The sequence below is a fragment of the Proteus sp. PR00224 genome (genome assembly GCF_016238105.1).
GTDB lineage: Bacteria > Pseudomonadota > Gammaproteobacteria > Enterobacterales > Enterobacteriaceae > Proteus.
This window is the reverse complement of sequence record NZ_JAEHQU010000008.1, coordinates 115344-173014: the sequence shown is the minus strand read 5'-3', so window position 1 is coordinate 173014 and position 57671 is coordinate 115344. Positions and strand designations below refer to the sequence as shown.

The following is a 57671-nucleotide window of genomic DNA, read 5'->3' as shown; positions in this document are numbered from 1 at the left end:
GGGATATTAAACAAACGGGTCACTACGCTTTCAGCGTTATTTAAGTCTTCAAGCGTTTCAAATAAAGGAGCAACAGGTAAGCGAATATTCGCACCAGCTTCTTTCAGTAATAGTTTTACCGCTAATACATCAGAAGGCACTTTTGCCATTGAAATCACATAAGAGGCAATAGAATCTTTAGGTGATTGTGCAATGACACGACAAGTCTCAAATACTTCTTGAGTCGCTGCACTTGGTTGCCAATTTGTCGGGATCAATGGGCGCTTAGAATTTAATTCTTCAAGTAAGAAAGTTTGTTTTTGCTCTTCAGACCAATTTGCATAATCACCAAGCTCTAAATATTGTGTTAATTCAGAGAGTGCTTCAGTGTGATTGGTGCTTTCTTGGCGAATATCCAGTTTCACCAGTTGTAAGCCAAAACAACGAATACGGCGTAATGTATCTAACAGTTGCCCATTGGCAATAATACGCATACCACATTGAGTTAATGATTGATAACACGCGTATAACGGCTCCCAAAGTTCTTCATTATCAATCAATAAGCCTTCTGGCGGTAACGATTGTAGCCCTTTAATGCGTTGCTCTAGATAATCGCGAGTCACTTGTAAACGTGTACGCAATTGTTTAGCAATTTCACGATAAGGCTCTGCAACTTCAGCACCACCCGCTAATTCACGCAGTTCAGGTGTACTTTCTGTCATTGAAAGTTCTGAAACAAGGACTTGAATATCATTTAAGAATAAATCAGCAGCTTTCCAACGGCTTAATAGTAAAGCATGGCGTGTGATTTCAGCCGTCACATTTGGGTTACCATCACGATCTCCACCCATCCATGAGGTAAAACGAATAGGAGAAGCTTCTACTGGTAAGTTGTAATCAATGGACTCTCTAAGCTGCTCATTAAATTCACGTAAAAAAGCAGGAACACCTTCCCATAAGCTATTTTCAACAACCGCAAAGCCCCATTTTGCTTCATCAATTGGTGTTGGGCGAATTTTTCTAATTTCGTCAGTATGCCATGATTGAGCCACTAACTGGCGCAGACGGCGCATAATATTAGTACGCTCGTAATCCGCTAAATCATCGTGGTCGAGTTGAGATAAACAGGTATTTACTTCAACTAATTTATGAATAAGTGTGCGACGTGCAATTTCGGTTGGGTGTGCCGTTAATACCAGCTCAATAGAGATTTGCTCTACGGCTTCTTTTAATTGCTCGTCGGTAAAATTCTTATCTTTTAGTCGGGTGATCAGTTTTGCCAATGCCACAGGATTGCTAGCCGCTTCGCCATGAGGCGAAATGCTATGGTATTGTTCTGCCACGTTCGTCAGGTTTAAGAATTGATTAAATGCTCTAGCAACAGGCAATAATTCATCATTAGAGAGATTTTGTAACGTCAACAACAGTTTTTGTCGCTGAACTTCATTACCTGCTCGTGACGATTTAGATAATTTTCGAATAGATTCAACCTTATCTAAAATTTCTTCACCGAGTGCTTCTTTTATCGTATCTCCAAGTAGCTTGCCAAGCATACTGACATTGCTACGCATAGCAGAATATTGTTGATTCATAAGACTCCTGACCTTGTCTTTGTGGCGGTAACAACATGCTTCTTCCTATTAGAAAAGTCATGTCCTCCCAGTTGTGTAATTAACTTTCATTTCTGATGTGACTTTATTTTGATTTTTGTGATAAGCCACACTGCTTTTTTTACTTAGCCTACTATTCATATCAGAAAATAATCGGTTTGGGGGATTTTTCTGAAATTTAATTACGGCTTTAGTGTTATAAGAATGGCTAATATTCATGTTGTTTTGGCTCAATTTTGCCAAAAATAAGGACATATTTTTGTTTCTTATCGACTAAGAAGCGTTTTTTACTAGAAAGGGCAAGATACGTGAGGGTTTATCTGGCGGTAAATTTAGATGATTTTTTTTAATATTGATAAATTGTCTGGTCTATTTTTTGATTCTTAGCTTATTTCACCGATGGGCTATAACTCATGTCTCTATTTTATTCCTTATTTTTCTTCTCTTTTACATTTTTACTCGATTAAATTTTCCGATTAAAATTTTCATAAGATAAAAACGAATAAAGCGCTGAATATCAGCGCTTTAAATTAAGAATAACGAATTGTTCTTTCAGTAAGTTAAGTTGTCTGTTGTAAAACATGTGGTTAATCGAATTGTACTTTAAATAACGTTCTAACACGTTGTAACCATACTTCCACTTCAACTTCCACTCAAGATGCTTAAATTTCACATCATGAGCTACTGACAAAAGTTCTCTTTAGCTTGATGGTTCACCTCCGTCATTTCATTTCTTAGTGGGACAATCTGTCTTACTACCTTTGACATCAATCGCTCCTTTGTGACTAGAGATAAATTAAGTATAGCCAAAGAAATTAAAAAAATTGGGTGATATGACACAAAAATGACAAAAGGTTATCAGCAGAAAATAACCCGCTGATAACCTTTATAAAAAAGAAATAATTAAATTACAGTAATTGAGAAAGACGGTTTAAATCTGACTGAATTGCGCCTGCGGTCACATCTCTGCCAGCTCCCGGCCCTCTGATCACAAGCGGATTATCACGATACCAACGACTTTCAATCGCAAATAAATTATCCCCTGGTAATAGCGAAGCGAGGGGATGATCTTTTCTCACGGCTTCAACACCGACTTTAGCTTTACCATTAGCATCAAAACGGGCGATATAACGTAATACCATGTCCATTTCATTTGCAGCAGCTAATCGTTGTGCCATTTGTTCATTAATCAGCGCACTGTTATCAAAAAATTCTTCTAGCGAACCTGTTTCAGCTTGCACAGGTACTAAAGATTCAACACGTACCTGCTCTGGCTCGATGTCATAACCCGCTTCACGAGCAAGAATAACCAGTTTACGCATCACATCTTGCCCTGATAAATCAATTCGTGGATCAGGCTCTGTTAATCCTTGTTGCCAAGCTTGTTCCACCAACTCACTGAAAGGAACTGTGCCATCAAATTGCAAAAATAACCAAGAAAGTGTGCCAGAGAAAATACCGCTAATGGATAAAATAGTGTCACCACTTTCACGCAGATCACGCACCGTATGATTAATGGGTAAACCCGCACCCACTGTAGCGTTATATAACCAATGGCGACCTGTTTTAGAAAACGCATCTCGTGTGGCACGATAGCGTACACCTGAAGCCGAGCCAGCAATCTTATTTGCACTGATAACATGAAAACCGTAGCTAGCAAAATCTTCATAAGAAGCGGCAAGAGACTCATTGGCAGTAATATCAACTACCACTAAATCATCATAAGGATGTGCTCTCATCCAAAGATAGAGTGACTCTTCCGTATGTTCAGTTGCTTCGTCATCAAAGAATGCCAAAGCACGACTAGGATTAATCCCTTGGTAGTCCAGCAAACTGCGACGGCTATCGACCACGCCCGCAAGGATAAATTCAAAATCACTGCGTGCTGATAAAGGCTCTTGTTCGCGAGCAAACAATTCTAACCAACGTGAACCAATATTCCCTTTACCAAACAGTACTAAGCCAATTTGTTTTTCAGCTCTAAATAACGTTTGATGCAAACCTTGCAGCAAGTGCTCAGTATAATTACGTAATACCGCAACTAAACTGATGTTATCTTCCGCATGCCAAATAAATTCAACTGGTTGGTCTTTAAGTTGTTGATAAAAACGATGACAATGCAGAGGATTTTTACAAACACCCGCCCCCACTAAAGCCACTAATGAGAAGCCTTCTCGTAAATGTAATTTACCTGGTAAAACTGCATCTTGTAGCACGTCCAATGCACTATTAGCCACTTCACTGGTATAGCAAAGTTGTAAAAGTTGACTGTCTTTATCCACACCAGTAGCTAAAGGGCGAATTTGTGCACGCTTAAGTAATTCATCAACCTCTTTCGCCACTTGTTCGAAATTTTGATGTGATGGAAGTTGGAGCTCAATCAAACAAACATCATCATGGCTAGTCACTATTTTAGCGCCCGTTCCTGATGCCAACACACGTTCTATACGTGTTGATCCTTGCTCTGGTTGATAGCTACAACGAAGTTGTAAATCAATATTACTGCCTGAAACGGGTTGAAGTGTACGCGTATGTAAAACTGGGGCGGCTAATCGAGCCAATTCACTCGCTTCATCTAAACGCAACAAGGGTAATAAACAAGCATCTTTTACTTTGCGAGGATCTGCACTATAAACACCCGCAACATCACTCCAAATTGTAACTTTACCAACATCGGCTAAAGCCCCAACTTGTGTTGCAGAGTAGTCACTACCGTTACGACCTAATAAGACCGTTTCACCTTGTTGATTGCGACTAATAAAACCCGTTACAACAAAACGGCTTTCAGGATGTTTAGCTAAGAGTGCTTGAAGTAATGGGCGAGATAACGTTTCGTTGACTTGTGGCTGAGCCGCTCTTTCAGCACACAAGAACTCACGCGCATCTAACCACACACTAGGTAAACCTTGCTCTGTAAGCAAATTCGCCATTAATCTTGCAGACCAAATTTCACCGTGGCCGACAACTTCTGCATAAGTTGCGTCTGTAATTGGTTTATCTAACAAATAACTTAAGCGTTCAAGATCAGCAATAAAGGCTTGGGAAAGTAATTCTGCATTCTCTTTTGAAAGTAACCCTTCAATTAAAGATAACTGGTAACGGCGCAACGTTTGCTGAACTTGATGGGCAGAAATACGATCACTTTGGCTAAGTTTCAGCCAGCTAATCAACTGATTCGTCGTGGAGCCCGCCGCAGAAACCACCATTAGGTCATTAGGTTGGCTATAGTTCGTCATGATATTCACGACACGTTGATAACATTTTATGTCCGCAAGACTGCTACCACCGAATTTATGTAACTGACGGCAAATCGGCTCCGCCTGTTGTTTAATCGCCACTACGCTCATGATCCATGGTTACCTTTTAGTTGCTGCATCAAACGCACTTTGCAAATCATTGATTAAATCCTGGCTATCTTCAATACCCACCGAGATACGAAGTAATGAGGGGCTGATCCCTGCTGTTTTTTTCGCTTCTTCTGACATACCTGCATGTGTCATGGTGGCAGGGTGACAAATTAAGGTTTCTACCCCACCTAAAGATTCTGCCAGTGTAAAGAGTGTTAATTGAGATAAAAAGAGTTTAATCACATCCAATCCCCCTTTTAACTCAAAACTTAACATTGCACCGAAACCTTGTTGCTGTTTTTTTGCTATTTGATGACCAACATGATTTTCCAGTGCGGGGTAATACATTTTTTCGACTAATGGCTGTGCTTGTAAAAACGCCACTAATGCCTGTGCATTTTCTTGCTGAAGTCGAATTCGAGGAACTAATGTTCTTATGCCTCGTAATAATAAATAGCTATCAAATGCGCCAGATGTGACGCCAATATTATTCGCCCACCAGCTTAGCTCCTCAAGCTGTTTCTGACACTGACAGATAACAACACCAGCGACAATATCTGAGTGTCCATTAAGATATTTTGTGCATGAGTGCACAACAATATCAGCGCCTAATGCTAACGGCTTTTGCAAGACAGGGCTCATAAAGGTGTTATCAGCAACCACTAAAGCACCTTGTTGATGAGCAAGTTCACTGATTTTTTGAATATCCGTTATTCTTAAAAGAGGATTACTTGGTGTTTCGATAAAAACAATTTTAGGCTGATGCGCTAAAGCTTGCTTAAGTGCAATATCATCATTTTGATCAACGAAAATCACACGGTAAGCACCACGCTCTTGTTGGCTGTTAAAAAGGCGATAGCTTCCTCCATAACAATCATGAGGCGCAACAATCACATCGCCAGGTTTTAGAAAAACCGTACAAATTAAATGAATAGCTGACATTCCACTGCTAGTGACAACTGCCCCCACTCCACCTTCTAGCTCGGCTAATGCCTTTTGCACCATATCGCGTGTTGGATTACCTCGACGAGAATAATCATGAGCACGGGGCTGATTAAACTCTAAAAAATTATAGGTACTAGAAAGATAGATAGGCGGTACGACACAACCAAATTGAGTGTCTTCATTTAGCCCATTATGGATAGCAATTGTTGCTGTTTTCTTCGTCATACAGGCACCTTGTCACAGCGATAAGTGGAAACGTCGAATGACAGCATATCCAATTAGACACCAAGACGTCAATACATCTAGCCATCTAAACTACTTTACGGATAGATTAAGTAATGGAATAATACACAGATTAAGAATATCGCCAGTGACTGTTACTTTTTCTCTCACCTTCAGCCAGAAGAGTCGGTGGTTTTAGAAAAGTCATGATAAACTGGTATTGCCCATCAGAATGTGGGTTAACCCTATTCTGACTTCAACTAAATGATATTAATTAAGGTAATCCATGGCTGAATGGAACGGTGAATATATCAGCCCTTACGCTGAGCATGGCAAAAAGAGTGAGCAAGTTAAAAAAATTACAGTTTCAATTCCATTGAAAGTGCTAAAAATTTTGACCGATGAACGCACTCGCCGTCAGGTTAATAACCTAAAACATGCAACCAATAGTGAATTATTGTGTGAAGCATTTTTGCACGCATTTACCGGACAGCCTCTCCCAAATGATGAAGACTTACGTAAAGAACGTAACGATGAAATCCCTGAAGAGGCAAAAGAAATAATGCGCCAGCGCGGGGTTGATCCCGATACTTGGGAGTATTAATCAGCGTCAGTTTTTGACTTATTGCTTGATTAACACGAACAAAAAAGCCCAAAGCAAAAACTTTGGGCTTCAGATTATGCCCCCCTAGCTTTTAGCGAGAGGGGGTTCTTTCGGTATGTATCGAAGATTGTTCTCATCAACCGCATGAACAAAATCCAGCAACACATCATCTTAAATTAATTTTTTAGGTCTATTTGTCATCACCCTAGACGAGATATACGCGAACTTGCTTCATCAAGATGACTACGTAACGCTTTAAGGCATGGAGAAAAATTGTCAGAAAAACAATTACAGCTCTCAGCTAAAGTATAAAACTGCTCGGCCAACTCTAAACATTCCTGCCAGATTTCACAGCTGATCCCATCAAGTAATGTCACTGGACGAAGTGTATTGACTATTTCACCACCAGACTTAGGCGCAAATCCCATTGGTAAAATATCGTAGGCGGGTGAAAGCTCATATGGGCGGCCATGTCTACTGATAAACGACAAATTGCCATGATGCATATCAGTATTTCCAATCAACATACCAAATGCCCAACGGCGTGCCGTGCTAATCGCAGCCTCTGAATGAACTCGTTTTTGCTTAATTAGCTCATTAACTAATACTGGCCAAGGCTCCCTTGCCCGTCCTATAAACTCAGCATCTAGTGCTTGTAAAGAAAAAAGACCTATACGACCTAGTGGGCCTACACGATCAAATCGTGGGATTTCGAGGAAGCGTTGCCCTTCAAAATCAAATACCTCTGTTTCAACTCCAAGTACTTTTAATGCCAGATGCTCAGCTTGAAGCAGATCACGCCAACGCTCACTAACAGCATTATCGTCAGGCGCCGTAAATTTTACGATAACATGACCTTTCTCTGTATAGGTGCAGAATTTGGGTTGCTCCCCACCAGCGGATGAACCAGGATCCTCTCCCGAACTAACAGCTCGTGCTAATGTGGGATAAGTTTTATCACGCTCAACAATTTCTGGTGTCTGCATACCCAAAAATTGATCTCTTGCCTGCTCTCCTATTAGCAGATTTCCCACTGCATCATGTCCATGAGTCAGTAATGCTCTGATTATATCGGTATCAGACCAACGATCTGGGTTTTGGGGCAAACCAAGCTCAGCCGAATAGGCTGAAGCATATGCTCTCCCAAGATATCCTTGGGGACGCATATCCAATAACCACCATGGCAAACCTTCACTATGTCGGTTCACATTGTCTATCCGCTCCATGACGAAACCTTCTGGGAAAACTGGCGTCAATTTACCTAGCGGCTTGACCTTACCTTCTTCATTTATACGATAAATAGGAACTGAATTAAACCCACGGGAACTATCGCGTAAAGCATATTGAATAGAAGATCCTGAACCAATTCGCACAATATCATCACTTAGCGCGTTTAATGCCCGTGACAATGTTGGCTGGCTAATATTCATAATATCAGTAAGTTGTCTTGCTGACCTAGGTTCATTACGTAGTATTTGCCGTATCAATTCAGAGCGTATTGTCATGATATTAATTGCTTTATGAATAGGTAAGTGAATAGATGGATGAATAGATAATTTATCAGTTGTGATCTGGCTTGTCACTACCAAAAACGTTATCTAAAAAGAGAGGACTTTGCCCATAAAAAAAGCCCAAAGCAAAAACTTTGGGCTTTTCTTCAATTCCGAACTGTCTGCAAGATGCCAGACTAGGCTGACATCTTGTGACAACAAATATCTTATTTGCTGCCTGGAATTTTGAAGCGTTTGTTGAACAGATCAACACGACCACCAGTTGCAACATCACGTTGTTTACCAGTATAGAATGGGTGGCATTTGTCACAAACGTCCAGATTCAGGTTATGACCTGCAGTGGAGTTGATTTTCATAACGTTACCGCAAGAACAAGATGCAGTAATTTCTTCGTATTTAGGATGGATATCTTTTTGCATGGAAAACCTCTACTAAGGCCGTGTCGCCATTCAGCCCACAGCCGAACACCACACGTCGTGTTGATTGAAATTAAGTGTTTGGTAATTTATCTACCAAAGGGGGCGGATCATACAGAATATCCGCTAAACGCGCAATGAAATCTGCACACTTTTTGTGATATTCTTAGTGTCATCTTTTCGCTAAAACTCTCGGAAACCCTGATATGACTATAGTTCAGGTAATTTTACCTGTACCACTATTCTCCTCTTTTGATTACCTGTTACCAGAAGGGATTGATGCGCCTGTTATCGGCAGTCGGGTGATCGTGCCTTTTGGTAATAAACGCCGCTCTCTTGGTATTGTCAAAGGACTCAGTACACACAGTGAGTTTCCTATCGAAAAGCTAAAGCCAATTGATGAGATCCTTGATAGCGAAACACTCTTTCCGGGTGTTTTGTGGGATATGTTAAATTGGGCATCGGCTTATTATCACTATCCTTTAGGGGAAGTGCTATTTCATGCTATGCCGATTTTATTACGACAAGGAAAACCCGCAGAATTCACACCATTATGGCAATGGTATGCTACTGAAGAGGGGATTAATCTCGATCTCAATAGTTTAAAAGGTGCAAAAAAACAGCAACAAGCATTAGCTGCCCTTCGCCGTACACCTTTATATCGCCATCAACTTGATGAATTTGAAATCACAACTGCAACACTTAATAACTTAAAAAAGAAAGAGTTTGCAGACCTTCGCCCTATTCAACCAGCTCCTATACACTGGCACAATGATCTTGCGGTTCAAGGCGAACGTTTTAAGTTAAACACAGAACAAGCTATTGCAGTAGGTGCAATCACCGCGCAGGCTGACCAGTTCTCACCTTGGTTATTATTGGGTATTACAGGTTCAGGAAAAACGGAAGTTTATTTAAGTGTATTAGAAAAAATTCTCGCGCAAGGTAAACAAGCACTGGTACTGGTGCCTGAAATTGGTTTAACACCCCAAACAATCCGCCGTTTTAAAGCACGCTTTAATGCCCCTGTTGATGTGCTTCATTCAGGATTAAATGATACTGAACGCTTAGCCGTTTGGTTACGAGCAAAACGAGGTGATAACGCCATTATTATTGGCACACGATCGGCACTTCTAACCCCTTTTCAGCATCTTGGCATTATTATTATCGATGAAGAGCATGATGGCTCTTATAAACAACAAGATGGTTGGCGTTACCATGCTCGTGATCTCGCCGTTTTCCGAGCAAAGCAAGAAAACATTCCTATCGTGATGGGAACCGCAACCCCATCAATTGAAACTAGTTTTAATGTTGAGCAAAAGAAATATCAACAACTCACGCTGACTCAACGTGCAGGCAATGCAAAACCCGCAACAGAGCATTTAATTGATTTAAAAGGGCAACCGCTGACAACAGGGTTGTCTCCAATTCTGATTAAAGCAATAAAAGAGCACCTTAATGCAGGTAACCAAGTAATGCTCTTTTTAAATCGCCGAGGATTTTCACCTGCATTGTTATGCCATGAATGTGGTTGGATAGCAGAATGCCCTCGCTGCGATCACTATTATACGATCCACCAAAAACATGGCATGCTACGTTGCCATCAATGTGATAGTCAGCGACGAATTCCAGCACAATGCCCACAATGTGGTTCAACTAATTTAATCCCCGTAGGATTAGGAACCGAACAACTTGAGCAAGGAATTGGTAAATTATTTCCTGATACACCAGTGACGCGAATTGATAAAGATACAACAAGTCGCAAAGGTGCTTTAGAGCAACAACTGGAAGATATTTATCAGGGTGGCTCACGCATTCTTATTGGTACACAGATGCTAGCCAAAGGGCATCACTTTCCTGATGTCACCTTAGTGGCTTTACTTGATGTGGATGGCGCTCTGTTCTCCAGTGATTTTCGTGCAGCCGAACGCTTTGCTCAGCTTTATATACAAGTATCAGGTCGTGCGGGTCGTGCGGGTAAACAAGGCGCGGTGTATTTACAAACTCACCAGCCTGATCACCCTCTTTTGCTGACACTATTAGAAAAAGGTTATGACGCTTTCACTAAAGAAGCTTTGCAAGAGCGACAAGCGACTTTTTTACCGCCTTATTCTAGCCATATTATGATCCGCTCTGAAGATCACAATAATCAGCGTGCGCCTCAGTTCTTACGACAGCTCAAACAGTTTTTTGAACAACACCCAATGCGAGACGCGAATTTATGGGTAATGGGACCCGTTCCAGCAATTCAAGCTAAACGAGGTGGAAATTATCGTTGGCAATTATTGCTCCAGCATCCTTCACGGGGTTATTTACAAAAATTGATGTCTGTCACTTATCCTCAGATTGTCGCCTTACCTGAGAGTAAAAAAGTGAAATGGAATATTGATGTTGACCCAACAGACTGTTAAGGATCTTTCCTGCTCAAATGGGGAATATTTTAGTCAGACTTATGTTGCGGATACAATTTTGCTTGAATACTCGTTACAGCCCGAGATTATTTATCAATTTTGCGAACTACCTCATAAAAACGATTGGTATCACATTTTTTATGCAAACTAGGTAACAGTATCTATTTAAAAAGTGGGTAGAATAACAATTTAGAATATTTCTTGAATTAAAAACCGTCGATAAAATCCTTTTTTGAATATTGGCGGTTTTTTTGCAACAAAAAAGCAATCGTTTAACTAAACCATCCAGAAGGGAGGTATGGGGTTTGCAACAGAATAATAAAGATAATACGCAAGCAACAATGAAAGATGTTGCCCTTGCAGCCGGCGTGTCCACAGCAACTGTGTCACGTACTTTAATGAATCCGGAAAAAGTATCCTCACAAACCCGTCAGAAAGTTGAACAGGCTGTTCTTGATGTGGGCTATTACCCACATAACCTGTCAAAAAACCTTAAGCGTAACGAGTCAAAAACGATCCTTGTGATCGTACCTAACATCAGCGATCCATTTTTTACTGATGTTGTGTGTGGCATCGAAGAAACCGCTGCTCAACATGGTTATCTCGTGTTAATTGGTGATTGTAAGCATCAGCAAAAACATGAAAATGCCTTTATTAATCTCATTATCACCAAACAAATTGACGGTATGTTACTTCTTGGCTCACATATCCCTTTTGATGTTTCCAAAGAAGAACAGAAAAATTTACCACCGATGATCATGGCAAATGAGTTTGCGCCTGAACTCGAATTACCTACCGTGCATATTGATAATCTCACGGCATCTTTTAGAGCAACACACTATTTACAGCAAATGGGTCATAAGCGTATTGCATGTATTACAGGCCCTGAAGATATGCCTTTATGTCGTTATCGCTTGCAAGGCTATATTCAAGCTATGCGTAGAACAGGCGTACCTTTGCGTGAAGATTATATTATCCGTGGTGATTTTACCCATGAAAGCGGTGCAGAAAGTCTGAAAAAGCTGATTTCTTTACCTGAGCCACCAACAGCCGTGTTCTGTCATAGTGATATTATGGCAATTGGCGTTATGTGGCAGGCGAAAAAATTAGGATTAGAGCTCCCTAAAGATCTCTCTGTGATTGGTTTTGATAATCTTGATATCACACGTTATAGCGAACCAGCCCTAACAACAATGGAGCAACCTCGTTATCAAATTGGTCGTGAATCTATGTTGTTATTACTCGATCAACTACAAGGTAGACCTGTTGCACCTGGTTCTCGCTTATTAGATTGTGAGCTAATTATAAGAGAGAGTGTCTGTCGGCTTAAAAGCTAGGCAAAACACACTATGTTAAGTAACATATCGTTTGTGATACCTATTCCTTTAATTATCAGCGAATCGAACTGTGGCACAACGAGACTATGTGGGACGAGGGCAGACATCTGCTCGTCGTAAAAAGACAACGAAAAGTAAAAGCAAAAAGGCTGCTAAAGGGCTGCCTTTAACGACGCTTATTGCGGCAATCGCTATTGTGGCGCTGTTTATCGGCGGCCTCTATTTTATTACACATGATAAAAAAGAAGCCGTAGAAACAACGCCAACCATCACTGGGCAACATCCAGCGAATAGCCTACCGCCAAAACCGCAAGAGCGTTGGCAATATATTAAAGAATTGGAAAATCGTCAGGTCGGTACGCCTTTACAGCCTGAATATCCTTCATCGGGTAGCCAGATTAATCCGAAAGCAACACTTTCGCCTGAGCAGTTACGTTTTTTACAACAAATTGAAGCGGATAAGCGTCAACCTGCTGTTCAACTGCCAGAAGTGCCTTACAATGGTGAAGTACCGCGCTCACAAGTGGTTGTAACACCACCTGCAACAACAACACCTTCTGTTGCACAACAGCCTGTACAAACTCAACCACCGCAAGTACCTGTACCTGCAATTGTTACACCGCCTAAACCTGCTGTTACTGAAGCAAACTTTTTAGTGCAATGCGGCTCATTTAAAAATACCGAACAAGCTGAATCAGTGAGAGCAACTCTGGCTTTTTCGGGTGTTGAAAGCCGAGTAACGAAAGGAAATGATGGTTGGATCCGCGTCTTATCAGGTCCTTACAGTAAAGAACAAGCCAACTCTGTGAGTAGACAAGCAGCTGGAGCTGGCGTATCAGGTTGTATTCTTCGCTCTTCTGGGGGTTGAAAAATAAATTTTCTCCCCCACCTATAATTCTAATTCACACAACGGGCAGTGCTTTATCTTAAATAAAGACACTTCCCGTCTCATTTTTATTGATTAAACCAGGGGCTGACTCATGACTACAATCGTAAGTGTTCGCCGTAAGGGTCAAGTTGTAATCGGTGGTGATGGACAGGCGACGATGGGTAATACCGTCATGAAAGGCAATGTTCGCAAAGTACGCCGTCTTTATAACGACAAAGTCATTGCGGGATTTGCTGGCGGCACTGCTGATGCTTTTACTCTTTTTGAACTGTTTGAGCGCAAATTAGAACTTCACCAAGGGCATTTAACTAAAGCTGCGGTAGAACTTGCTAAAGATTGGCGCACAGACAGAATGCTACGCAAATTAGAAGCGTTGCTTGCTGTTGCAGATGAAAATACATCTCTTATCATCACAGGTAATGGTGATGTGGTTCAACCAGAAAACGATTTAATTGCTATCGGTTCCGGTGGCCCTTATGCACAAGCAGCGGCTAGAGCTATGCTAGAAAATACTGAACTTTCTGCACGAGAAATTGCTGAGAAAGCACTTAGCATCGCTGGAGATATCTGTATTTACACTAACCATAATGTCAACTTTGAAGAACTCTCTTCAAAAGAGTAAGGATTAGAGAGCATGTCTGAAATGACTCCTCGCGAAATTGCCAGTGAACTTGATAGATTTATTATTGGTCAAGATAAAGCGAAACGTGCTGTGGCGATTGCCCTACGTAACCGCTGGCGTCGTATGCAGCTTGATGAAGCGCTACGCCATGAAGTCACACCTAAAAATATTCTGATGATTGGACCTACCGGTGTTGGTAAAACTGAAATTGCACGCCGTTTAGCAAAATTGGCAAATGCACCTTTCATCAAAGTCGAAGCAACTAAATTCACCGAAGTGGGTTATGTGGGTAAAGAAGTCGATTCTATTATCCGTGACTTAACCGACTCTGCGGTAAAAATGGTACGTAGCCAAGCAATTGAAAAAAATCGCTTCCGCGCTGAGGAAATGGCTGAAGAACGTATCCTTGATGTACTTATTCCACCAGCAAAAAATAACTGGGGCGTAACAGAACAAGCATCAGAACCTTCAGCTGCACGTCAATCTTTCCGTAAAAAATTACGTGAAGGCCAATTAGACGATAAAGAGATTGAAATTGAGTTATCTGCAACACCAATGGGTGTTGAAATTATGGCTCCTCCAGGAATGGAAGAGATGACGAACCAATTACAATCTATGTTCCAAAATTTAGCGGGACAAAAGCAAAAAGCGCGCAAGATGAAAATCAAAGATGCGTTTAAGCTTATTGTTGAAGAAGAAGCTGCTAAATTAGTTAACCCTGAAGAGCTTAAACAGCAAGCTATTGATGCGGTAGAACAACACGGTATCGTCTTTATTGATGAAGTAGATAAAATCTGTAAACGTGGTGGACAAAGTTCTGGCCCTGACGTTTCTCGTGAAGGTGTACAGCGTGACCTCTTACCACTGGTTGAAGGTTGTACAGTTTCAACAAAACACGGTATGGTAAAAACAGACCATATTCTGTTTATTGCATCAGGCGCTTTCCAAGTTTCAAGTCCTTCTGATTTAATTCCTGAATTACAAGGACGTCTGCCAATTCGTGTTGAACTTCAAGCGCTGACAGCAGAAGATTTTGAGCGTATTCTAACTGAACCTAATGCATCGTTAACAAAACAGTATGAAGCATTAATGGCAACCGAAGGTGTGTCTATTAGCTTCACCGAAGACGGTATTCGCAAAATTGCTGAATCAGCATGGCGCGTAAACGAAACCACTGAAAATATCGGTGCTCGTCGTTTGCATACTGTTTTAGAACGTTTGATGGAAGAAATTTCCTACGATGCAAGTGAACGTCAAGGTCAATCAGTATTGATTGATGCAGAATATGTGAAACAGCATCTGGATGAGCTTGTCGCAGATGAAGATCTGAGTCGATTTATTTTATAATCAACTTGTGCGATCCTTATCAGCAATATTTACGTGGGAGGCTTGCCTCCCATTCTTATTTTTATAATAACAACGAACATGAGTATCGAATTTCAGCATGAGCTCTCTAAATTCCACTAGCCGGACCCAAGCCTGGCTTGAAAGTTTACGACCCAAAACTCTACCTTTAGGGTTAATTGCCATTGTGACTGGTTCCGCATTAGCGTATTGGATGGGTCATTTTGAGCTACCTATTGCACTGCTTGCTATATTGACAGCAGGAACGTTACAGATCTTATCAAACCTTGCCAATGACTATGGTGATGCCGTAAAAGGAACAGATACTGAAGAGCGTTTAGGGCCACTTCGTGGAATGCAAAAAGGCATAATAACAGCGGCTCAAATGAAAAAAGCGCTGATCCTAAATGTTATTATTTCCTGTATCTGTGGTATTGCACTGATTATTGTCGCCTGTAAAAAGCCAGAAGATGCTATTGGCTTCTTAGTGATGGGTTTACTCGCTATTGTTGCTGCGATTACTTATACCGTGGGTAAGCGCCCTTATGGTTATATGGGGCTGGGTGATATCTCTGTTTTAATTTTCTTTGGCTGGTTAAGTGTCATCGGAACTTATTACTTACAATCCAACACTTTTGATATTGTTACCCTACTTCCTGCCACAGCCTGTGGTTTACTTTCTGTCGCTGTTCTAAACATTAATAATATGCGAGATTTAGAAAGTGATATTCAGGCAGGTAAACATACATTAGCTGTTCGCTTAGGCCCTGCTGGCTCACGAACTTACCATACGTGTGTTATTTTTCTCTCTATTGCCTGCTTAATTATCTTCACTCTACTTTATATGCATCGCTGGACCGCGTGGTTATTTTTACTCGCCACCCCTATGCTTTTACTGCATATCAAACGTGTGAATGCCGATCATTCAGGTGAGGCGATGCGTCCACTACTCGAACATATGGTAAAAGCAGCACTGTTAACTAACGTTCTTTTCTCTTTAGGTTTAGTTTTAGAATAATTTCACTCGATTGTTGATTTGACTCACTGAATTTTCAGTGAGTCTTTTGCCAACCGCCCCTGTTAAGGGATATACTGGACTTTCCTGTGGCAACCTGACGTAATCTCCTATGAAATATGATACTTCTGAACTCTGTGATATCTATCAAGAAGATATCAATGTCGTAGAACCGCTTTTCTCAAACTTTGGTGGTCAAAGTGCCTTTAACGGGCAAATCATCACCGTTAAATGTTTTGAAGATAATGGCCTGCTTTATGACTTACTCGAAGAAAATGGCAAGGGTCGTATTCTTTTGGTCGATGGCGGTGGCTCTGTACGTAAAGCCTTAGTTGATGCTGAACTAGCGCGACTTGCTGTTTCTAATGAATGGGAAGGCATTGTCGTTTACGGCGCCGTACGTCAAGTTGATGCATTATCAGAGCTTGATTTAGGTATTCAAGCAATGGCTGCTATTCCTGCGGGTTGCCAAAGTGAAGGCATTGGTGAAAGTGATATCCGTGTTAACTTCGGTGGTGTTACCTTCTTCTCTGGTGATTATCTTTATGCTGATAACACAGGGATCATTTTATCTGAAGAGCCATTAGGCTTAGATGAAGATTTGATTGAAGAGTAATTGTTACTTTTTATCTGCGTTCTTACGATTTCAATACTCAAAAGCCACCTAACGGTGGCTTTTGTTTTTTAGGCTTTAAGCAAATAAAGACAATTATTGCACGTCTTCCATTTTGCCTAACAGCGCGCGTAAACGCTCTTGCCAAGTTGATTGCTCTTGTTTCAGTTCTTCATTTTCACGAACAAGGGCTTCGCGTGATCCTGCTGCTTCTTGAACTTCTTGGCTCAGCGCGTTATTTTTTTCTTTTAACTCTTCGATTTCCATCTGTAATAACGTGATGGTATCAATTGCTTGTTGTACTTTTGATTCTAACTTCTCGAAAACTTCAAATGACATACTGTAATCCCCCATATAATCGATACTTCCGATTGTAAGTAGCCTATCAACAACTGTCTAGCATCTTCCGAGGAATTACATTCTTTTTTCAATTTATCAAAAATACTGGTCAGATCACATTACAAATGTCGAACAAGTCACTAATTAAGAGCGTTTTCACTCATTTTCTTGATGAGACACACAAATTTCAATTTCGCTTATTCTCGTTTACGCTCATTAACGATAAATTCACAGTTATCTTTTCAATTCGAAAAGAATACTAACAATAAATAACCCTCTTTCAGGATAGAATATATGAGCCAGACGAAAACCTCTCTTATGGGTCAATGCATTTCTGAATTTATCGGAACTGCGTTACTAGTCTTCTTTGGTCTTGGTTGTGTTGCTGCGGTACGTATTGCAGGCGCAGAGCTAGGACTGTGGGAGATAAGTATTATCTGGGGGCTGGGTGTTGCCTTAGCCGTTTATCTTACCGCGGGCACATCTGGTGCTCACTTAAACCCAGCAGTTACCGTTGCATTTTGGTTATTTGCTTGCTTTGAACGCAGAAAAGTTATCCCTTATATTATTGCACAAATGTTAGGTGGCTTCTTTGCCGCTGCTATTGTGTATTTTATGTACTACAGTGTTTTCCTCGACTACGAACAAGTTAATGGCATTGTCAGAGGCTCACAAGAAAGTCTCTTCACTGCTGGTGTATTTTCAACTTATCCTGCAGCTCAAATTTCCGTTGTACATGCCTTTTTTGTTGAAGTTATCATTGCCGTTATATTAGTTGGCTTAATTTTAGCCTTAACTGATGATGGTAACGGTGTACCTAAAGGTCCATTAGCACCTTTATTAATTGGTATCTTAATTGCCGTAATCGGTGGTGCATTTGGCCCATTAACTGGATTCGCCTTAAACCCAGCTCGTGACTTTGGTCCAAAACTGGTTGCGTACTTTGCTGGCTGGGGTGATATTGCGCTGACTGGTGGACGTGATATCCCTTATTTCTTAGTTCCAATGATTGCTCCATTTATCGGTGGTATCTTAGGTGCATTGGCTTACCGTAAATTAATTGGCCGTCACTTACCTTGCGATACCTGCAAAATTGAAGACGATAAATAAAATTAAGAGCAATATTGTTGATTATCAGAACAGGTTACTAACATGACGACAGAAACAAATACATCGAATACCGAGAAAAAATACATTGTTGCACTGGATCAGGGTACAACCAGTTCACGCGCCGTAGTCATTGACCACGATGCCAATATCGTCAGTATTTCACAACGTGAATTCACCCAAATCTATCCTAAGCCAGGCTGGGTTGAACACGATCCAATGGAAATTTGGGCGACACAAAGTGCAACCTTAGTTGAAGTATTAGCAAAAGCAGATATTCCATCCGACCACGTTGCAGGTATTGGTATCACAAACCAACGTGAAACCACCATTGTATGGGATAAAGAAACGGGTAAACCTGTTTATAATGCAATTGTATGGCAATGCCGTCGTACTGCGGATTTCTGTACTCGCTTAAAAGATAAAGAAGGTGTTGAAGAATATATCCGTCAAAACACGGGTTTAATGGTTGACCCTTATTTCTCTGGTACAAAATTAAAATGGATCCTCGACAACGTCGAAGGCGCTCGTGAAAAAGCAGAAAAAGGCGAATTGTTATTCGGTACTGTTGATACTTGGTTAGTTTGGAAAATGACACAAGGTCGCGTTCACGTTACAGATTTCACTAACGCCTCACGTACCATGTTATTTAATATCCACTCTTTAGATTGGGATCAAAAAATCCTCGATCTGCTGGATATTCCTCGCAATATGCTACCAAAAGTAGTGCCATCTTCAGAAGTTTATGGCCAAACAAACATTGGTGGTAAAGGGGGGACACGTATTCCTATTGCCGGTATGGCGGGTGACCAACAAGCTGCACTTTATGGTCAGCTTTGCGTACAAAGCGGCATGGCAAAAAATACCTATGGTACGGGTTGCTTCTTACTGATGAATACAGGTAAAGAAGCAGTTCGTTCTAATCATGGTTTGTTAACAACAATTTGTTGTGGTCCTCGCGGTGAAGTGAACTATGCCCTAGAAGGTGCGGTATTCGTTGGTGGTGCTTCTATTCAATGGCTACGTGATGAGCTAAAACTCATTGATGAAGCTACTGACTCTGAATACTTCGCAACTAAAGTTAATGATACTAATGGCGTCTATGTTGTTCCTGCATTTACAGGTTTAGGCGCACCATATTGGGATCCGTATGCCCGTGGTGCTATTTTTGGTTTAACCCGTGGCGCTAACCGTAATCACATTATTCGTGCAACCTTAGAGTCTATCGCTTATCAAACACGCGATGTGCTTGATGCAATGCAAGCTGATTCAGGCGCACGTTTACAATCACTGCGTGTTGATGGTGGTGCTGTTGCCAACAACTTCTTAATGCAGTTCCAATCCGATATTTTAGGTACGCGTGTAGAACGCCCTGTTGTTCGTGAAAGTACCGCATTAGGTGCTGCATTCCTTGCTGGTCTTGCTATCGGTTTTTGGAGTGATTTAGAAGAAGTGAAAAACAAAGCCGCTATTGATAAGGAATTCCGCCCTGGCATCGAAACCACTGAGCGTAACTATCGCTATAACGGCTGGAAAAAAGCCGTCGCTCGCGCTCAAGAATGGGAAGATCGCGGTTAATTCAGTAAAGGTTGCAGTAAAACTGTTTGAGAGAGAAGTAGCCTAGGCTACAAAACCAAAATGCCGAGATTTTTATCTCGGCATTTTTTATTTCAGTCACTACATCAATCAACTAAATAGTATGTTCTTCATGGCTAAAACGATGAGCCAAAGGAAGCCAACAAAGCATAATCACTACTGACATAGCAAACATAATCATACCTAAACTGAATTGATTATGTTGTGGCAGTAAAGCAGAAAACCATGTTGCTACACCGGAACCTACATTTTGTAAACCACCCACCAGTGCACCTGCTGAACCCGCTAAATAAGGGAATGGCTCCATCGCCCCTGTTGTTGCTAATGGGAATAGCATACCTGCACCAAAGAAAAATAGTGCTGCGGGTACTAATAAAGTCCAAATATTAATAATATTTAGCCAACCGGGGATCCACATTAAAATCCCTGCGGATAAACAACAAAACACAGAATGCCACATCAGCTGTACAAAGGTTTTGCCTTCACGGCCTGCATACCAAGCACCAAAAAATGCAGCGGGAATAGGCAAAATAAATAATATACTGATAGTAATACTATTTAATCCCAACACGCCGCCCATCAATACACCGCTTGATGCCTCAAAGACCGCAATACCTGATAACGCACAAATCAGCATAATTAAAAATGCACTGAAGGTACTGTTTGAAAGCAGTAAGTAAAATGATGATAACATTTTACGTTTTTCAACTTGTACAGGACGTGTTTCAGGCATCCAACGATACATACAGAAAAGAACGCTACTTCCCAATAATAATAAGAAGATATAACACGCATGCCAGCCAAAGAAGTGAGCGACAACACCACCAATCATCGGCGCTAATAATGGGCTAACTAAAACGCCCATATTTAACAAACTATTGGCGTAACGTAATGCAGTTCCTGTATATAAATCACGAGGTTGGGTACGTGTCATTACACCTGCAACACCGGTTCCCATCCCTTGTAAGGTACTTGCAATCACCAGTGTGGTTAAATTTTGCGAGAAAATCGCTACGAGTGTTGATAAACAAAAAATAGTCATACCAACTAAAATAACAGGACGGCGCCCTACTTTGTCGGAAATAGGTCCATAAATTAGCTGTGAAAAACCATAAGAAAAAAGATAGGCACCCATAACTTGCTGTACCGCTCCGGTTGGCTCACCAAAGTAAACGGCCATATCAGCAATAACAGGAACATAAATAGTTTGAGTCATTTGACCCACAGCAACCAGTGCAATTATCAATAATAATAGATTTGCATGCTCTAACTTTCTCATTTCTTTTCTTTGCTCAAGAATTTCAGATAAATAAATTAACGGACAGGCACACACCACAGAGAATTTATAAAAATAAACTCCGCAAAATGCATGCCTTTTCAAAATGAGACTAAGTTAACAAATTTGGAGAAATTTGCGAGATAGCCAGCAATTTTTGTATGACACCTAATGTCAGAGAAAAACACCATAGCTGTCAATATAAATGTACATATTGTGTCATTGATTGACAAAATCTCAGATAAATAACATCACCACACCATCTTGATAAATAAAAAATCGCTTCCTATTTAGAATAAATAATCAACATAAGCATATTTATCAAAAGGAGATAATCTCTATGGCTAATTGGGTGAATGGAAAAGTTACTCAAGTTCATCACTGGACTGATGCGTTAATGAGTCTTGTCGTCAATGCTCCTATTGATAAGTTTACAGCTGGGCAATTTGCAAAATTAGCGCTAGATATTGATGGCGAGCGAGTACAACGAGCCTACTCTTATGTGAATGCACCTAATGATCCCAATTTAGAGTTCTATCTGGTGACTGTGCCTGATGGAAAATTAAGCCCTAAATTGTGCGCACTAAAAATAGGTGATGAAGTTCTTGTGACCGAACAAGCCAGTGGCTTTTTTGTATTAGAAGAAGTACCCACCGCGAATACACTTTGGATGCTTTCGACAGGCACCGCTATCGGCCCTTTCCTCTCTATTTTACAATTAGGTGAAGATCTTTCTCGATTTGAAAATATCGTTCTTGTCCACGCTGTTCGATATGCTAATGACTTAAGCTATTTACCTTTAATGGAAAAACTCGTTGAACGTTATCAAGGCAAATTACGCATTCAAACCGTTGTCAGCCGTGAAAATCATATTGGCTCATTAACAGGACGTATTCCTGCACTCATTGAAAGTGGGGCTTTAGAAAAAACAGTTGGCCTAACCATCAGCCCAGAAGAGAGCCATATTATGTTGTGTGGTAATCCACAAATGGTCAGAGACACTCAACAACTCTTGAAAGAGCAGCGGGAAATGCGTAAGCATTTACGACGAAAACCCGGGCATATCACCAGTGAGCAATATTGGTAATATGAAAAAGAGAAATAATAATAAGGGCGAATTCTTCTCTTTCGCCCTTATTAATTTATTTTAATAAAAAGTATTAGCGTAAGCGTCGGTAATCCACTTGCTCAGTTTGTTTACCAAAATAGTTTTCACCGTCATTACCAATAAATACACCACAATCAAGCAACATAATCATCCCAATAAAAGAAGGAAGAAAACGTCCAATCGCCCATTGCCAAAAAGGTTCTAAACTACTGGTATCGGCTAATCCTAACATCACGGCAAGTAAGAGTAATAAGAGCCATATTCCTCTTTTATTTCTATCATGCAGTCTTTTTGTAAAAATCGCGCATAAAGGATAAAGAATAAAAAAGATGAGTATCCACATAACAATAGCTGGTAATGGATAAATCATATCATTAATAATAAATAAGCCTAAAAAAAGAGCAAAACAAGCCCCTAAACCAGCCCAGAAATCACGACGTCCAATTCGTCCTTTGAATGAAAATGCCCAATGTTGTAAGGTCATAAATTCTCAATAATTTACTTAATTTGTGAATTACACTGTCCATTTGGTATCAAATAATACAGACTAGCCAATAACAGCACAGATAAGCGGAGGACAGATGATAAAAGCAAACACACTTTCTACGTTATACCTGATAATCATAAGTATTGCTCTTTGTTTGCCAACTTCTGTTTTTGCAACAGAAATGTCTGTCACACAAAAACAGCCCACTAAAGATGATATTGCCTATCTTAAACAAGATGCACCTGTTTTTGAGATAACCATTCCAGAGCTAAGAGCTAAGTTCAATCAACAAAATCCGTTGTTATCGCTTAACGAATATAAAATTATTACTAATCACGATATTGCGATCCCTCTTGTTAGAGCTGCAACGCGTATTACGCCTTATCTCTATTCATCTGCAATATTAGAGCGCGGGAGTGAAAAAATAAAAAGTTTACAACTCACGCTGATCCACTCCCCAGATTCACCTGAATTAGAAAAAATAAATCGCGAGCTAACAACACAATATATTATCACTTTGATCGCCCAATTTGACTCATCAATAACCCAAGAGCAAATTCAAGAAGCTCTCAATTTATTCGCATTTAAAAATCAAAATTCTGATTACATTAGCCATGATGTGGGTGCTATTCGCTATATTATTGCCCATGAAGATGACCAATTAACCACCTTCGCCATTGAACCGATTAAGCTTTCTTTAAACAGCAAGATCGTTTCAGCTATTCCGTGATAAAAAACAAAGCTATTCTATTCATTGTTCTCTATACTGTTGTGCATCAACAGAATTCGTGTTTATTAGCAAACTAAATTTAAACCACTCGGTTGGAGGAAAAGTTATGCGCCATCCATTAGTCATGGGTAACTGGAAACTCAACGGCAGCATTCATATGGTTCATGAATTAATTGCTGCATTACGTAAAGAAGTTAGCGGTGTTGCGGGTTGTGATGTTGCTATCGCACCACCAGCAGTTTACCTATGCCAAGCACGCCATGAAATTGGTGGAAGCCGTATTGCATTAGGTGCTCAAGATACAGGTGTTAACTTATCAGGTGCTTTCACTGGTGAAACTTCAGCAGAAATGCTGAAAAACGTTGATGTTAAATACGTTATCATTGGTCACTCTGAGCGTCGTACTTATCATAAAGAATCTGACGAGTTTATCGCTCAAAAATTCGGCGTGTTAAAAGAGTTAGGTTTAACACCTGTATTATGTATCGGTGAAACTGAAGCAGAAAATGAAGCAGGCAAAACACAAGAAGTGTGTGCTCGCCAAATTGATGCTGTTTTAAATGCACATGGTGCAGCAGCATTTAAAGATGCCGTTATTGCTTATGAGCCAATTTGGGCTATCGGTACAGGTAAATCTGCAACTCCAGCACAAGCTCAAGCGGTTCATAAATTTATTCGTGATCATATCGCGAAAAAAGATGCTGCTATCGCTGAACAAGTGATCATTCAATACGGTGGCTCTGTTAATGATAAAAATGCAGCCGAACTGTTTGGTCAACCAGACATCGATGGCGCATTAGTTGGTGGCGCTTCACTGAAAGCGGACGCATTTGCCGTTATCGTTAAAGCAGCAGCACAAGCTAAAGCGAAAAAATAATTTTTATCTTTCTGGCCTATGCCATTAATCGATAAAAAATAGAGAAAATCACCTTACTGAAGATAAAGCAGAAGGTGATTTTTTTGTTTCTAGCCGTGTGATCAGCGACGACTTATTTCATCAAACACACCGCCTGTCGTAAAATGTGTTTTCTGTGCAGATTGCCAATCGCCAAAAACGTTATTAAGCGTAAATAACTCTAGTTTTGGAAAACTACTTTGATATTTTTCCGCTATCGCTTTATCTCTAGGGCGATAATAGTTTTTCGCAGCGATTTCTTGTCCTTGTGGTGAATAAAGATACTCTAAATAAGCGGTAGCGATTTCTCGTGTGCCTCGCTTATCAACCACTTTATCAACGACAGAAACGGTAGGCTCTGCAAGAATAGAAACTGATGGAGTAACAATTTCAAATTTATCAGCCCCTAATTCATTAATCGCTAATAAAGCTTCGTTTTCCCATGCAATCAATACATCACCAATGCCCCGTTCAACAAAGGTGTTTGTGGCTCCTCTTGCACCTGAATCTAACACCTCAACTTGCTGATAAAGTGCTTTGACGAAGGCTTTGGCTTTTTCACTGTCTTGATGATTGGCTTTTAATCCATATCCCCACGCTGCAAGATAGTTCCATCTCGCACCGCCTGAGGTTTTTGGATTAGGGGTAATAATTGAAACACCTGGTTTGATTAATGAATCCCAATCGACTATTTGTTTAGGGTTTCCTTTTCTGACCAGAAAAACGATTGTTGACGTGTAAGGGGCTGAATTATCAGGAAGTCGTTTTAGCCACCGTTTATCAATACTCCCTCTTTGAGCGATTGCATCTATGTCATAAGCTAGTGCTAAGGTAACAACATCCGCTTCAATACCATTTATTACCGATGTTGCTTGCTTTCCTGAGCCACCATGTGATTGACGAATAGTCACTTTATCTCCCGTTTTCTGCTCCCAATACTGACTAAATGCTTGATTATACTGCTGATAAAGTTCTCTCGTTGGATCATAAGAGACATTCAATAATTGAATATCTTTAGCCCATAAAATATTGGAAAAAAGTAATGCCATTAAAACGGTTGATAACACACCCCATTGTTTAAACATATCTATCCCCCTATCGTTAAGTATTTAACTAGGCTGACAGAAAGTTTTATAACGATGAAATAACAAAAAGCCGATGGATATACACAACAGGAATATATCTATCAATATAAAGGGGAGCAGAAGAAATAAAGGAGGATAGAGATCGCTAAATGAAATGTTTTCACTCGAGAAACTACTCTGACACAAAAAAGTATCAGAGCAGTTCACGAATAAGGATAGAACTCAGAAAGGCTTTGGTATTACGGTGAGGCTATTGCTTAGTACAATTTTTTCGCTGTTTCATACCAATCAGCCTTAAAGACACGTTTCATATTCATAACCGCATCAATAATATCATGGTGAACCAGTTTTTCGTTTTGAATACCGACACAACGACCGCCATAGCCTTCTAATAGCAGTTGTACAGAGTAAGCACCCATGCGAGAAGCAAGAATACGGTCGTAAGCAACTGGAGAACCACCACGTTGGATATGACCTAATACCGTTGCACGCGTTTCATGTTTAGTTTCAGCCTCAATAAAACGAGCCAATTCATGCACATCACAAACGTGCTCAGTGATTGCAACGATGGCGTGACGTTTACCACGTTCAATACCCGCTTTGATTTCTGCCAATAACTCATCACGATTAAAAGGTAATTCAGATTCAGGCAGAACAACAAATTCACAGCCCCCTGCGATTGCCGCAGACAGTGTTAAGTCACCACAGTAACGTCCCATCACTTCTACGATAGAGATACGTTTGTGAGAAGTTGAAGTATCACGTAAGCGGTCAATGGCTTCAACAGCCGTTTCTAATGCAGTGAAATAGCCGATAGTGTAGTCAGTACCAGCAACATCATTATCGATTGTGCCTGGTAAACCGATACATGGAAAACCTGCTTCCGTTAATTTTTTTGCACCTAAATAAGAACCATCACCACCAATAACAACTAAGGCATCAAGCTCATTTTGTTTCATGTTTTCGATAGCAACAGCACGTACATTGTCTTCACGGAACTCAGGGAAACGAGCAGAACCAAGGAATGTACCACCACGGTTGATCATGTCTGACACGCTAAAACGGTCGAGTTTTTTCATGCGATTTTCGTATAGCCCCATGTAGCCATCCATAATCCCATAAACCTCTAAACCTTCACTTAGTGCGGCACGGACAACACCACGGATCGCGGCATTCATACCTGGTGCATCACCACCACTTGTTAAAACCCCAATTCTTTTGATCCCATTGACCATGATTACCTCTGATTCTTATTCGATGTAATTATTGCAAAATTGTTGGAATAACTTTTTATTTCAATACCGGCTTATCTGGTGTAATTTTCCGATATCGTAAATGCTGAATTGATTCAACAATACCATTGTACGCATATTTTTTACCAGTTCATCATTATCGTACATTTTTTTTCATAAACTTGATGCGCATTAAACTAATCAGGTAGCCTGTATAAATATTATACTAGTCTATCTCAAACGCATTTCGCCAATAAGTTAACACTTTTTATACAGACACTTTACTGCCTTTTTGCATTCATCTCAAAAAAACGCTATTTACGCTAAAAAATAGCATCGGCATATTTTGATAAATATTCAGTTTTCTCTGGTGTGATGTTCTATCTACCGTTTATCTCTCTATTTTGTGATGTCATCCTTTCAACGAAAAAGATGATCTAGGGTACATTTGTGACCAGCCACAAAGTTCTCTGGTTGATTTACCGCTTTTCAATCTAGACTGATACAGTGGAACTCACACTTAATAGGAGGTTTTATGTTTGATTTAACGGGTAAAATCGCTTTGGTTTCAGGTGGTGCAAAAGGCATTGGTAAAGGTATCGTTATCGCCCTAAAAAATAGTGGTGCGAAAGTGATTATTGCCGATATTGATGATGTTGCAGGCAATAAAACAAAACAAGAATTGAATGTTGAGTTTATGCACCTTGATGTCACTCATCAATCTGCCTGCGAAAAAGTGGTTGATGAGGTAGTGAAAGAGTACGGTAAACTCGATATTCTTTGTTCCAATACCGGTATTTTCCCTCAAGCCACTATTAAAGAGATGACGGAAGCCGATTGGGATAAAATGCATACCGTTAACCTCAAGGGGATGTTTTTCTTAGTAAAAGCAGCCCTTCGCATAATGGAAAAACAAAAACAAGGTCGTGTAATTATCACTTCTTCTATTACAGGCGCTATTACGGGTTACCCGGGTTGGAGCCACTATGGTGCAAGTAAAGCAGGACAATTGGGTTTTATGCGTAGCGCAGCACTAGAATATGCACGTCATGGTATTACCATCAATGCTGTGATGCCAGGAAATATCCTCACCGAAGGCTTACAGGCGCAAGGTGAAGCCTATTTAAATCAGATGAAAGCGTCTATTCCAACACATACTTTAGGTGAACCAGAAGATATCGGCTATGCCGCCGCATTCTTTGCGTCGAATGAAGCCAAGTATATTACAGGTCAAACAATTATCGTGGATGGCGGGCAGATTTTACCTGAATCTCCAGAGGCGTTGTTGTAGGTCAGCATGAAAATCATGTAGACTGGTGCGGTGTATCTCCGCACCTTAAAATATAAGAATATAATTTATGGTTCCTGAGTTATTTCAGCTAAATATCCCTACTACAAATTACTCACATCCATTAAAGGAATAAGTCTCCTTGCTTAAAATCAACAAAATTATATTGTTATATTAAAAAATTATTTCACACTATATTATGAGCTCTACATATCATGAATAAAGAAAGTAAACGTAAAATTAAAGTTGGTCTTATCGTTGATGAGTTTTTTGGAGCTGCAAATACTCGCTTTGGTGGATATGGCTACTTAGCAAGATATTATATTGCTAAGTATTTAAAAAATGAAGAATTCGAATTCGATGTTTTATTAGGTAAAGGAAAAAGTCATTTCTTTGCTGAAAAAACAATTGTTGATGATGTAGCTCTTTATAAACTTCCTCGTAGAAAATGGTTTACTCAACAATTTTTAAAAAAGAAAGACTATGATATTTACTTTAGTGTTGAGCTTACACACGATAATGTATTAAAAAATGAACTAGATCCATCCAAACGTCTTATCCTTTGGATACAAGACCCTAGACCTATGTATGAATGGGATGAAATTTTCACAGTAAAATTAATTCCTGAAACATCTTACTACAACCAAAAAATCTATGATCTTGTTCATTCTTGGTACAAAGAAGGAAGGGTACGATTCATTACTCAAGCTCAATGTCTTAATCAGAAAGCCATTGATTTGTATAATCTAGATAAAAATGTTCCTATTGATTTTGCACCAAACCCAATTGATATTGACTACAGTTTTGATGTTTTAACTCACCCCAAACAAAACAATATTGTTTTTTTAGGTCGTATTGCATCTGTTAAACGTGGCTGGATTTTTTGTGAGATTGCAAAAAAAATGCCTGAGTACAATTTTTACGTTTTAGGTAAAATATTCAGAGCAGATGATAAAAACCATGACATCATGTCTGAATATGAAAAAATTCCTAACCTTCATTTTGTAGGGCATGTTGAAGGAGAAGAAAAGAACAAATATCTACGTGATGCAAAAGTGCTAGTCAATAGTTCTATCCATGAAGCACTTCCTGTTTCATTTCTTGAAGCTCTTTCATTTGGAACATTACTTGTCAGTAATAGAAACCCTGATGATTTAACCTCGAAATTTGGTATCTATGTTGGTGAAGTTTTAGGTAATGGCTTTGATAAAGTAGATTTATTTGTAGATGCAGTCAGAGAACTGATTGAAAATGAAGAAAAAAGGAAAACATTATCAATAAAAGCCATTGATTATGTTAAACAAATTCATAATGTTGACGATTTTATTAGAAATACACATGCAATCATCAAAGATGAATTAAAAAAATAAAATTTAAAGATGAGGATTATATCTTTTGATAAATCCTCATGACTAATACTGATAAATAGAAAAGAATAATATATGAATAATTTTGTAATTAGCTTGAAAGAAAATAATGGCAGTAGACGTGAACATATTACGGAACAATTTAGCGCAAAAAACATTCACTTTTCTTTTTTTGATGCAATAACAAAAGATAATTTAAGTATTGCTACTAATTTAAATATCAGTTTTGGTCATTCTAATCTAACTATGGGTGAAAAAGGCTGCTTTCTTAGTCACATATGCTTATGGAGAAAAATTATTGATGAAAATATTAGTGTTGCTGGTATTTTCGAAGATGATATTTATTTAGGAAAAGATTCAGATATATTAAATGATTATTCTTGGGTAAATAAAAATATTGATGTTATTAAGCTAGAAAAATCCAATGAGAAAGTAAAAACATCAGTTTCTCCTCTACAAAAAATTAATGATATCTCTATATTGAGATTAAAAAGCCGCCATCTAGGCACTGCTGGATATATCATTACAAATAAAGGTGCACGTTTTTTATTCAATAAAATCTCAAGTACCCCTATTAATAACCCCATAGATCATGAAATGTTTAACGATTTGTTATCAAATAAAGAATATATTGTAGGACAAGCTCTACCTTGTTTATGTATACAAGACTTTGTTTTAAACAATCATGATGAGAAATTTCCTAGTACATTAGAGAGTGATAGGATCCATCGTGAGATACCAAATCTCTCACAAAATAAAAATAAAGTAACTCGAGAATTTTCTAGAATAAAAAAACAACTAATAGATTTTTTATTAAAAAAAACAGTAGAAAGAAAACTTACTTTTTATCTTAAATAAAAAAAAAGCCCCTCTCCAGAGGGGCTGCAAAAGACAGGGATGGTGTCTATGGCAAGGAAAAAACTTCGTTGTTGCTACTTACTCTCTAACTAGGTACTGCTTTACTACACTCTTACTTCATTACTGATTCTGTTGAGCTTGTTGGTCAACAGATGACATTTGCTGTTGGTAATTCTTTTCCAACTGCGCTTTCTGTTCTGGGGTTAACAGCTGATACATTTGGTTATGGACTTTTGCCATTTCAACATGGCGCTCAATTGCTTGTTTATCCATATCTTGCATCTGTGCTCTTACAGCCGCTTCATCAAATTTCTCAGCTGTGACTAATTTATGCATATTCTCATGACGCTGACGGAAATCTCCGTTATATCTGTCTTGATGATGCTGGCGCATTAAATCGCGCATTTGTGTACGTTGTTGCTCAGTTAATGTAATTCCGTTAAACATATAGGAGTCGCCGTAGCCATTCCCCATCATATGTCCACCGTTATTCATCATATGGCCACGTTGTCCTCGGTGACCTCTATAATCACGGTCGCCATGCATTCCATTGCCATAACCGCAGTGGTAATTACCATTATACTGTTGCTCAGTAGGCGGATTGGTATTTGTAGTTTCAGCTAATACCATCGTCGGAGCTGCCAAAAACATTGATGCTAGTGCAACTACTGCTACTTTACGCATTGCTTCACTCCTAATTCGGTAAATTAATACCGACCTAATTAATATGACTTCAATGTGTATAATTCATATGTGTAATTCTTTGCTATGTGGATTACTATACCGTTGCGGCTGCAAACTAGCGTCAGAGCGTGTAAAAGAACGTAAAGTCATAGATTCGCGCTATTTATTATCGTATTTTTCTCTTGGAGGAATTGACGAATGCATAAAATCTTATTAGTGGATGACGATCGCGAATTAACATCGCTATTGAAAGAACTGCTTGAAATGGAAGGCTTTAATGTTGTAATCGCCTCTGATGGCGAACAAGCACTTAAACTTTTGGATGCTTCTATCGACTTGTTATTACTGGATATCATGATGCCACGTAAAAACGGGATTGAGACACTCAAAGAATTACGCCAAAATTTCCAGACCCCTGTCATTATGTTAACGGCAAGAGGCAGTGATCTTGACCGAGTACTTGGCTTAGAGCTAGGTGCTGATGACTATTTACCAAAACCTTTTAATGATAGAGAGCTTGTTGCACGTATCAGAGCTATTTTGCGTCGTTCTAATTGGAGCGAACAAAAACAGACTGACAGCAATACATCTCCAACATTACAGGTCGATAAGCTACAACTTAATCCAGGTCGACAAGAAGCAAGTTTTGATAATGAACCGCTAGAGTTAACAGGAACTGAGTTTACTTTGCTTTATTTACTTGCTCAGCATTTAGGACAAGTCGTATCACGTGAACATCTAAGCCAAGAAGTACTTGGCAAGCGCTTAACACCGTTTGATAGAGCGATTGATATGCATATTTCTAATTTACGCCGTAAATTACCAGAAAGAACAGATGGACAACCTTGGTTTAAAACGTTACGTGGCCGTGGTTATCTGATGGTTTCAATAACTTGATAAATATTCTTTATGATAAATAGTCTGTCAGCGCGCATTTTCGCAATATTCTGGCTGACGCTAGCATTAGTTCTCGTGCTAGTTATGATGGTTCCAAAGCTGGACTCGCGCCAGCTTACCCCTCTTTTAGAGAGTGAATACCGTCAAGGCGTTATGCTAGAACAACATATAGAAGCAGAATTAGCTCAAGATCCCGCTAACGATCTCCTTTGGTGGCGTCGATTAATTCGTGCTATTGATAAATGGGCACCACCTGGTCAACGCTTAATCATCGTTACCAGTGAAGGCCGTATCATCGGCGCTCAACGTAATGAGATGCAGGTTGTCAGAAACTTTATTGGCCAATCTGATAACGCCGATCACCCTAAAAAGAAAAAGTATGGCCGTTCTGAGATGTTAGGGCCCTTTTCTGTAAGAGATGGTGAAGATCATTACCAACTTTATCTCGTACGCCCTTCAAGTAGCCCTCAATCTGACTTTATCAACTTATTATTTGATAAACCGCTATTGCTACTCATATTCACCATGCTTATCAGCACACCATTATTAGTATGGCTTTCTTGGAGCTTAGCAAAACCTGCAAGACAACTTAAAAATGCGGCTGATGATGTTGCTAAAGGTAACCTCCGCCCTCACCCAGAGCTAGAGACTGGCCCTCAAGAGTTTTTAGCAGCAGGCACCAGCTTTAATCAGATGATAAGTGCTCTTGAACGTATGGTTGAAGCACAACAACGTTTAATTTCTGATATTTCTCACGAGTTACGTACACCATTAACACGCTTACAATTAGCTAGCGCATTGTTACGTCGTCGTAGTGGAGAAAGTAAAGAGCTAGAGCGTATTGAAACTGAAACTCAGCGCCTTGATGGCATGATTAATGACTTGCTGGTTCTTTCTCGTAATCAACATAAAAACGAGTTATTACGTGAAACAGTAAAAGCCAATGAATTGTGGGATGATATTTTAGATAACGCTAAATTTGAGGCCGAACAAAGTAATAAAACACTACAAGTGACAACACCGCCGGGAGCATGGCCTATTTACTGTAATCCATATTCTCTGGCTAGTGCATTTGAAAATATCGTTCGTAATGCCTTACGTTATTCCAACTCTCGCATTGAAGTTGCCTTTACTGAGCAGAACCAAGGTATCACCATTATTGTTGATGATGATGGCCCAGGCGTTAGCCCAGAAGATAGAGAGCATATTTTCCGACCGTTCTATCGTACTGATGAAGCAAGAGATCGTGAATCTGGAGGCACAGGCTTAGGTTTAGCGATTGTTGAAACCGCAGTTAGCCAACACAGAGGCCATGTTAAAGCTGACGATAGTCCATTGGGCGGGTTAAGAGTTGAGATTTGGTTGCCGAGGGCTGGGGCAAGTAATAAATCAACAACTGCTTAATAGAGTAATTAAACTGTTGTATCAAAATATACTGCCATCTATTGAAGAATAGGTGGCATATTCTTTTAGTTAGCGTTTGTTGATGCAATTCAGAATGATCTGGCTGAATCGACCTCTATTCCGATATTTATAATGCTAAATTACCCATATCTATCCATGGAAAGGAGCATTAATGATGAATAGCGCATAGTGAAAATTTATACACCAATTCTACCCAATATAAGATTCAACCATCAAAAAAAACTCACATCAATATATGTCTAGAATTAATCATTACTAACAAAATAAATTTACTAATTCTTTTTATACCATCCAAATTAAATTTAAAAATTAGTTATAATATATCAGCCAATGATATCAGATCTCAAAATTATGAATATTTTCATACATCTACTCAATTAAAAATAAATAAGCTTCTTAGCCAATGATCAATATGTTGTTTTTTTATATTTAAGTTTAAATGTTCTTTAACAGAAAGAAACTCATTTAATCTATTAATATTTATATCTTCAATTTTTTTTCTATCAAAACACATAATAAATTTTTCATCATAAAAAGGCGCCGTCTTAATATTATTATTTGTTGTAAGTATTTTTTTCCCCTTTCCCAAGGTTTCAATCGTACGCATTGTTAGCCCATTTTGCCCAGAACTGTGTATATCAAGTATCACTGAACTATTATTCATTATTTTTTCAACTTGACTATAGTCCAAGGCATCGAATGAGACATCTGATATATTTATATGCGCCCATTTTTTACTAATAAATTTATTAAAAAAGAAAAGTATTTTACTTGGGCAATAAAAAAACTTAAATGTTTTTTTATTATTAAGCATACCAAATATATTATTAACAACTTCATATCTATCACCATGAAGTGTTCCAATAAATGATAGATCGTATTGTTCAGAAGAATATTCTATATTATTTTCCGTTGAATAAAATAATGGCTTATATGATAATTTGTATTCTTGACAATCTATATTGTCAAAACTCCAAACATGATTTGCAAATGGTATTATTTTTTTATTCTGTGGTTTATTTTTTATTGAATCCCAAAGATAAAATATAATCTTTATCTTTTTTTTACGTAGCTTTTTTACAAACCATGCAGGAGTTGCTTCTGGATTGATTATTAATACAGTATCAACAAAACTTTCTATTATTTTTTTAAAAATATGATTATAATATGAGTATGTTAAAATAAAGCTAAGAGGAGAAAAATTTATTCTTAGTCCAGCTTTAATAAAAAAGGCATTACTTGGTCTTTCATTTAAACATATATAATCATCACAAATTTTAGATAATGATTTCTCTAGGTTATTAGAATAATTAAATACTGAAGGAACCAACATCAATACCTTATTTTCTATTTTTTTAGTCAGAAAGTTAGCCATAATTTATCTAGTTTTAATGATCCGTCCAGGTGAACCAACAATTACTGAATTATCAGGAAAAAAGCCTTTTATTGTTGAATTTGCACCGACAATACAGTTATTTCCTAATCTTGTTCCAGCTTGAATGACAACACCATATCCTATAAAACAATTTTTACCGATATAAGTATTATTAATTTTCGTGGGTTGTTCATGGATAGGTTTTGAAATATTTTCATATGTATGGTCAGTATCAGTAATAAATACATTAGCAGAGATTAATGTACCTTCAGATATAATAGTGCTACTTGAACATATTATATGAAATGATTGTCCTATAGAAATATTATCTTCAACTATTAATTTACCATTTCCATGTACTTCAATTCTAGCGTGAGGAAAAATTCTAACTCTACGACCCAAAAACACTTTTTTGATACCCAATAAGAATATAGGTTTTCCAAGATAGGAATAAAGCCCAATATTTCCAAAAAAAGGCTTAAGCAAAATAGCTCTGATACTCCAAAAAAATTTATAAAAATATTGAATTTTAATCATAATGATACTTTATTATATTTTGCCCAGATTAGAAATAAAACTATGCCAAATAGACGATCTGTATGCTCTTTACCATTCAAATGCTCATCGAACATTTTAGTATAAAAATGATAATTAATTATATCAGATCGTGAATTCAATATATCACCAAAAAATTCCTTCCATTTTCCCTCTCTGATCATCATACCTAGTGGTAGATTGAATCCTAATTTTCGTTGAAAATCGAACTCATCAGGTAATATTTTTTTTGATATATCTTTCAATAAAAATTTTTTCATTCCATCTCTAATTTTAAAATTATCAGGAACTTCATTAAATGCAAATTCAATTATCCTATAATCAAGAAGTGGAGCCCTAGCTTCAATAGAATTAAGCATTGAACATCGATCACTTTTAACTAAAATACTATCTCTTAAATAATGTTTAAAATCTGAAATACAACAATTTTTTAAAATAGAACTTGTAGTCTGTTCATTATTTATTCCCCACTTATCATTTTTCCAATAATTAGGATCTATATTAGGTAGTAATTTCGACAATCTATTTTCATCATAAAAAGATCTTATATTTGGAACATTAATATTTAAATCATATTCTAATGATTTTAGCCAATTTCTATATTTTGAGTTTAAAGGTAGTAAATTTCTAAAAGCTTTAACAGGCATAAAATTAAATAATGTTTGGTAACGTTTTTTTATATTATCTAATTTTTGCATTCTCTCATAATGTTTATAACCACCAAAGAGTTCATCCCCACCATCACCACCTAAAGCAACTCTGCAATATTTAGAAACTTCATAATTCACTAAATATGTAGGAAGCAGTGAAGAGTCATTTATTGGTGTATCAATACTTTTAGCAATTTTTAAAAATAAATCAGGTGAAATATTTACACCTTCAATTTCTGTATGTTCAGTGCCAAAATAATTAGCAATTAATCTTGCACTTTCTGATTCATCAAACTGACTATAACCAGGAAATTTGACCGTAAAGGTTTTCACTTGTTTTGTATGTGTGCTAGCAATTGCAGTCAACATGCTTGAATCGACACCACCACTCAGTAAAATAGAAGCGGGAACATCACATCTTAGCTGAAGTTTGACAGAATCATTAATTAAATATGATAACTTCTCGTAAAGATAATTATGATTAGCATTTTCTTTTTGGCCAACAGGAAGAGCCCAGTATCTTATTGTAGTTTGCTCAAGATTATCATTTAAATATATAGTTCTAATTGTGCCAGGCTCTAATGAAAAAACATTATTTATCCAACATTCATCATTTCCTGTAGCATAGCCATGCTGAAAATAATTAAAAAGAGAATCTCTACTCAATTTTTTTGGTATATTAGATAAAGCTAATAGTGCTTTTAAATCAGATGAAAAATAAAATTTTTCATCATAATTAGAGTAGAATAAGGGTTTTTCTCCAACCCTATCTCTACATAAAACAACTTTATTATTTATTAAATCATAGATTGCAAAAGCGTATGCACCATTCAATTTATCAAAATAACTTTCACCAAATAAATTATATCCTTGTAATATAACTTCCGTATCTGATTGACTTTGAAATAACACTCCACATTTAATTAACTCCTCTCTTAACTCAACATAATTATATATTTCACCATTAAATGTAATAGAGTTTCCATTTCTGACCATTGGTTGATGGCCAAGTTCAGATAATTCAACAATAGAAAGTCTTACATGTCCAAAATTTACTTTTTGACATGGTGATGTCCACACTCCCATCGAATCTGGGCCACGAAATCTCATGATAGATAAAGCTGGTTTTAGATCGACATGTTGAACATTATTTTCTTTTGATATGAAGCCAAGGATACCACACATAACATCACCGTATTAATATGGCTCTACGCCAAAATTTTTAACAATTGTACATATAATTCTAAATGATCTTGGATATTTTAGCATTAAGTCTATTATCCTGTATTTAAATTTTATTTTAACATTATTATTTTTATTTAATTTATAGTTAAAATAATTAGATAATAAATTGTAGTTTGAAATGTATTCGCTAAATTTTTTTGTCCTAAAGGCATTTAATATACAAATATATCGAATGTGTCTCTGCAATGCCATATACAAAAATTTCATTTGATCATTGGATAATTTTGAGGCAAAAAATAATTCTTGTTGTTTAACAAGATCTATTGCTGATAATATATTTTTTTTACCAAAACTTCTTGAATAACTACCTTGCCTAAATCTAGAAATAATTAATATTTCAGGAATAATTAGTGCGACATCAGCATAATAAGCACAAACTCTACTAAATAAAATATCTCTTCCATGCATTCTATCTGGTAAAAAAATAATTTCATTATTTATGATAAGTTGCTTTTTAATACACTTGTTCCAACAAACACCACTTATTCCTTCGGGTTGAAAAGATGATAGCAATATATCTTTTTTATAAAGCTCATGGCGTTGATAATTAGATTTGGAAATAGTTTTATTTTCTAAAAAATTTTTAAATTCATATCCAAAATTTATTATATCATATTTTTTTTTAGAAATTTCAGAATATAAAACATATAAAAGATTATCTAAAAATATATCATCTGAATCCAGATATAAAAAATACTCTCCAGTAGAAAACCTCATTGCATAATTTCTAGCGACATTAGGTCCAGAATTATTTTGATATAAAATTCTAAAACGATGATCATTTTTGGCAAACTCTGAAATAATTTCTCTAGTATTATCTGTAGAACCATCATCGATTAATAATACTTCAAAATTTTTATAGGTCTGATTGAATATGCTAGTTAAAGTATCTAAAATAAATTCTTGTGCATTAAAAATAGGTACTATAATAGAAAATTTAATATTCTCATTCACTTATAACACCTCTATCCATTGTTTAATAATTTCATCTTCATGAAATTTTTTACTTGTATTTAGTGCATTTTTTCTCATATGAATTAGCTGTTCTGAATCATATACACTCTGAATATAATTACAAAACTGATCAATATTATTATCACTACATAGAAAGCCATCAAAATTATGCGTGATGACTTCTGATGGTCCAACTAACGATTTATTGCTTATAACGGGAACAGAATATGACATAGCTTCAGTCATCGTCATTGAAAATGACTCACTCTTCGATGTAATAATATATAGTGATGCTTTTTTATAAAATTCATACACTTCATTCGTTGCTGGATGAAAAATTACAGTATCATTCAACCCTAATTTTTCAGACAACTTTTTAAGCTTATCTTGTTCGCTACCATCACCTACAATCCAGAAAATAATATTTATTTTTAAATCTTGTATTTTTTTTGCGATTTTTAAAAAAACCTCTATTTGTTTAACAGGTTCTAACCTTGCAACAGTTAAGCAAATAAATTTATCATTGAGATTTATTTTCCATTGTTCATTATCATTAAAATTAGTTGTAGAGTTATAAATAATCGTGGAATCTAAATTAATATTCTTGAAACTATCATAACCACTTCTGGTTTGAGTAATTATTCGTTTAACTTTACTATATGTCCACTTTCTTAAGAAACAGATAAGCTTTCCATGACTATTATAACTACTATGCTCACTAGCAATCAAATTTCTCATATTAAATCCTAGGAAATTAAGCATAATTGTAGTGATAGGGTGAGTACTTATATTCGTACAATTTTTGTTCAAGTTAATGTTGTTTTTTCTTAATTTATAACAAGAATATAGTGTAGTAAATTTATATTTTTTATCTGTAAATTTATATTCACTTACATATTCTAAACAAACAAATTCAGATATGGGATATAATGGCTGTGAATTTGTCTTATGTAAAGAGTATATTGTTACTTTATATCCATTTTTAGATAATGCATTAGCGAGGTTTATAGAAAATCTTTCTATTCCCCCTTTTAAAGTTATATCCAAAACGAATAAATTAATATTTTTTTTAATTTTCATATTTTAATTTAAATAAAATTAATTATATATTGATATTTAGGTAATGATGCATAAGTGAATAATTTATATGATAGAATAATAGATAATACAGTTATATAGAAAATTTTATTTATCATATATTTAGTATTCACTAGTATATATACGACTAATATTGATTCAAAAATAATAAAATAACTTGATAATCTTACAGTTATATCTTGAAATATAGGATAATTTATTAGATATAGAACAAAACCAAAAAAATAAATAAAAAATATTTTTTTTATAAAAAGATCATTCTTAAAATTAAATCGAGTTAGTATAAATACAAATACTATTGGGTATAATCGTCGAACTATGCCAATAATATAAGCCTCAACTGAGAATTTATTATAACTTTCAGATAAATACATATTAGCACCTCTTATGTTTAAAGTGTGTGCCAATACCTCAATAAATTGTTTAGATATTAATATCCATAGAACAGAAATTAGAATCATAAAAATTATTGAATAACTATTCAAATATCGTTCTAAGTTAAAATTTAACAATGGCCAAAATATAAGTGCAATTATTGCTGTCTTATGAAAAAGTGTGGCTAATATAATAGAGAATATAAATTTATATTTATATTTTCTCATTGCATAATAACCAGCAAGCATAATAATAGAAAGAGCAATACCTTGTCTTAATCCGCTAAGATTAAAATATAGATATATATCACTATAAATAATGGTAAATGTTGCAACTAATAAACCTACACCTAAGAATTTATAAATCGCATAAAAATAAAAAAATAAAGAAAAAACGGCACAAAATAACAAAAAAGCATCAAAGTTAAAATAAATATATTTAAAAAAAACATTAAAGATATAAAATCCTGTTTCTATATCACCTTTAAAAGTATTTAGATTATTAAATATATTTAAATAATTAGCAGTATCTTGACCTACATCCCCCCTTAAACCGGAAAAAAGAGCAACAATAGTAAAGGCAATACATATTGGTATCATTCTTTTTTTGAATAAATTTAAATATTCGCAGAAAGATAATAAAACCAATGCAAAAAATACAACAAAATATGGTATCAAGTGGAAACCTCTATTTATAGATTTATATCTATTCCATATTATTTTTTCGATTCAAGTAATAATTTATAATTTTTTATCATTGATTTCATATCGCTAAGAACACATCTTGGATTATACTCAATTAAATCTCGAATTTTTTCGATATTAATTTCATTGAAGAAATCTATATCATTAGTTACGTGCCATTTTATTTCACAACCAGTGTTTTCAATCAAAACTTCAGCAAGTTTCTTTGCTGAAATATTTCTACCAGATGCGATGTTAATAATACCAGTAACTTTTTTCTGAATTAATTCTAAAGTAGAGTTAACTACATCACCAACATATACATAGTCTTTTTCATATTTTTCAGTCACATACATATTAACAATACCTTTATTCAAAGCATCACGTATAATAGAAGGTAAAAATAAACTACTTTCAATTGCTGCACCATAAACATTACTTGGTCTAACAATCAGACATCTTCTGCCACTCTTTAAACATAATTCTTCAGCCGTTAATTTTGATAAATTAAATAATCGTCTTGTATCAGTTAATGATATTGTAATATCTGAGGTTTCAGATGATTTATTATCACCTATATACACTCGAGTAGAAGATAGATAAGTTAGTGATTTGAACCTAGCTTGATATAACACTTTATTCAATAGGGTAAGATTAGCATCTACAACATTATAAGGATTCTCTAGGCAGTTACCATAACCAGCAGCATATATTACATGCCCCAAATTTTTCAAAAAAATAGATTGATCATCACGCTCAGGTATATAGACTTCATGTCCTTGCATTCTGAGTGTCTTAACAAATTCAGAACCAATAAAACCACGACCACCAAATATAGTATACATTATATAAAATATCTCTTTTATTTTATGATAATAAGTTAATTTAACTATTTCATGTATTATAATAATATATATTTAATTATTATATAATAGTCATTAATTATTTATATAAGTTTAAATATTCTATACAAGATTATTTTTCAAAAAACTTATAGAATAATCTTTTAAAAACTCTATTTTATTATTGATTGCATTCCAATCAATATCGGAATTAATATTCTTTTCAGAATATCCCCCCTCAACCAAAACTCGATCTTCCAATCCAAAAACACTTAATAAAGAAAGGAATCTATCTGCGCCTCTTTTATTATTTATAATACAATTAAATGGTTTATTAAAAATAATACAAAAAACACAGCCATGAAAAGAATCAGTTATAATATAATCAGAGTTATGTATATTTCCTAACCATTCTTCCATACTTAAAACATTATTAGATGAATTCCCATCACTCACTTTTTTTAAAGATAACTGTTTACTTTCAGCAATTTCAGATATTATTTTTTCTTTCTTTTTTGTATTATCTAATATGTATGCAAATAAATTCTTTCCTTTTTCTTCATATCCATTAAAACGAATTAAATTTATGTAATAATTTTTATCTATAACCATTGTAGGATCTAGCACATGAACAGCTTCTACTCCAAAGGTATCTTGACATATTTTTATACCACTTTTTTCACGTACTGAAATTTTTCTAAATTTTTTTAAGTTATCACTATGATATTTTATTTTTTCTATATCACCTAAAAATTTATCACCCCCAAATGATGCCGCATAAGCTAATTTAATAATATTTTCATTTAAAAATCCAAGAGAATAATCATTCTCAAAATTAGAATATCCCAACTTTGCAAAAACCTGATCACTACCTACAATACATGCATCAAAATTATTTGATAAGAAACATCTATATAATTCCTTACTATTATATACACTCTGACTTTTAGGATTAATTTCTAAATTAATAAATTGTCTTAATTTATAATTTTTTTTAGTTAAAATTGAATTACGAAATTTTTTTATAAAAAACAACATATACTTTTTTACTATATATTTCATTAATGATTTGAAATATTTTTCACTTTGGAAATTAATCAACACAGGTTCATGACCTAAGTCAGATAATAATTTCATTAATGCATACGCTTGAATAATTCCACCATAATTATTAATTAATGGAAATGTGATAACTGCTATTCTCATTTAAGTTAACCTTATTTTACTATTTTACTATTTTACTATTTTACTATTTTACTATTTTACTATTTTACTATTTTACTATTTTACTTATTAAATATTTAATTAAACCTTTCATACCTTTATTTTGAATGGCCATACATGTATATAGTATCTTATATTTCCTATTTAACTTTTCCATATTGTTTATAAAATACTCTATATCATTCATCTTAACAGCTTTCTCATAATAGGAATGTGACTTATTTGCTATTTCTATTCTCATATCTTGAACAAAACCTCTTAAAAAAGAAATATTATTTTCTGGCTTAACTCTTAATTGAGGATACCACTTTCCTTTTTTATTTAATTTGAATAGTCGATATGAAAGTTCATCATGTGTATGTCTATAATGAGCAGCTTGAGATTGAAATATTTTATTAGTATCTATTGATTGAAAATTTACTCTTTTATCTTTTATTGCATTCTGAATGATTCTATGAATAATATTATTTCTTACAATAATAATGTTATTCCCTAAACTATCCTTAGAATATTCAGGCAACCAAGCATCGCCAATAACAATATCAGCAGTTTCATTAAAAACATCATCGGTAAAATCTGAAGCAATTGGTTTAAAATATCCTAATCCCCAATTTTGCCCATGCAATTTATCTTTAGGTGCTATTACTGTTTTCATTTCACCATTAATTAATCCTGTCATCTTTATTGCATATTTATCAGCAGGGAATTCATCTAATTTATACCTAAAATCTATATTTTTCATATCTCCAGGTTTAATACCTACCTGCCATCCCATAAAATCAGCAAACCTTGCACTTTTTTGATGACCACAGATTAGTCCAACTGTAAAAATAATTCTATCATTGAAAATTGGTTCTTCTTGACACAATAACCTAACTGCTTTAATAAAACTTGGTATACCAACAATTGCATATTTTCCTGCATTTTTTTTTACTACTTCTAAAACTTTTGATAATTCAACAGGATAATATTTTGTCTTAGCTCCTTCTTTTATTTCTTTGATACTTTTTGAAATTTGATATTCAAAGAGAATTGAAGAATCTGAATCATTTTTATCTTTAACATGAATAACACCATCAATATAACTATTTTCAAGTAATTCTTTTAATATCCATGTACCAACACCTCCAGAACTTGCATTTCTTCTATAATCATCTTCTAATACATGTCCTGCATATAAAGACATATAATATCCAATCCTCTTATCATATAAACATCCATTCTGATTTGAGTATAATTTATTAGAAATAATATCTTCATTTATATCTTTATTTAAGTATGGTGACACTTTTTCTATGACCAATGATAATTCAGTATCTTCGGTATCTTCAATTACTTCTTCATATAACCCTTTATCATTCATTTTTATTTTTATTTTATCTTCTACTAATGAAGTAACTCCACTTACTTCACTAAAAACTTTTTTACTATTAAATTCTTTTATATTCATTCTTATTTACTCAAATTCAATTTTAACGACAACTATTACATTATTATTTTTACATTATAAATATCATTTATATAATAATTATAATTTTTTATAATTATTTTTCACACATACTATCAATTGATTTATTATATTTTTCTCATAACTATTCATTATAAAACCATATGAACACAAAAATATAAAAATCACTGAAAAAGATATAAATAACATTAATGAATATACTGATATAATATTAAATTGAGTCTTAATTATATAGATAATCGAAAATAAAATTACTATCGGGATAAATACTTTCATTATCTCTACCCAGAATTTTTTTATATTTAATCCTAATTTTAAATAATATATATTCATTATTACCCCATTCAATAAGAAAAATGCTATTGAAATGGAAAAAACAACCCCCCAATATCCATAATTTTTCACTAATATTAAGGAAATAAAAATTGTAAGTATAGCCATAATAGTTGCTGCCATGGATCTAAATGCAAATTTATTTTTTGCTTGTAAAATACTTAGCCCTAAATTTTGTATTAATGGTATTGAAAGAGGAATCATAATAATTATAGTTAAATAATATGCATCTTCATAAGCATGTCCAGCCCAATAATATATGAATTCTTTTCCAAAAAGAATAAAACCAAGAACAACCATAAATATGATAAAAGATTGTAATCGCCCTATTTTTATCATTTCTAAAGTTAATTCATTATTAGTGACACCTTTAGATATCATTTTTGATATTTTAGGTAACATCACACCACTAATAGCAGTGGATAACATTATAAATGTTGTATTAAATAATATTGATATTGAATATATAGCAACACTCTCTGTTCCTTTATATGAACCTATAACTAATTGACCGAAATTCCAATTTATTTGATCAACTATTAAAGCTAAAAATATAAATATAGAGTATTTAAAAACCTTTCTAAATACTTTAAAATTAAAACAATAAATACTAAACTTAATATTTATTGTTTTTTTATAATAAACATAATGTAAAAACATAAAAATAATATTAATAATAGATATGATTAAGATCATTGCGATCACACGATAATTAAAATAAATTGATAATATTATTAATAGAGGTATAGATAAAGAACGAAAAATACTTAATATTTTTATAAAAATAAACTTCTCATATGCAGTAAGAATAGATCTATAAATATTTAAAGGAATCATTAACGATATATTAACAGCTAAAATAATTAATAAAATTTTTAAAGTATCAATTTCATTTTTTGTCATTGCATCAGAAAAAATAGAATCTATATTCTGATACAATAAAAACATAATTATAATAGATGCTATACTAATGATAATATAAGATAATTTTATTGTTCCATATAAAATTTGTTGCTGTTTTTTTTTATTTTTTTCCAAATAATTAGAGGTAAAAACAACTATTGCATTTCCAAATCCAAAATCTAAAATAGCTAAATAAGTTAAGATTGTTATTGCCAAGGAATAAAGGCCATATTCTGACTGGTCTAAATATCGTAAAACAAATGGTGTATACGCTAACATAACAAATGTATTTAAAAAAATATTCAAATACGTTAGAGCCACTCCCATCTTTCTTTCATTTAATTTCATTATTTGATCCAATAATAATGATATATAGTTAGAATGAAATTCTATAAAAAATCTATTTCATTAATATATTTTTTCTTATTGTTTCAAAATTTGGTTGAGTTAAATCCTTTTCAGAAAGAATAGGTTTTTTTATAGGCCAATCTATATTAATATCTTTGTCATTCCAAAGAATCCCAGCTTCATCATTAGGATCATAATAATCTGTACATTTGTATTGAAAATCAACAATATCACTAAGTACTGCAAATCCATGAGCAAATCCAGGAGGAATATAAAATTGTTTTTTATTTTCTTCACTCAAAATGACAGATGCGTACTGACCAAAAGTACGAGAATTAACTCTCAAATCAACAGCAACATCAAAAACAATACCTCTTGTTACGCTGACTAATTTACCTTGTGGTTTTGTTTTTTGAAAATGCAATCCTCTTAAAACATTTTTAACAGATCTTGAACGGTTATCTTGAACAAATTTTTCTTTTATTCCTAATAAGCTAGAGTATCGATCTTCATGATAAGTTTCTAGAAAAAAACCACGATCATCGCCAAAAACTCTCGGTTCAATAATAAAACAATTCTCAATATTTGTTTGTATTACTTCAATCATTTATTTGCCTTTAAGGAATCAATAAGTATGTCATTTTCTAACAAAGATAATAGATATTTGCCATAATCGTTTTTGCTCATTAAAATTGAACGATTATATAATTCATCATCACTTAACCATTTTTGAGACCATGCTATCTCTTCTAAGCAAGCAACTTTTAATCCCTGCACATTTTCAATCGTTTGTACAAAAGATGATGCTTCATGCATACTTTCATGAGTACCTGTATCTAACCAAGCAAATCCTCGCCCCAATAATTCGACTTTCAAAGATTTATCTTCAAGATACATTTGATTAACAGATGTTATTTCTAGCTCACCTCTATGTGACATTTCAACTTTTTTGGCATAATCTATCACTTTATTATCATAAAAATATAACCCCGTTACAGCCCAGTTAGATTTAGGTTTTTGTGGTTTTTCTTCCAAACTAAGCACTTGATAATTTTTATCAAATTCAACAACACCAAATCGTTCAGGATCTTTTACATGGTAGCCAAAGATAGTTGCTCCATTTAAATTATTAGCAATATTTCTCAGAGTTCGACTAAAAGATTGACCATAAAAAATATTATCTCCTAATACTAAACAGACACTCTCTGTGCCAATAAATTCTTCCCCAATGATAAATGCTTGTGCTAAGCCTTCTGGTTTAGTCTGTATCGCATATTGGATAGAAACACCAAATTGGGAGCCATCCTTTAATAATCGCTCAAAATTACTTCTATCTTCTGGCGTTGTTATAATTAAGATATCACGAATACCAGCTAACATAAGGATAGATAGCGGGTAATAGACCATAGGTTTATCATAAACAGGGAGTAACTGTTTTGAAACGCCCATGGTTATTGGATATAATCTCGTTCCAGAACCACCAGCTAAAATAATGCCTTTCACTTTTTAACCTCTAATATATTTATCATTTTCTTAATACAACCACTGATATAAAACTATATTGCAAAATATTACTGTCAAAAGAATACCTATAAATTTCTTATTTTTATCAGTAAGATATTGATAAGTTTTATAAAAAAGCACATCAGAGCTAAATTAATGTAATTTATACCTTAAAAAACCATTATAAATAAGTTGTAAGATAAAGACTGATACCAATAGGTTGTTTTAAAATCATTATAACTATCTTAATATAATAAATTTTTTTATAATATTTTCAATAAACACAACATTATGAATTAGAGCAGCCATTAATGTAACCAATAGTAATTATTTAATAAATATTAACTTTATTACCAGAAATAAATTTAAATATATCACTTGTTTTTAAAACTAATAGCTAAAAAAATTAATATTTTCTAAACATTTAATATTATTGATTAGCCTAACTCTAGCTGTTTAGCCCATAGCTACCGCACTAGGTTATGGCTCCCAGAGTACCATTAAGTAGTAAAAACATACCCATTGCGCATGAAAACCATCCTTAGAATACATAAATATTTTTTATATTTATAAGGTTTGCGCATATAAATTTACTAGGTAAATTAAAAACGCTTAATAATATCATTAAACAAGAAGTGTGACCATCAAAGCAATTACCTTAAAGAATAGTCTTAAGATAAGAATAAGTTGAGATAATTAATTTAAATCATCGAATTATGACATTTAGCTAGCTCTTAACAAAATTTATCGAAAAATTATCTATGTAATACAAAATAGATACATTAATGTAAAAAGGATTTGTTAACACATTTTACTTACATGGAGTGTTTTTCAATAAGCTCATTAAGAAAAATCTTTTACTTAAAAGTATCTGAGAGTAAACCCCATGTTGTACTTGATTAAGGTATAATATCAAACACTATGCTAGATTATTATTTTGACTAAATTTCATATACCTGCAAGGTAACAAAATTAGAATAACACTATTAAAAAAATTTATTGAATAGCAATCATTAATAAAATTTTATTATTAAGGAATAATTTAATGAAAATCACCATCTCCGGTACCGGCTATGTCGGTCTATCTAACGGGATCCTTCTTTCCCAAAACAACACAGTTGTTGCGTTAGATATCAATAAAGAAAAAGTTGAATTGCTTAACAAAAAAATCTCTCCAATTTCTGATAAAGAAATTGAAGAGTTTTTAGCAACCAAAGAACTCGACTTTACGGCAACTTTAGATAAAGAGCTCGCTTATAAAGATGCGGATTTTGTTATCATTGCAACACCGACCGATTATGATCCTAAAACTAACTACTTTAACACTTCTTCTGTAGAGTCTGTTATTCGTGATGTTTTAGAATATAATCCGAACACGACAATGATTATTAAATCAACCATCCCTGTTGGTTTTACGAAAGAAATGAGAGAGAAATATAATACGGATAATATTATTTTCTCCCCAGAATTCTTACGTGAAGGTCGTGCACTTTACGATAACTTATACCCTTCTCGTATTGTGATTGGCGAGCAATCAGAAAGAGCACAAAAATTTGCTGACCTTTTACAACAAGGCGCATTAAAGAAAGATATTGATGTTCTATTCACTGATTCAACAGAAGCAGAAGCCATTAAATTATTTGCTAATACTTATCTAGCACTGCGTGTTGCTTACTTTAATGAGCTAGATAGCTATGCCGAATCTTATGGACTGAACTCAAGACAAATCATTGAAGGTGTCTGCTTAGATCCACGTATTGGTAATCACTATAACAATCCGTCATTCGGTTATGGTGGTTACTGTTTACCAAAAGATACCAAACAACTGTTAGCAAACTACGACTCTGTCCCTAATAATATTATTAGTGCAATCGTTGAAGCTAATCGCACTCGTAAAGACTTTATTGCAGATTCTATTATTGCTAAATCACCAAAAATCGTGGGTGTTTATCGTTTAATTATGAAATCGGGTTCTGATAATTTCCGCTCATCATCAATCCAAGGCATTATGAAACGAATTAAAGCCAAAGGCATTGAAGTAGTGATTTATGAACCGGAAATGAAAGAAGATACTTTCTTTAATTCAAGATTGATCCGTGATTTAAATGAGTTTAAAGCTATGTCTGATGTCATTATTACTAATAGAATGTCATCAGTGCTAAACGATGTTGAAGAAAAAGTTTATACTCGTGACCTCTTTGGTAACGATTAAATCGATTTCATATGCTCAATATCGTCTTATTTGAACCCGAAATTCCACCGAATACGGGTAATATTATCCGCCTGTGTGCTAACACAGGCTTTCATCTTCATTTGATCCAACCTTTGGGTTTTACTTGGGATGATAAACGTCTCCGTCGTGCAGGGCTTGATTATCGTGAATTTGCAGATATTAAACAGCATCACGATTATTATGCTTTTTTAGAAAGTGAAGGTTTAAACCCTGATAATGCACAATCACCGACAGGTGCGCGTGTATTTGCTTTAACGACAAAAGGGACTCCTGCACACAGTAATGTGAGCTATCAAGATGGAGATTATCTACTGTTTGGACCTGAAACTCGTGGTTTACCACCTTATGTATTGGATAATATGCCAACACAACAGAAAATCAGAGTCCCTATGCTTGCAGATAGTCGCAGTATGAACTTATCAAATACTGTTGCCGTTGTAGTTTTCGAGGCATGGCGTCAACTAGGTTATCCTGGTGCGTTATTAAGAGACTGAAATGCAAAAAGCGCTGCTCATAAATAATGAGCAAGCGCTTTTTTCTATTGGATCCAAATATATTAAAACTTCATTTAGTCTATTTTTGGTCGTTTTATTTCAGCAACAACCTTCGTGATATACCGACACCCTTCCCCTACATCCTTCAACACCAATGCGTGGGCGCCAATCACGGAATTATCACCTATATCTATCTCTCCGCCAATAATCGATGAGTTACAGCCAATATAAACGTTATCACCGACTCGAATATCCGCTTTGCCATCTTTCTCTTTTACACCGATTGTCACGCCTTGCATTAAAGTCACGTTTTCACCTAACTGACAGTAATTAGTTAGTACAATCCCGATGGGATGCGGTAATGAAAGACCTTTGCCTATACGTGTTCTTAGTGAGATATCGTTGCAATATTTACGATTATTCTTGGCACCTATGCGAATGCCTAATTTTTTAAGAAACGGGTTTTTAGAGAAATAAAAGAATTGGGCGACACGCCACCAAAATAGATAACGTGAGCGTTGGCAGAAAAAAACACGATGAAAAAGTCTTATCCAGCTAAAAGGCTTGTTATCACCAATATATTCAGCGTGTAAACAAGCCTTAAGTTCAGAGAGTGTGACTTCGGTTAATGCCATTAAATACCATCACCACATTCAAAACCGGGTACTACACCATTAAAGTGTTGATCCATATCGAGCGAAGGCTTGTCACTGGTCGGTTTACCCACAATGCGAGCAGGAACTCCTGCAACCGTAGTATGTGCTGGCACTTCATGTAATACCACTGATCCCGCACCAATTTTAGCACCGCGACCAATCTCAATATTACCAAGTATTTTAGCGCCGGCACCAATCATCACGCCTTCGCGCACTTTAGGATGACGATCACCGCAAGTTTTACCTGTTCCCCCTAAGGTAACAGATTGTAAAATAGAAACATCATTCTCTACGATAGCCGTTTCACCAATCACAATACCTGTTGCGTGATCGAGCATTATGCCATGACCAATACGGGCAGCAGGATGAATATCAACACCAAAAGTAACTGAAATCTGGTTTTGTAGGTAAATGGCGAGTGCTTTACGATCTTGCCCCCATAACCAATGGGCTATACGGTAAGCTTGTAAGGCATGAAAACCTTTTAGATAAAGCAGAGGTGTGGAGTATTTATCAACAGCAGGATCGCGTAAACGAACGGCGGAAATATCATAAGCGGCAGATTCAATCATAGAATGATCACTGCGATATGCTTCTTCAACAATCTCACGCACAGCAATCGCAGGCATTGTCTGAGTTGCCAGCTTGTTCGCCAACATATAACTTAAAGCACTGCCTAAATTTTCATGCTTGAGTAATGTCGCATGGAAGAAACTCGCCAAAATTGGTTCGCAATCTGCCAAACATCTTGCTTCATTTTTAATATGATCCCAGACTCTTTTTAATTCTTCTAGCGACATACTCACTCTCATTCTTTTACATTGAAGCCTAAGTAAAAACTTAGGCTTCTTATGTTTGAAACAGAAATAAATAGCTGACTATCTAAAATAGACTTAGAACAGATTGCTGTCTATCTCATCTTTCGTTGCGCGGCCTAATAAAGATAATGCCGCTTCTTTGGCATCTTTATGCTGATATAAAATCTGGTAGATCTGCTCAGTGATAGGCATTTCAACACCAACTTGTTCTGCTAATGCGCGAACTTCTTTGGTATTACGATAACCTTCAACTACCTGCCCGATTTTCTCTTGGGCGGTATCAACATCAAAACCTTGACCTAGCATCATGCCGAATCGACGATTACGAGATTGGTTATCAGTACAGGTTAAGACTAAATCACCTAACCCTGCCATTCCCATAAAGGTTGCGGCATCAGCGCCTAAGGCTTTCCCTAAACGGCTCATTTCAGCAAGACCTCGGGTAATCAGTGCGGTACGTGCATTAGCACCAAAGCCCATACCATCAGACATACCCGCACCAATAGCAATCACGTTTTTTACCGCGCCACCTAATTGCACACCGATAAAGTCAGGGTTTTTATAAACACGGAAACTTTTGCCACAATGGAAAAGCTGTTGAAGCTCTTCAGAGAAGGTATTATCCGTTGATGCCACAGAAATCGCAGTAGGTAGACCTGCCGCAAGCTCTTTCGCAAAGGTAGGGCCTGATAAAACTGCTAGCGGGATTTCATTACCTAATACTTCACGCGCTACATCTTGCAATAAGCGACCAGTATGTGCCTCAAGTCCTTTTGTCGCCCAAACAACACGCGCATCCTGACGTAAAAAGGGTTTGATCTGTTGCAATACATCGCCAAAAACATGGCTTGGGATCACAACCAGAATATTACGGCTGGCTTCAATGGCTTTTTGCAAAGAAGCTTCCATGTATAAACTATCAGGAAAGGAAACATCGGGCAGAAATGCCTGATTACAGCGAGCTTGCTCTAACGCAGCAACATGAGCAGGATCATGACCCCAAAGCACAACGTCATGACCATTGCGTGCCAGTGTAATCGCTAAAGCGGTGCCGTATGAACCGGCACCGATAACTGTCATAGAAGCGTTCATTAAGCTTCTTCAGCCCCTTCATTAGCGGCATCAGTTTGTTGCTGTTGTAAATAGTTCATAAACAACGCATCAAAGTTAACTGGTGCTAAATTCAGTTGTGGGAAAGTACCACGGCTCACTAAGTTAGTGATACATTCACGAGCATAAGGGAACAGAACGTTAGGGCAATATGCACCTAAGCAATGTGCTAATTGAGTGCCTTCGATACCTTCAACGGTAAAGATACCTGCTTGTTGAACTTCACACAGGAATGCAGTTTCGTTATCCATTGTTGCGGTTACAGTCACGCGCAGAATAACTTCATAGACGTTTTCAGCTAAAGTATTAGAAGAAGTATCCAGATCTAATTTAACTTCTGGTTGCCACTCTTTTTGGAAAACTTGTGGGGCATTAGGCGCTTCAAAAGAGATATCTTTTGTATAGATACGTTGAATTTGAAAAGTCATCTCTTGGTTTTGCTGTTCTGACATAATAATCTTACCTTTTTATATCCTTATTAATTGAATAGCAGTAAGTATAGAACTCAATCTGCCCGCTCGTTACTTTTTACCTTTAGCCAGTGGTAAATTCTCACCACTCCAGCCTGAAAGACCATCTTTTAAGATAAAGACTTTTTCAAAACCGAGTTTAATTAGGCTCTCAGCAGGTTTTGCACCTTCAATGCCTGATGGTGACACAACAATAACTGGCTGTGATTTATATTTCTCCAGCTCAGCAATATTATTACTTTTGATTTCAGAAGGCGTTAAATTGATAGAATCAATGATGTGTCCTTTGCGGAACTCATCACGGCTACGGATATCAACACACACCGCATTCTCTTTGTTTATCAAAGAAATCGCTTCTGTACGGGAAATATTTTTCGTCTTAGAAAAAAGCCCTTTAAAGGTCAATACAATGACCGCCACCAGCAATGCGACCCAAACAAAACTTAACAGGGTGTGCCGGTTGAAAAATTGCATTACTTCTTGCAGCATAGGATGCAATCACTCTCGTTAGTTAAAAATAGTATCAAAGAGCCAAAGTATACCTTTGTCATGGCGCAATTACAGCCTATTCCTGCGTTTCTCTTTCTATTTTTGCGGAAAGTTTCTCAACAATCATTTTTTTTATTGACGGATTTCTGTACCATTAGCGCCGGTTCCGTGAAAAATGATGAATTGAAAAGGCATTGCCTTTTTACTCTACAGGATCCCTCTTCAGGCAAGCTATTAATAAATCAGCATCCCTTATAATGGCTACTTACGTATAAAATCGCCCATTTTACGTAAGATTTATACCTGTCTGAGATACAACAACTATCTGTTATTTATTTAAAAGTATTGAGAACACGAGCATGTCGCAAACAAATCAAGTGCCTAAAATTGGATTCGTTTCATTAGGTTGTCCTAAAAATTTAGTGGACTCTGAACGTATCCTAACCGAACTGCGTACAGAAGGTTATCAAGTTGTTCCTACCTATAATGATGCTGATTTAGTCATCGTCAACACCTGTGGGTTTATTGACAGCGCAGTACAAGAATCGCTAGAAGCGATTGGTGAAGCACTCGATGAAAACGGTAAAGTGATTGTTACTGGCTGTTTAGGTGCAAAAGAGAACCAAATTCGTGAAGTGCACCCAAAAGTACTCGAAATCACAGGGCCTCATAGTTATGAGCAAGTTTTATCTCATATTCACCACTATGTACCAAAACCTGATCACAATCCTTTTCTCAGCCTTGTTCCTGAACAAGGTGTAAAATTAACGCCTCGTCATTACGCCTATTTAAAAATATCTGAAGGCTGTAATCACCGTTGTACTTTCTGCATTATTCCATCAATGCGAGGCGATTTAGACAGTCGTCCAATTGGTGAAGTATTAGGTGAAGCTAAAAGATTAGTTAATGCAGGCGTAAAAGAGTTACTTGTTATCTCTCAAGATACTTCTGCTTACGGTGTTGATACTAAACATCAAACAGGTTTTTGGGATGGAATGCCTGTCAAAACCAGTATGGTCAGTTTATGTGAACAACTGGCAAAATTAGGCATTTGGGTTCGTTTACACTACGTTTATCCATACCCACATGTTGATGATGTCATTCCTTTAATGGCTGAAGGCAAAATTTTGCCTTATTTAGATATTCCGCTTCAGCATGCTAGCCCTAAGATCTTAAAACTGATGAAACGCCCAGGTGCCGTTGAACGTACCTTAGAGCGCGTAAAACGCTGGCGTGAAATTTGCCCTGAATTAACCTTACGTTCTACCTTTATTGTTGGTTTTCCGGGGGAAACAGAAGAAGATTTCCAAATGTTGTTGGATTTCCTCACCGAAGCTCGTTTAGATCGCGTAGGTTGCTTTAAATACAGCCCTGTTGATGGTGCAAAAGCAAATGAACTGGCGGATCAAGTGCCTGAAGAAGTGAAAGAAGAACGTTATCATCGCTTTATGCAGTTGCAACAACAAATTTCGACTGAACGCCTGCAAGAAAAAATCGGCAAAGTATTGCTGGTTATGATTGATGAAGTCGATGAAGAAGGCGCGATTGGTCGTAGCATGGCTGATGCTCCTGAAATTGATGGTGCTGTTTACCTCAATGAGCAATTTGATGTAGAGCCAGGGCAAATCGTGCGTGTTCTTATTGAACATGCTGACGAATATGACCTTTGGGGTACTATCGTCGAATAATCTCTCTCGTGGACAGCGTGATATTCTACTGCGCTGTCACACAGATTGCCTCTTTTTTCCGCTCTCCTATTATTATTGCTTTATAATCTCTTATTAATTGAATAGATTACCTGTTAGGTATTATCTGAAATTTCGGCTTTATTTCGTGTTAGCTGGTCAGTTGTTTTGTGACATGAAATAATCTTACAAACTGTTATGAAAGGTACGTTGGTCAGATGGCAGAGAAAATGGATCTTCAAAAAAAAACACATCCGTCTTATCGTGTATTTTCTTTACCGTTAATCACGTTGCTTATTAGCACCTCTCTCTTTTCTGCATCCCCTGTTTTTGCGAACACATTAACGGATAATCGTAATCAGCTAAAAGATTTACAAACCACGATTGCTGAAAAAGAAAAACAGGTTCAAGAACAACAAAAACAACGTACAGCCCTTCTTAATCAATTAAAAACACAGGAAACCCAAATTTCTAGCGCTGGTCGCTCTGTGCATGAAACACAAAACCGCTTACAAACGTTAGGCAAAGAGATCAAAACCATTACCGCAAATATTGCACGCTTACAAAAACAGTATCAGTCTCAACAAGAATTATTAGCTCGCCAAATGGATGCGGCTTATCGTCAAGGTAAACATCAAGGTATAGAGCTTCTATTTCGTGGTGAAGAAGGCCAGCGTGAAGAGCGTATCTTAGCGTATTACAGCTATATTAATGATGCGCGTAAAGAAACAATGGCAGAGCTTGCTCAAACCTCAAAAGAACTTGAAGCGGAAAAAAACGCTCAACAAGCAAAACAAAATGAACAAAAACAAGTTCTCACAAAGCAACAACAAGAGAAGCAAAAGCTTGATAACGCATTAGCCGCTCGCCAAAAAACGCTAACTCAACTTGAATCAACATTAAAAGCGGATCAGAAAAATTTAGCCACTATGCGGGCTAACGAAGCACAGTTAAGAAATAAAATTGCACAAGCAGAGCGTGAAGCCAAAGCCCGTGCTGAGCGAGAGGCCCGAGAAGCCGCTCGCATTGCAGCAAAACAGCGTGAAGCACAACAACGAGGTTCAACCTATAAACCAACAGCCGAAGAGCAATCATTGATGTCTCGTACAGGCGGTTTGGGTAGACCTGCTGGACAAGCCATTTGGCCTATCAGAGGCTCTTTATTACACCGTTTTGGCGAGTCTATTTCTGGCTCTGGAGAATTACGTTGGAAAGGTATTGTTATACCCGCGGCGCAAGGTACCGAAGTGAAAGCTATTGCTGATGGTCGCGTGTTGTTAGCCGATTGGCTTCAAGGCTATGGTTTAGTCGTCGTGGTTGAACACGGTAAAGGCGATATGAGTCTTTACGGTTATAACCAAAGTGCTTTAGTGAATGTAGGTCAGCAAGTTAAAGCTGGACAAGCTATTGCTTTAGTCGGTAACAGTGGTGGGCAAGAGCGTTCAGCACTCTATTTTGAAATTAGACGTCAAGGGAAAGCGGTAAATCCAGTTCCTTGGCTTGGGAGGTAGGTTTGAAATTACTTGGCACATTACAACGCAAGCATTCTTTTTTACTTAGTTTAATGTTGCTAAGTCTGGTTGTGAGTACTCCCGCATTCGCAGCCAAATTAGCCATTGTGATTGATGATTTTGGTTATCGTAAAAAAGAAGATAACCAAGTTTTACAACTTCCTACGGCAGTGTCTATCGCTATTTTACCTGATTCCCCTCATGGTAAAGAAATGGCAACTAAAGCTCATACTCAAGGGCGAGAAATCCTGATCCACATGCCAATGGCTCCTATTAGCAAACAACCTCTAGAGCGCGATACCCTAAAACCTTCTATGGGTCAGGATGAAATTAACCGCATTATTCAGCATGCTATTAGTAATGTTCCTTTCGCTGTCGGTATGAATAACCATATGGGTAGTGCGATGACCTCCGATAGACAAGCGATGGATAGAGTCATTAAAGCCCTTAATCACTCAAACCTCTATTTTTTAGATAGCGTGACCATTGGTAATACACAAGCGGCCATTGCTGCAAAAGCCGCAGGTGTTCCTTCTTTACGCCGTCATGTTTTTCTCGATAACGTACAAACCGAAGCTGAAACAAGACAACAACTCGCTCGCGCTATTGCTTTAGCACGAAAGAATGGCTCTGCAATTGCGATTGGACACCCTCACCCTTCAACCGTCCGAGCATTACAGCAGCAGTTGCCTTTATTACCTGCTGATATTCAACTGGTTGCACCGAGTACTCTATTAAAACCACAGGCAGAAAAACCAATACAACCAGAACCACCCAAAGTTGTACCGCCAACAGAACAACCACAAGAGCCAAAACCTGCGTCTTGGTTAAAACCCGCACAAGAAGCCATTATTTCGATGAAAAAAAGTACGCTGATTAATACCTTATCAAGCGGGTTTAGCTCCTCAGAAAAAAAGAAAATACCGCCTACGCCTACTCCGAACGAAATCGGTGAAGTTGAAAAATAATGCAACAAAAAAGAGCCTTAAAAGGCTCTTTTTTTGCTTAGCTATCACATATCACTGCCAATCTAAAATCACTTTACCCGATTGACCTGAACGCATGATATCAAAGCCTTTTTGAAATTCATCAATTGGGAATTGATGAGTAATAATAGGCGAGAGATCAAGGCCAGACTGAATAAGTGCCGCCATTTTATACCATGTTTCGAACATCTCACGGCCATAGATACCTTTAATAAACAATCCCTTAAAGATAACTTGTCCCCAATCAATCGCCATATCAGAAGGCGGAATACCTAAAAGGGCAATACGACCGCCATGATTCATAGTATTCAGCATGGTACGAAACGCAGGTGGTGCACCTGACATTTCTAATCCCACATCAAAACCTTCTGTCATGCCTAGCTCTTTCATCACATCGATTAAGTTTTCTTTGCTGACATTAACTGCT

At 36.3% G+C, this 57671-nt stretch carries 52 protein-coding genes (2 of these 52 cut by a window edge); 23 read left to right on the top strand and 29 right to left on the bottom strand.

Features of this window, described 5'->3' with window-relative positions; translation table 11 throughout:
* The 3 genes from ppc to metB all read right to left on the bottom strand — a co-directional run.
* Window positions 1-1571, bottom strand: the 5' portion of a protein-coding gene (gene ppc, locus JEP71_RS14290) for a phosphoenolpyruvate carboxylase (RefSeq protein WP_198626433.1). The gene continues 1066 nt to the left of window position 1, outside the view; the window shows 1571 of its 2637 coding nt (coding positions 1-1571); its start codon is at window positions 1569-1571; its stop codon lies off the left edge, out of view.
* A gap of 926 nt (window positions 1572-2497) precedes the next feature.
* Complete coding sequence (locus JEP71_RS14285) at window positions 2498-4936, bottom strand: bifunctional aspartate kinase/homoserine dehydrogenase II (RefSeq protein ID WP_198626432.1); 2439 nt, start codon at window positions 4934-4936, stop codon at window positions 2498-2500.
* Window positions 4937-4945: 9 nt separating this feature from the next.
* A complete protein-coding gene (metB, locus tag JEP71_RS14280; protein ID WP_198620349.1) occupies window positions 4946-6106 on the bottom strand; it encodes a cystathionine gamma-synthase in 1161 nt (386 codons plus the stop codon).
* 283 nt (window positions 6107-6389) lie between these two features.
* On the opposite strand from metB, the gene metJ reads away from it, so the two are divergent.
* On the top strand, window positions 6390-6707 hold the full coding sequence (gene metJ, locus JEP71_RS14275; RefSeq protein ID WP_006534139.1) for a met regulon transcriptional regulator MetJ: 318 nt from the start codon (window positions 6390-6392) through the stop codon (window positions 6705-6707).
* A 200-nt stretch (window positions 6708-6907) separates the two neighbouring features.
* Here metJ and yjjJ read toward each other — a convergent pair whose 3' ends face one another.
* Both yjjJ and rpmE read right to left on the bottom strand, forming a co-directional pair.
* Window positions 6908-8212 carry a type II toxin-antitoxin system HipA family toxin YjjJ gene (gene yjjJ, locus JEP71_RS14270; protein WP_198620365.1) on the bottom strand — a complete coding sequence of 435 codons (1305 nt, stop codon included), beginning with the start codon at window positions 8210-8212 and terminating at the stop codon, window positions 6908-6910.
* A gap of 212 nt (window positions 8213-8424) precedes the next feature.
* Window positions 8425-8637 carry a 50S ribosomal protein L31 gene (gene rpmE / locus JEP71_RS14265; protein WP_006534140.1) on the bottom strand — a complete coding sequence of 71 codons (213 nt, stop codon included), beginning with the start codon at window positions 8635-8637 and terminating at the stop codon, window positions 8425-8427.
* Window positions 8638-8840: 203 nt separating this feature from the next.
* Between rpmE and priA the strand changes: the two genes are divergently transcribed.
* The 7 genes from priA to rraA all read left to right on the top strand — a co-directional run bounded on the left by priA (window position 8841) and on the right by rraA (window position 16865).
* Window positions 8841-11042, top strand: a complete 2202-nt coding sequence (gene priA / locus JEP71_RS14260; RefSeq protein ID WP_198626431.1) for a primosomal protein N' — start codon at window positions 8841-8843, stop codon at window positions 11040-11042.
* A gap of 305 nt (window positions 11043-11347) precedes the next feature.
* On the top strand, window positions 11348-12379 hold the full coding sequence (gene cytR / locus JEP71_RS14255; RefSeq protein WP_100157721.1) for a DNA-binding transcriptional regulator CytR: 1032 nt from the start codon (window positions 11348-11350) through the stop codon (window positions 12377-12379).
* Between the two features lie 70 nt (window positions 12380-12449).
* On the top strand, window positions 12450-13247 hold the full coding sequence (ftsN, locus tag JEP71_RS14250; protein WP_109373416.1) for a cell division protein FtsN: 798 nt from the start codon (window positions 12450-12452) through the stop codon (window positions 13245-13247).
* 112 nt (window positions 13248-13359) lie between these two features.
* Window positions 13360-13890 carry an ATP-dependent protease subunit HslV gene (gene hslV / locus JEP71_RS14245; RefSeq protein WP_006534149.1) on the top strand — a complete coding sequence of 177 codons (531 nt, stop codon included), beginning with the start codon at window positions 13360-13362 and terminating at the stop codon, window positions 13888-13890.
* Between the two features lie 12 nt (window positions 13891-13902).
* Window positions 13903-15237, top strand: a complete 1335-nt coding sequence (hslU, locus tag JEP71_RS14240; protein ID WP_099073971.1) for an HslU--HslV peptidase ATPase subunit — start codon at window positions 13903-13905, stop codon at window positions 15235-15237.
* Between the two features lie 97 nt (window positions 15238-15334).
* The gene (locus JEP71_RS14235; protein ID WP_109373415.1) at window positions 15335-16252 is read left to right on the top strand and encodes a 1,4-dihydroxy-2-naphthoate polyprenyltransferase; all 918 of its coding nucleotides are present in this window, start codon (window positions 15335-15337) and stop codon (window positions 16250-16252) included.
* A 109-nt stretch (window positions 16253-16361) separates the two neighbouring features.
* Window positions 16362-16865 carry a ribonuclease E activity regulator RraA gene (gene rraA / locus JEP71_RS14230; RefSeq protein WP_100157725.1) on the top strand — a complete coding sequence of 168 codons (504 nt, stop codon included), beginning with the start codon at window positions 16362-16364 and terminating at the stop codon, window positions 16863-16865.
* Between the two features lie 93 nt (window positions 16866-16958).
* Here rraA and zapB read toward each other — a convergent pair whose 3' ends face one another.
* Window positions 16959-17201: a septal ring assembly protein ZapB gene (gene zapB, locus JEP71_RS14225; protein WP_109373414.1), complete on the bottom strand. Its 243-nt coding sequence runs from the start codon at window positions 17199-17201 to the stop codon at window positions 16959-16961.
* Window positions 17202-17495: 294 nt separating this feature from the next.
* Between zapB and JEP71_RS14220 the strand changes: the two genes are divergently transcribed.
* Window positions 17496-18311, top strand: coding sequence for an MIP/aquaporin family protein (locus tag JEP71_RS14220; RefSeq protein WP_198620347.1), 816 nt, complete (start codon window positions 17496-17498; stop codon window positions 18309-18311).
* A 42-nt stretch (window positions 18312-18353) separates the two neighbouring features.
* A complete protein-coding gene (glpK, locus tag JEP71_RS14215; protein ID WP_151436595.1) occupies window positions 18354-19886 on the top strand; it encodes a glycerol kinase GlpK in 1533 nt (510 codons plus the stop codon).
* Window positions 19887-19998: 112 nt separating this feature from the next.
* Here the strand turns inward: glpK and emrD are convergent, their stop codons facing one another.
* Window positions 19999-21183 carry a multidrug efflux MFS transporter EmrD gene (emrD, locus tag JEP71_RS14210; RefSeq protein WP_198620346.1) on the bottom strand — a complete coding sequence of 395 codons (1185 nt, stop codon included), beginning with the start codon at window positions 21181-21183 and terminating at the stop codon, window positions 19999-20001.
* Window positions 21184-21520: 337 nt separating this feature from the next.
* On the opposite strand from emrD, the gene fpr reads away from it, so the two are divergent.
* Complete coding sequence (gene fpr / locus JEP71_RS14205) at window positions 21521-22267, top strand: ferredoxin--NADP(+) reductase (RefSeq protein WP_198620345.1); 747 nt, start codon at window positions 21521-21523, stop codon at window positions 22265-22267.
* A gap of 73 nt (window positions 22268-22340) precedes the next feature.
* Here fpr and JEP71_RS14200 read toward each other — a convergent pair whose 3' ends face one another.
* Entirely contained in the window at window positions 22341-22772 is a 432-nt protein-coding gene (locus JEP71_RS14200) for a DUF805 domain-containing protein (protein ID WP_198626430.1), read from the bottom strand.
* A 97-nt stretch (window positions 22773-22869) separates the two neighbouring features.
* Between JEP71_RS14200 and JEP71_RS14195 the strand changes: the two genes are divergently transcribed.
* Entirely contained in the window at window positions 22870-23505 is a 636-nt protein-coding gene (locus JEP71_RS14195; RefSeq protein ID WP_198620343.1) for a DUF1454 family protein, read from the top strand.
* A 106-nt stretch (window positions 23506-23611) separates the two neighbouring features.
* Window positions 23612-24382, top strand: coding sequence for a triose-phosphate isomerase (gene tpiA, locus JEP71_RS14190; RefSeq protein WP_069366847.1), 771 nt, complete (start codon window positions 23612-23614; stop codon window positions 24380-24382).
* A gap of 101 nt (window positions 24383-24483) precedes the next feature.
* Here the strand turns inward: tpiA and JEP71_RS14185 are convergent, their stop codons facing one another.
* Both JEP71_RS14185 and pfkA read right to left on the bottom strand, forming a co-directional pair.
* Window positions 24484-25485 (bottom strand): sulfate ABC transporter substrate-binding protein, encoded by a 1002-nt coding sequence (locus JEP71_RS14185; protein WP_198626429.1) that lies wholly within the window; start codon window positions 25483-25485, stop codon window positions 24484-24486.
* 257 nt (window positions 25486-25742) lie between these two features.
* Window positions 25743-26720, bottom strand: a complete 978-nt coding sequence (gene pfkA / locus JEP71_RS14180; RefSeq protein WP_075673000.1) for a 6-phosphofructokinase — start codon at window positions 26718-26720, stop codon at window positions 25743-25745.
* Between the two features lie 532 nt (window positions 26721-27252).
* Here pfkA and fabG point away from each other — a divergent pair.
* The 3 genes from fabG to JEP71_RS14165 all read left to right on the top strand — a co-directional run bounded on the left by fabG (window position 27253) and on the right by JEP71_RS14165 (window position 30230).
* The gene (fabG, locus tag JEP71_RS14175) at window positions 27253-28008 is read left to right on the top strand and encodes a 3-oxoacyl-ACP reductase FabG (protein ID WP_198626428.1); all 756 of its coding nucleotides are present in this window, start codon (window positions 27253-27255) and stop codon (window positions 28006-28008) included.
* A gap of 212 nt (window positions 28009-28220) precedes the next feature.
* Entirely contained in the window at window positions 28221-29375 is a 1155-nt protein-coding gene (locus JEP71_RS14170; protein ID WP_198626427.1) for a glycosyltransferase family 4 protein, read from the top strand.
* Between the two features lie 72 nt (window positions 29376-29447).
* Entirely contained in the window at window positions 29448-30230 is a 783-nt protein-coding gene (locus tag JEP71_RS14165) for a glycosyltransferase family 25 protein (protein WP_198626426.1), read from the top strand.
* A 120-nt stretch (window positions 30231-30350) separates the two neighbouring features.
* Here the strand turns inward: JEP71_RS14165 and cpxP are convergent, their stop codons facing one another.
* Window positions 30351-30914: a cell-envelope stress modulator CpxP gene (gene cpxP / locus JEP71_RS14160; protein ID WP_232797635.1), complete on the bottom strand. Its 564-nt coding sequence runs from the start codon at window positions 30912-30914 to the stop codon at window positions 30351-30353.
* A gap of 198 nt (window positions 30915-31112) precedes the next feature.
* On the opposite strand from cpxP, the gene cpxR reads away from it, so the two are divergent.
* A complete protein-coding gene (cpxR, locus tag JEP71_RS14155) occupies window positions 31113-31811 on the top strand; it encodes an envelope stress response regulator transcription factor CpxR (protein WP_023583423.1) in 699 nt (232 codons plus the stop codon).
* Window positions 31812-31823: 12 nt separating this feature from the next.
* On the top strand, window positions 31824-33215 hold the full coding sequence (gene cpxA, locus JEP71_RS14150) for an envelope stress sensor histidine kinase CpxA (protein ID WP_198620338.1): 1392 nt from the start codon (window positions 31824-31826) through the stop codon (window positions 33213-33215).
* 394 nt (window positions 33216-33609) lie between these two features.
* Here cpxA and JEP71_RS14145 read toward each other — a convergent pair whose 3' ends face one another.
* From JEP71_RS14145 to rfbA, 12 genes are all read right to left on the bottom strand, one after another.
* Window positions 33610-34611, bottom strand: coding sequence for a hypothetical protein (locus tag JEP71_RS14145; RefSeq protein ID WP_198626425.1), 1002 nt, complete (start codon window positions 34609-34611; stop codon window positions 33610-33612).
* A 3-nt stretch (window positions 34612-34614) separates the two neighbouring features.
* Window positions 34615-35148 carry an acyltransferase gene (locus tag JEP71_RS14140; protein WP_198626424.1) on the bottom strand — a complete coding sequence of 178 codons (534 nt, stop codon included), beginning with the start codon at window positions 35146-35148 and terminating at the stop codon, window positions 34615-34617.
* Window positions 35145-37001 (bottom strand): asparagine synthase (glutamine-hydrolyzing), encoded by a 1857-nt coding sequence (gene asnB, locus JEP71_RS14135; RefSeq protein ID WP_198626423.1) that lies wholly within the window; start codon window positions 36999-37001, stop codon window positions 35145-35147. Before asnB ends, JEP71_RS14140 begins: the two co-directional genes overlap by 4 nt.
* Window positions 37002-37013: 12 nt before the next feature.
* A complete protein-coding gene (locus JEP71_RS14130) occupies window positions 37014-38015 on the bottom strand; it encodes a glycosyltransferase family 2 protein (protein WP_198626422.1) in 1002 nt (333 codons plus the stop codon).
* Window positions 38016-39095 carry a glycosyltransferase gene (locus JEP71_RS14125; RefSeq protein ID WP_198626421.1) on the bottom strand — a complete coding sequence of 360 codons (1080 nt, stop codon included), beginning with the start codon at window positions 39093-39095 and terminating at the stop codon, window positions 38016-38018.
* A gap of 8 nt (window positions 39096-39103) precedes the next feature.
* Window positions 39104-40165, bottom strand: coding sequence for an EpsG family protein (locus tag JEP71_RS14120; RefSeq protein ID WP_198626420.1), 1062 nt, complete (start codon window positions 40163-40165; stop codon window positions 39104-39106).
* A 38-nt stretch (window positions 40166-40203) separates the two neighbouring features.
* On the bottom strand, window positions 40204-41016 hold the full coding sequence (locus tag JEP71_RS14115) for an NAD-dependent epimerase/dehydratase family protein (RefSeq protein ID WP_198626419.1): 813 nt from the start codon (window positions 41014-41016) through the stop codon (window positions 40204-40206).
* Window positions 41017-41136: 120 nt separating this feature from the next.
* Window positions 41137-42219: a polysaccharide pyruvyl transferase family protein gene (locus tag JEP71_RS14110; protein ID WP_198626418.1), complete on the bottom strand. Its 1083-nt coding sequence runs from the start codon at window positions 42217-42219 to the stop codon at window positions 41137-41139.
* Window positions 42220-42286: 67 nt separating this feature from the next.
* Window positions 42287-43687 (bottom strand): Coenzyme F420 hydrogenase/dehydrogenase, beta subunit C-terminal domain, encoded by a 1401-nt coding sequence (locus tag JEP71_RS14105; protein ID WP_198626417.1) that lies wholly within the window; start codon window positions 43685-43687, stop codon window positions 42287-42289.
* Between the two features lie 78 nt (window positions 43688-43765).
* The gene (locus JEP71_RS14100) at window positions 43766-45289 is read right to left on the bottom strand and encodes a lipopolysaccharide biosynthesis protein (RefSeq protein WP_198626416.1); all 1524 of its coding nucleotides are present in this window, start codon (window positions 45287-45289) and stop codon (window positions 43766-43768) included.
* A 52-nt stretch (window positions 45290-45341) separates the two neighbouring features.
* A complete protein-coding gene (rfbC, locus tag JEP71_RS14095; protein WP_198626441.1) occupies window positions 45342-45893 on the bottom strand; it encodes a dTDP-4-dehydrorhamnose 3,5-epimerase in 552 nt (183 codons plus the stop codon).
* Entirely contained in the window at window positions 45893-46792 is a 900-nt protein-coding gene (gene rfbA / locus JEP71_RS14090; RefSeq protein WP_198626415.1) for a glucose-1-phosphate thymidylyltransferase RfbA, read from the bottom strand. Before rfbA ends, rfbC begins: the two co-directional genes overlap by 1 nt.
* Before the next feature lie 1045 nt (window positions 46793-47837).
* On the opposite strand from rfbA, the gene JEP71_RS14085 reads away from it, so the two are divergent.
* Window positions 47838-49004 carry a nucleotide sugar dehydrogenase gene (locus JEP71_RS14085; RefSeq protein ID WP_198626414.1) on the top strand — a complete coding sequence of 389 codons (1167 nt, stop codon included), beginning with the start codon at window positions 47838-47840 and terminating at the stop codon, window positions 49002-49004.
* An 11-nt stretch (window positions 49005-49015) separates the two neighbouring features.
* Window positions 49016-49519, top strand: a complete 504-nt coding sequence (gene trmL, locus JEP71_RS14080) for a tRNA (uridine(34)/cytosine(34)/5-carboxymethylaminomethyluridine(34)-2'-O)-methyltransferase TrmL (protein WP_036933349.1) — start codon at window positions 49016-49018, stop codon at window positions 49517-49519.
* 74 nt (window positions 49520-49593) lie between these two features.
* Here the strand turns inward: trmL and JEP71_RS14075 are convergent, their stop codons facing one another.
* The 5 genes from JEP71_RS14075 to JEP71_RS14055 form a co-directional block, all read right to left on the bottom strand.
* Window positions 49594-50154, bottom strand: a complete 561-nt coding sequence (locus JEP71_RS14075) for a serine acetyltransferase (protein WP_198626413.1) — start codon at window positions 50152-50154, stop codon at window positions 49594-49596.
* Window positions 50154-50975 carry a serine O-acetyltransferase gene (gene cysE, locus JEP71_RS14070; RefSeq protein WP_198620327.1) on the bottom strand — a complete coding sequence of 274 codons (822 nt, stop codon included), beginning with the start codon at window positions 50973-50975 and terminating at the stop codon, window positions 50154-50156. The genes JEP71_RS14075 and cysE overlap by 1 nt, the downstream gene beginning before the upstream one ends.
* 93 nt (window positions 50976-51068) lie before the next feature.
* A complete protein-coding gene (gpsA, locus tag JEP71_RS14065; protein WP_198620326.1) occupies window positions 51069-52085 on the bottom strand; it encodes an NAD(P)H-dependent glycerol-3-phosphate dehydrogenase in 1017 nt (338 codons plus the stop codon).
* Entirely contained in the window at window positions 52085-52555 is a 471-nt protein-coding gene (secB, locus tag JEP71_RS14060; protein WP_006534205.1) for a protein-export chaperone SecB, read from the bottom strand. Before secB ends, gpsA begins: the two co-directional genes overlap by 1 nt.
* 69 nt (window positions 52556-52624) lie before the next feature.
* Window positions 52625-53062: a rhodanese-like domain-containing protein gene (locus JEP71_RS14055; protein ID WP_109373443.1), complete on the bottom strand. Its 438-nt coding sequence runs from the start codon at window positions 53060-53062 to the stop codon at window positions 52625-52627.
* A gap of 359 nt (window positions 53063-53421) precedes the next feature.
* Between JEP71_RS14055 and rimO the strand changes: the two genes are divergently transcribed.
* From rimO to JEP71_RS14040, 3 genes are all read left to right on the top strand, one after another.
* The gene (rimO, locus tag JEP71_RS14050; RefSeq protein WP_099073937.1) at window positions 53422-54750 is read left to right on the top strand and encodes a 30S ribosomal protein S12 methylthiotransferase RimO; all 1329 of its coding nucleotides are present in this window, start codon (window positions 53422-53424) and stop codon (window positions 54748-54750) included.
* A 215-nt stretch (window positions 54751-54965) separates the two neighbouring features.
* Complete coding sequence (gene envC, locus JEP71_RS14045) at window positions 54966-56258, top strand: murein hydrolase activator EnvC (RefSeq protein WP_198620325.1); 1293 nt, start codon at window positions 54966-54968, stop codon at window positions 56256-56258.
* Window positions 56259-56260: 2 nt separating this feature from the next.
* Window positions 56261-57226 carry a divergent polysaccharide deacetylase family protein gene (locus tag JEP71_RS14040; RefSeq protein ID WP_442958815.1) on the top strand — a complete coding sequence of 322 codons (966 nt, stop codon included), beginning with the start codon at window positions 56261-56263 and terminating at the stop codon, window positions 57224-57226.
* Between the two features lie 51 nt (window positions 57227-57277).
* Here JEP71_RS14040 and tdh read toward each other — a convergent pair whose 3' ends face one another.
* Window positions 57278-57671, bottom strand: partial view of an L-threonine 3-dehydrogenase gene (gene tdh, locus JEP71_RS14035; RefSeq protein WP_023583402.1) — the final stretch only. 632 nt of this gene lie beyond the right edge of the window; only the last 394 of its 1026 coding nucleotides appear in the window; its start codon lies beyond the right edge, outside the window — the gene reads right to left on this strand; it ends in the stop codon at window positions 57278-57280.

Excerpts from the sequence above, each read along its gene's own strand:
- rimO (WP_099073937.1), top strand. The coding sequence starts at position 53,422 with ATGTCGCAAACAAATCAAGTGCCTAAAATTGGATTCGTTTCATTAGGT.
- zapB (WP_109373414.1), bottom strand. The coding sequence starts at position 17,201 with ATGTCATTTGAAGTTTTCGAGAAGTTAGAATCAAAAGTACAACAAGCA.
- metB (WP_198620349.1), bottom strand. The coding sequence starts at position 6,106 with ATGACGAAGAAAACAGCAACAATTGCTATCCATAATGGGCTAAATGAA.
- JEP71_RS14110 (WP_198626418.1), bottom strand. The coding sequence starts at position 42,219 with ATGAGAATAGCAGTTATCACATTTCCATTAATTAATAATTATGGTGGA.
- JEP71_RS14170 (WP_198626427.1), top strand. The coding sequence starts at position 28,221 with ATGAATAAAGAAAGTAAACGTAAAATTAAAGTTGGTCTTATCGTTGAT.
- JEP71_RS14285 (WP_198626432.1), bottom strand. The coding sequence starts at position 4,936 with ATGAGCGTAGTGGCGATTAAACAACAGGCGGAGCCGATTTGCCGTCAG.
- fpr (WP_198620345.1), top strand. The coding sequence starts at position 21,521 with ATGGCTAATTGGGTGAATGGAAAAGTTACTCAAGTTCATCACTGGACT.
- JEP71_RS14115 (WP_198626419.1), bottom strand. The coding sequence starts at position 41,016 with ATGTATACTATATTTGGTGGTCGTGGTTTTATTGGTTCTGAATTTGTT.
- JEP71_RS14105 (WP_198626417.1), bottom strand. The coding sequence starts at position 43,687 with ATGAATATAAAAGAATTTAATAGTAAAAAAGTTTTTAGTGAAGTAAGT.
- yjjJ (WP_198620365.1), bottom strand. The coding sequence starts at position 8,212 with ATGACAATACGCTCTGAATTGATACGGCAAATACTACGTAATGAACCT.
- tpiA (WP_069366847.1), top strand. The coding sequence starts at position 23,612 with ATGCGCCATCCATTAGTCATGGGTAACTGGAAACTCAACGGCAGCATT.
- hslU (WP_099073971.1), top strand. The coding sequence starts at position 13,903 with ATGTCTGAAATGACTCCTCGCGAAATTGCCAGTGAACTTGATAGATTT.
- cpxA (WP_198620338.1), top strand. The coding sequence starts at position 31,824 with ATGATAAATAGTCTGTCAGCGCGCATTTTCGCAATATTCTGGCTGACG.
- JEP71_RS14220 (WP_198620347.1), top strand. The coding sequence starts at position 17,496 with ATGAGCCAGACGAAAACCTCTCTTATGGGTCAATGCATTTCTGAATTT.
- JEP71_RS14075 (WP_198626413.1), bottom strand. The coding sequence starts at position 50,154 with ATGGCATTAACCGAAGTCACACTCTCTGAACTTAAGGCTTGTTTACAC.
- cpxP (WP_232797635.1), bottom strand. The coding sequence starts at position 30,914 with ATGCGTAAAGTAGCAGTAGTTGCACTAGCATCAATGTTTTTGGCAGCT.
- glpK (WP_151436595.1), top strand. The coding sequence starts at position 18,354 with ATGACGACAGAAACAAATACATCGAATACCGAGAAAAAATACATTGTT.
- JEP71_RS14165 (WP_198626426.1), top strand. The coding sequence starts at position 29,448 with ATGAATAATTTTGTAATTAGCTTGAAAGAAAATAATGGCAGTAGACGT.
- JEP71_RS14200 (WP_198626430.1), bottom strand. The coding sequence starts at position 22,772 with ATGACCTTACAACATTGGGCATTTTCATTCAAAGGACGAATTGGACGT.
- JEP71_RS14140 (WP_198626424.1), bottom strand. The coding sequence starts at position 35,148 with ATGATTAAAATTCAATATTTTTATAAATTTTTTTGGAGTATCAGAGCT.
- priA (WP_198626431.1), top strand. The coding sequence starts at position 8,841 with ATGACTATAGTTCAGGTAATTTTACCTGTACCACTATTCTCCTCTTTT.
- envC (WP_198620325.1), top strand. The coding sequence starts at position 54,966 with ATGGCAGAGAAAATGGATCTTCAAAAAAAAACACATCCGTCTTATCGT.
- cpxR (WP_023583423.1), top strand. The coding sequence starts at position 31,113 with ATGCATAAAATCTTATTAGTGGATGACGATCGCGAATTAACATCGCTA.
- asnB (WP_198626423.1), bottom strand. The coding sequence starts at position 37,001 with ATGTGTGGTATCCTTGGCTTCATATCAAAAGAAAATAATGTTCAACAT.
- fabG (WP_198626428.1), top strand. The coding sequence starts at position 27,253 with ATGTTTGATTTAACGGGTAAAATCGCTTTGGTTTCAGGTGGTGCAAAA.
- JEP71_RS14055 (WP_109373443.1), bottom strand. The coding sequence starts at position 53,062 with ATGCTGCAAGAAGTAATGCAATTTTTCAACCGGCACACCCTGTTAAGT.
- JEP71_RS14145 (WP_198626425.1), bottom strand. The coding sequence starts at position 34,611 with ATGGCTAACTTTCTGACTAAAAAAATAGAAAATAAGGTATTGATGTTG.
- JEP71_RS14125 (WP_198626421.1), bottom strand. The coding sequence starts at position 39,095 with ATGAAAATTAAAAAAAATATTAATTTATTCGTTTTGGATATAACTTTA.
- hslV (WP_006534149.1), top strand. The coding sequence starts at position 13,360 with ATGACTACAATCGTAAGTGTTCGCCGTAAGGGTCAAGTTGTAATCGGT.
- pfkA (WP_075673000.1), bottom strand. The coding sequence starts at position 26,720 with ATGGTCAATGGGATCAAAAGAATTGGGGTTTTAACAAGTGGTGGTGAT.
- trmL (WP_036933349.1), top strand. The coding sequence starts at position 49,016 with ATGCTCAATATCGTCTTATTTGAACCCGAAATTCCACCGAATACGGGT.
- JEP71_RS14235 (WP_109373415.1), top strand. The coding sequence starts at position 15,335 with ATGAGCTCTCTAAATTCCACTAGCCGGACCCAAGCCTGGCTTGAAAGT.
- emrD (WP_198620346.1), bottom strand. The coding sequence starts at position 21,183 with ATGAGAAAGTTAGAGCATGCAAATCTATTATTATTGATAATTGCACTG.
- cysE (WP_198620327.1), bottom strand. The coding sequence starts at position 50,975 with ATGTCGCTAGAAGAATTAAAAAGAGTCTGGGATCATATTAAAAATGAA.
- rpmE (WP_006534140.1), bottom strand. The coding sequence starts at position 8,637 with ATGCAAAAAGATATCCATCCTAAATACGAAGAAATTACTGCATCTTGT.
- metJ (WP_006534139.1), top strand. The coding sequence starts at position 6,390 with ATGGCTGAATGGAACGGTGAATATATCAGCCCTTACGCTGAGCATGGC.
- rraA (WP_100157725.1), top strand. The coding sequence starts at position 16,362 with ATGAAATATGATACTTCTGAACTCTGTGATATCTATCAAGAAGATATC.
- JEP71_RS14100 (WP_198626416.1), bottom strand. The coding sequence starts at position 45,289 with ATGAAATTAAATGAAAGAAAGATGGGAGTGGCTCTAACGTATTTGAAT.
- secB (WP_006534205.1), bottom strand. The coding sequence starts at position 52,555 with ATGTCAGAACAGCAAAACCAAGAGATGACTTTTCAAATTCAACGTATC.
- JEP71_RS14185 (WP_198626429.1), bottom strand. The coding sequence starts at position 25,485 with ATGTTTAAACAATGGGGTGTGTTATCAACCGTTTTAATGGCATTACTT.
- JEP71_RS14085 (WP_198626414.1), top strand. The coding sequence starts at position 47,838 with ATGAAAATCACCATCTCCGGTACCGGCTATGTCGGTCTATCTAACGGG.
- JEP71_RS14195 (WP_198620343.1), top strand. The coding sequence starts at position 22,870 with ATGATAAAAGCAAACACACTTTCTACGTTATACCTGATAATCATAAGT.
- gpsA (WP_198620326.1), bottom strand. The coding sequence starts at position 52,085 with ATGAACGCTTCTATGACAGTTATCGGTGCCGGTTCATACGGCACCGCT.